This is a genomic window from uncultured Algibacter sp. (assembly GCF_963976535.1).
Classification (GTDB): Bacteria; Bacteroidota; Bacteroidia; order Flavobacteriales; family Flavobacteriaceae; genus Algibacter_B.
The window spans coordinates 1-43,362 of the sequence record NZ_CAXBLF010000028.1 but is presented as its reverse complement, the minus strand read 5'-3'; the positions used below and the strand labels follow the sequence as shown (position 1 = coordinate 43,362).

Sequence of the window (43,362 nt, the reverse complement as noted above, 5' to 3'; positions counted from 1 at the left end):
AAAGTTCAAGGAAAATGGAATGGTAATTACGGAGCTAAGTATGACTAAAATTAGTCTATAGTTTTCTGTCGCAGTTACAGGAAAGACGGTGAAATATTTGTCAATTCGTGATACATTTTAACTATTCACTCTTAACTTTCAACTAAATGCTTAGCATTCTAAACCTTATCCGCTGGAAAAATTTAATGATGATTGCATTAATGCAATTACTCATTAAATACGCGCTTTTGGAACCCTTTGGAGTACAAACTACTTTGAATAGTTTTGGTATTACACTTTTAATTATTGCTACCATTTGTATAGCAGCTGCAGGAAATATTATTAACGATATATATGATGTTGAAACCGATTTAGTAAACAAACCAGATACCGTTGTTATCAACAAATCTATTTCAGAAAAAACAGCATACAACCTATTTATAATACTTAATTTGGTTGGGGTTGGTGTTGGTTTTTATTTATCTCATTTGGTTGGTAAAGCGCCTTTTTTCTCATTATTCGTTATAATTTCTATATTACTTTATGTGTATGCATCTTATATAAAGCGCACACTTTTAATTGGTAATATTGTTATTTCTATGCTGGTTGGTTTAAGCGTAATTATTGTTGGAATATTTGAATTAATTCCTGTAATGACACCTTCAAACCAACAAACTCAAGTCCTTTTTTTTAAAGTAATTTTAGATTATGCTTTATTTGCATTCGCCATAAATTTATTAAGAGAAATAGCCAAAGACATTGAAGATATTGATGGCGACTACAAAGCTGGAATGAACACTTTACCTATTGTAATTGGACGAGAACGTGCTAAATATGTATTGACTGTTTTAAGTTTCTTTCCATTAGCAGGGATCATCGTTTATGTGATTTCAGATTTATACAAACACCCTATAGCTGTTGGCTATTTTTTACTATTTATTATTGGTCCGCTTATTTATGTAAGCATTAAAACCTTTAGCGCTTCAACAAAAAACGAGATGCATAACATTTGTAATATGTATAAATTAGTCATGCTTTTTGGGATGCTTTCCTTACTTTTATACAAGTACGTTATTCTTAGTTAATGCTAAACGAAAAACTTAAAAAACACCGAATCATTTTAGCTTCAGGATCTCCTAGAAGGCAAGCGTTTTTTAAAAATTTAGGACTTGATTTTGAAATTCAACTAAAGCCTGTTAAAGAAGAATACCCACCACGATTAACTCATTTTGAAATCAGTAATTATCTCGCTCAATTAAAAGCTTTACCATTTAAAAAAGAATTGCTACCAAATGATATTTTAATTACTAGCGACACTATTGTTTGGAACGACAACACTGCTTTGGGGAAACCTCGCAATGAAAATGAAGCATTCAGTATTTTAAAATCATTGAGTAATAAAACGCACGAGGTAATTACTTCAGTTTGCTTTACCACGACTAACTTTGAAAAAACACTTTATAATATTACAAAAGTAACCTTCAAAGATTTGTCTGATGAAGAAATTAACTTCTACATAAAAACCCATAAACCTTTTGATAAAGCTGGAGCTTACGGAATTCAAGAATGGATTGGACAAATTGGTGTTACAAAAATTGAAGGTTCCTATTTTAACGTTATGGGTTTACCTGTTCATCTTGTTTACAAAACGTTAAATGCCATTGCAGAAACATCTTAGAATTGTAAATTTATACAATGGAAATACTCAAGAAATTAAAAACAGTCATAAAAGCTGAAATTCGATTTTGGCTATTAGTTGGTTTGGTATTATTAATTGCATCATGCCAAAACAAGTCGGCATCCAATGGTTTGGTTGTGCATTCTAATTCAGAAATCGTAGAACAAGAAGTAATAGTAAAACATGAAACATCTTCTGAATTTAAAAAATATTGGTATGCAGGAGAAGCTGAAATTTCGTCTTACAAATTAGAGCAAGCCCGTTATGGCGAAATGCGAGAAGGAACAGCTGTTCTAATATATGTTACTGAAGATTTTCTTCCGAATATTCAAGTAAAAGCAGATCATCAAAATGCTAAAAACATTCCTATTTTAAAACTTAATGCTACTAAAAAATTCAATACTGGTGTTTATCCATATTCTATAATGCAGAGTACGTTCTACCCTGTTTCAAATAATAACCACGCAATAAAAGTATCAAGTTCTATTCAAGAATGGTGCGGCCATGTATATGCGCAACTCAATAACAAAGCACAATTTGAAATCATGTCGTACTCTTATTTTGAAGGGGAAGCAGATCAAAATTTCAAACTTGATAAAGCCATTTTGGAAAATGAATTATGGACAAAACTTCGCATCAACCCAAATTCATTGCCAACAGGGAATTTAAAAATAATTCCGTCTTTTGAATTTACCAGACTTAAACATAAAACTATAAAAGTTTACGAAGCCTCAGCCACTTTAACAGAAAACATATATTCCATCAATTATCCAGAATTAAACAGAACATTAACTATATCATTCAACCCAGAATTTCCTTTTGATATTTTAAGTTGGGAAGAAACTTTTAAAAGTGGTTTTGGATCAAATGCTAAAGTTTTAACCACCAAAGCCACAAGATTGAAAACTATTAAATCTCCTTATTGGCAAAAGAACAGTAATAAAGATGAAATACTTAGACAAACACTTAAATTAGATTAAATTTGCCCTTTGTTTGCATGCATATTTGAATAAAATCATCCATAACATTATGTTTTTGAATGTCATTAAAAATTATCAAAGTGAGTTAATTATATCTGGCATTGTGCTTATTTCGTTACTATTAATTAGGTTTATTATTCATTTTACAATTACCAAGGTAGCACGAAATAATGGCATCAATGAAGCTAGAATTAGACTTATTAGAAGATACATAACAGTAACTTTATTTCTAATAGCCGTACTTATTGAGTCTTTTGTTTTCGGAACAGAATTCAAAGAAATGGCAGTTGTTTTTTCATCTATTTTCGCTGTAATAGGTATTGGATTATTTGCCGTTTGGTCTATTTTAAGTAATATAACCTCCGGAATCATTATGTTTTTCAATTTTCCTTATAAAGTTGGCGATAAAATTGCCATACACGATAAAGATTTTCCAATCACTGCAATTATTGAAGATATCCGTGCATTCCAATTGCATTTACGTATTGAAAATGGCGATTTAGTAACCTACCCCAACAACCTCATGCTACAAAAAGCTGTAACACTTGTTGAAAAAGATGCCATTGATGACATTGTTGAAGATGACGGTGCTGATACTGTATAAATATTCCATATATTTAAAGTGTAATTTTTAGTAATGCCAAGAAAAAGAGTATACCGGTCAAAAAAGAAACTAGGACAAATTCCTGGTAGTGTTATTTATACGGGAGAGCGTTCCAAAGAAAAGCTTTTTATAGACGTTTTTGATTATACCAAAGAGTTTTGCACTGAAAAAGAGTTACAAACTGTTCAAGAAAGTTTTAAATATAAAGATACCGATTCTGTAACCTGGATAAATCTAAATGGTTTAAACCACGTAACTCAAATTGAAGCACTAGGCGAACATTACGATTTACACCCTTTGGTTTTAGAAGATATTGTAAACATTGCTCAACGTCCTAAAATTGATGAGCACGACGATTATCTTTTCGTCGTTCTAAAAATGTTGTATTATGATGCCAATGAGAAGATAGTTTCAGAACAAGTTAGTTTTGTTTTGGGTAAAAATTATGTGCTATCCTTTCAAGAATCAGAAGGCGATGTCTTTGATTCTGTTAGAAACCGTATACGTCAAGCAAAAGGACGTGTTCGCACCCTACAAACCGATTATTTACTTTATGTACTAATCGATGCTATAGTAGACCATTATTTTAGTGTCATAGAAATTTTAGGCGATAAAATTGAGGATTTCGAAACTGCCATATTTTCAGGTGATGTTGATGACGATATTAGTCAAAAAATTCAAAATTTAAAACGTGAAATCCTAAGAGTACGTCGCGCTATATTCCCGCTTCGCGAAGTTATAAGTCGTATTGAAAAAAACGAAAACAAACTTATTCTAAAAAAAACAATTACGTATTACAGAGATATTTACGACCATTTAATTCAAGTCTCTGAAAACATAGATATTTACCGCGAAATGATTTGGAGTTTAATGGATATGTACATGACAACCATTAGCAATAAAATGAATGAAGTCATGAAAGTGCTAACCATAATGGCTTCTATTTTTATTCCACTAACATTCATTGCAGGTATTTACGGTATGAATTTCGAGTACATCCCAGAGCTTCAATATAAATACTCTTACTTCATCCTTTGGGGGATTATGATTGTTTTGTTTATTGGTATGTTGTATTACTTCAGAAAGAAAAAGTGGCTGTAGATTTTAATATTGTCACTTCGAGTGTCCCGAATTTATTTCGGGATGTATCGAGAAGTTGGGCGTTACCACAAGGGTCGGGCTTTACGTTACAATCTTTTTAAAAAAGTCATTGCGAGGACGAAGGACGTGGCAATCTGTTAAACCCTATCTCCAAACCTAATTAATAGTTCATCAAGTTTTAAAAAGGATTTCCTCTGCAATCCCTAACGCAAATGGTAACTCTATTTCAACTATAGAAATGCAAATAGCAAGTCTAACTACAAATTTGACTTTATAAAAAAAATTAACTCACTTATCTCATTTTACGTCGAATATAAAACATTCAAACGTACCATATTCGCTTAGTTAGCAAAAATTAATAATATGAATCTAATCCAACCATATTATGAATTCATCTAAAGAAAATCAAATTAATCCCCCGCTACATATTATACCCAAGCGTTAAATAAAAACTAAAACCAGCATAATCGCTGGTTTCTTTTTTATATTTGATTTTAGCTAAACCAAAACCATGCAGAAACGCTTATTTTACTTATTTATAGGGCTTTTAACAATATCTATTTCACAAGCTCAAAAACCCAAAACACCTTCATCATCAGAGATCTACGAATCTATTCAAAAACTTAATTTTCTAGGTTCTGTTCTATATGTAGCAGCACATCCTGATGATGAAAATACCCGCTTAATAGCATACATGTCTAACCACGTTAAAGCAAGAACTGCATATTTATCGTTAACAAGAGGCGATGGCGGACAAAACCTAATCGGACCAGAAATTAGAGAACTTTTAGGGGTGATTAGAACACAAGAACTACTTGCTGCAAGACGTATCGATGGCGGCGAACAATTATTCACGAGAGCCAACGATTTTGGCTACTCAAAACACCCAGACGAAACTTTAAAAATATGGAATAAAGACCTAGTTTTAAGCGATGTTGTTCTAGCTATTAGAAAATTTAAACCAGATGTAATTATTAACAGGTTTGATCATAGAACACCAGGAAGCACGCACGGTCACCACACAAGTTCTGCCATGTTAAGTATGGAAGCTTTTGAACTCGCTAACGATAACTCCGCGTATCCAGCGCAACTAAAACAGACTGACCTGTGGCAACCGCAACGTTTATTTTATAACACAAGTTGGTGGCGATATGGTAGTAGAGAAAAATTTGATGACATTGACAAAAGCAATATGCTAAGTTTTGATATTGGCACATATTATCCGCTAAAAGGGATGAGCAATAACGAATTAGCGTCTTTAGCTAGTAGTCAACATTTATGTCAAGGGTATGGGAGATTATCTCAAAGAGGTTCACAACTGGAATATATTGAGTTTTTAAAAGGCGAACCACTTACTGATAATGCAACTATTTTTGCAGGTATAGATACTTCTTGGAATAGAGTAAAAGGAGGACAAGCTATCGGAGTCATATTAAATGACATTGAAAAGAACTTCAATTTTAGTAATCCTTCATCTCATGTCGCTCAATTAATTAAAGCCTATCAATTACTTCAAAATATTGAAGATAAACACTGGAAAAATCAAAAATCAAAAGCACTAAAGAACATCATCCAAATGTCTGCTGGTTTATATTTAGAGGCTTCTGCTGAATCTAATTGGGCAACTCAAGAAGAAAGTATAAACTTAGATATTGAGGTGCTCAATAGAAGCACACTTCCCATGACGCTGTTAAGCTTAAACAACGCGAATAATTTGAGGATTTCAAAAAATATTGATTTAAAAAACAATACAAGATTCACATTCAAAGAGGTATTAAAAGTTAGCGCCAATGAGCAACCAACTATGCCCTATTGGCTGAATGAAAAAGGAACATTAGGCATGTATAAGGTAGCAGACTCAAACCTTATTGGATTACCAGAAACACCAAGAACGCATAACATTGATTTCAATATTTTAATCAATAATGTACCATTTACTTTTACCAAGGCTATTGTTCAAAGGTTTTCAAAACCAGACAAAGGCGAATTATACCGTCCGTTTGAAATCATACCTGAAGCTTCAGCAAAAATTACTGAAAAGGTTATCATTTTAGATAGTGATCAACAACGTGATATTACTGTGGTTGTAAAAGCTGGTAGAGATAATTTGGAGGGCGATGTTGAAGTATGCCACCCTAATGATTGGAGTGTTTTTCCTAAAAAACAAAAAGTTTCTATTGCACATAAAGGAGAAGAACAAACGCTTATTTTTACTGTTATTCCTCCTAAAGAGCAAAGTGATGGGTTTATTGGCCCTATCGTTCACATCGGTGATAAAGATTACACAAAGGAATTGATTGAAATAGACTATGAGCATATTCCTTTTCAAACCGTATCGCTACCAAGCGAGAGTAAAATTGTTCGTCTAAATATTAAAAAACGAGGTGAAAACATTGCCTATATTAAAGGTGCTGGTGATGTTGTTCCAGAGAGTTTAGAACAGATTGGTTATCATGTTCGAGTATTGACACCAGAAGATATTAACGCTGAAACTCTAAGCAAATTTGATGCTGTAGTTGTAGGTATCAGAGCTTACAACATTATTGAAGATTTAAATTTCAAACAACAGCATTTGTTTGATTTTGTTGCAGAAGGTGGCAATATGATTGTGCAATATAATACCAGCCGTCGTGTTAAAGTTGATGATATTGCACCTTATGATTTAAAACTTTCTCAGGATAGAGTCACTGACGAAAATGCTGAAGTTCGTTTTTTAAATCCGAATCATGAAGTCCTTAACTTCCCTAATAAAATTACTCAAAAAGATTTTGAAGGATGGACTCAAGAACGTGGTTTGTATTTTCCAGATAGTTGGGGGCCTGAGTTCACTCCAATTCTATCTATGAATGATAAAGGTGAAACTGCTAAAGATGGCAGCTTACTAGTGGCAAAACATGGAAAAGGGTATTACATTTATACAGGTTTAAGTTTTTTTAGGGAATTTCCTGCTGGCGTTTCTGGTGCCTATCGCCTGTTCGCCAACATGCTATCTTTAGGGAAAAGCGAATTGAAACAAGATTCAAAGCTAAACGATTAATTATGAACAAGGACAAACCACCAAAACAACCTTGGCTTAGGCTATACTCTATTGTTTTAATAGCTAATTTGATCTATATTATTCTCTTTTACCTAATTACAAAATCCTTTTAAAATGACACAAAATTTAGACTGGATTGATTGGGTTGTTTTAATTTCTACATTACTAGCAATTGTTGGTTATGGTACATGGAAAACAAAAAACAGTAGCAATAGTGTTCAAGATTATGTTCGAGGAGGAAACACCTCAAAATGGTGGACTATTGGCTTATCAGTAATGGCTACACAAGCCAGTGCCATAACATTTTTATCAACTACAGGGCAAGCATTTTCAGACGGTATGGGCTTTGTCCAATTTTATTTTGGTTTACCTATAGCAATGGTTATTATATGCTTAGTTTTTATTCCTTTATATCATCGCTTAAAAGTCTATACGGCTTATGAGTTTTTAGAGAACCGATTTGACTTGAAAACCCGAAGTTTAGCTGCTATTTTATTTTTAATTCAACGTGGACTATCAGCTGGAATAACCATTTTTGCACCAGCCATCATCTTATCTGTAGTTTTAGGTTGGCCTATTATATACCTAAATATAACCATAGGTATATTAGTAATAATTTACACCGTATCTGGCGGAACTAAAGCGGTGACTGTAACCCAAAAGCAACAAATGTTGGTCATTTTTGCAGGGATGTTCACTGCATTATTTATCATTTTAGATTTAATCCCTGAGGACGTTTCATTTATAGAAGCTGTTGATATTGCTGGTGCAAGTGGCAGAATGGAAGTTCTTGATTTTTCTTTTGATTTAGAAAATAGATACACCGTTTGGTCAGGTTTAATTGGCGGAACTTTTCTAGCTTTAGCATATTTCGGAACCGATCAAAGTCAAGTTCAACGTTACTTATCAGGTAAATCCATGAAGGAAATGCAAATGGGTTTAATCTTCAATGGTATCCTAAAAGTGCCTATGCAATTCTTCATTTTGTTAGTTGGAATAATGGTTTTTGTGTTTTATCAATTTAATCAAGCGCCATTAAACTTTATAGATGCATCAACTGAATCCGTTTTAAAGTCTGAATATTCCCAACAATATGAAACACTTCAACAAAAACAAAATGTACTATTCCATAGAAAAAAAGAACTGAGTATTCAGTATTCTAAAAACAATGATGAGACTATAAAAACGAGTTTATTCCAATTGGATAGTATTGAGAAAACATACCGATTAGAATCAAAATATTTAATTAAAAAAGCTATTGATACCTCTTATGCATATAGCTATGATAAGCTCAGTACCGAATTATCAACTTTAAGTAAAACCGATGCTAATTATCAAATAAAGAAAACCGAATTAAATGATTTATATAAGGAATCTGCAAAGGATACAGCGACTAACGATAGAGATTATATGTTTATTTCGTTTATCCTTAAATATCTCCCTAAAGGCTTAATTGGGCTGCTTCTAGCGGTAATCCTTTCTGCAGCTATGTCGTCTACGGCATCGGAAATTAATGCTTTAGCAACCATAACATCTATTGATTTATATGGCAGAAATGTTAAAGATGAAAAAGATGAAAATCATATGGTTAAAATGACTAAAATTTTCACTTTAATCTGGGGTATAATTGCTATCATCATTGCTTGTTTTGCTAATCTTGCTGAAAATTTAATTCAACTTGTAAATATCATTGGCTCCATATTTTACGGAAACGTACTTGGTATTTTCTTATTAGCATTTTTCTTTAAATATGTTAAAGCGAATGCGGTTTTTGCGGCAGCGTTAATAACACAGTGCATTGTAATTATAGGTTGGTGGCTTGATTGGATGCCGTACTTATGGCTAAACCTTTTTGGTTGCGTTCTCGTTATTATTATTGCCTTTTTAATTCAACTTTTTAGTACAAATAAAAAAATAGTTCATGCATAAAACCATCAATTGGGGAATTATTGGTTTGGGTAATATCGCTCATAAATTTGCAACAGATTTACTAACTGTAGAAGGTGCAAAATTATATGCCGTAGCATCAAGAAATCAAGAAAAAGCGGATGTATTTGCCGCAAAATATAATGCGATAAAAGCTTATGATAGTTATGAAGCTTTAGCAAAAAATAAAAATATTGATGCCGTGTACATTGCTACACCGCATGCGCTTCATAAAGAAAACACTTTATTATGCCTAGATAATGGTATTGCGGTACTTTGTGAAAAACCATTCGCTATGGATAGCAATGAAGTACATGAAATGATTGCGAAAGCTAAAGAAAAAAACGTGCTACTCATGGAAGCGCTTTGGACCTACTTTCTACCTCATTACCAATACGTTTTAAAAGCCTTGGAAGATAAAATCTATGGCGATGTTTTAAAATTAGAAGCCGATTTTGGGTTTTACCGTGCTTTTGATAATTCATCAAGGTTGTTCAATAAATCTTTAGGTGGTGGGAGTTTATTGGATATTGGCATCTACCCTATTTTTGCTGCATTATCTACTTTAGGGATTCCTAAAAATATAGAAGCCAATGCAACTTATTATGAGAATGGTGCAGATTCATCTTGCGATATGGTTTTTGAATATGATAATAATGCAAAGGCTGTTTTAAAAAGCACTTTATTTGAAGATACGCCAACAGAAGCCATTTTTCATTGCGAAAGGGGCATCATAAAAATAAATTCTCAATTTCACGCACCTTCAACGGTTAACTTAATTCCTAATAAAGGCAATGCCGAAACTATAGATTTCAACTACAAAACGATTGGTTACAGTTACGAAGCCATTCATTTTAATGAATTACTTCGTCAAGGAAAAACCGAAAGTCATGTCATGTCTTTTGAGTTTAGTAAAGCTCTTATCAAAACTCTAGACGACGTTAAAAATCTCATCAATCTACATTATTAAATAATAAAAAGACTAGTTTTTATTACTTTATGTCGTTTTTATTTGTCTATATGTAAAGTTTGCTTTACTTTTGTTTTATTAATTATGTAAATAAATTTTAAAATCAAACAGATGAAAACAAATTATTTATTACCGCACACGTACAAAATCTGGGGTTGGATACTACTCATTCTTGGGATTTTTTCTGGAATATTTCTAATTATTATAGAATATGAAACGAATATACTTACCGTTCCTGTTATAGCTATTTATTCAGATCCATTTATTGGGGAAGCAGGTTTTTTTGAAATTATTGAGAATAGTATTTTAGATGAATTAGCTTCAATAGCCATTATAGTTGGAGGACTTATTGTTGGTTTTTCAAAAGAAAAAATTGAAGACGAGTTTATCTATAAGCTTAGAAAAGATTCTTTGGTTTGGGCAATCATTTTCAATTACTTTGTTCTAATATTAACGATTGTATTTATATACGATCTAACATTTTTCCATGTGTTAGTTTACAATATGTTTACACCGTTATTATTCTTTATAATTCGCTTTAATTTTTTAAAATTAAAATCTAGAAGTCATGAAGAATAGTATAAAAGTACAGCGCGCTATTCATGACATGACCCAAGCGGATTTAGCCGAAAAAATAGGTGTGAGCAGGCAAACCATAAACGCTATGGAAAAAAACAAATATGTACCATCAACGGTGCTTTCACTTAAAATCGCCAAACTCTTTAAAAAACCTGTTGAAGATATTTTTTTTCTGGAGGACAATGACTAATAGCATAGAACTTCCGTTCGCAAACAAGTGCGTTAACGATTGAAGCCCTTCGACTGAACTCAGGATAAACTTCATCCTTTTTTGCCATTAAAAGCAAAAAAGATATAGCGGAAAGCGTGACCTCCCGTCCCGATAGTTATCGGGAGTGGTAACGACCAAAAACAAAAAAACGTAACCCATCTTTCAGGCTACGTTTTTTACTTTTATTCTTATTTGATTGACTACAATATATCTCCATTGGAATTCACTTTAATCTTCTTCTTTAGTTTACCCTTTCCAATTTTAACCAGATACATTTTTTTTACTTTTTTATTAGTATTGTAGTACACATAATAATCTACATTTAACAATACCCATTCAGAATACGTTTTAAAAACAGTATCCCTTACAGCGTCTGGAAGCTTAACACTGGCATACTTTTCAATGGTATTTATAATTTTCCCTGTACGGTCATAACTCACGGCAATAGACACTTTATTCGTTTTAAAGATTGTTTTAAAAGGTTTGGATTCGCCTTTATATTTAGAATCAGATATAATATTAAATTGTGATACTTGTTTTTCTAGAGTGCTTACGTGTATAGCCATTGAGTTATCTAATACGTTGTCGAGATACTCTTTATTCAATGTTATTGGTGATGATTTTGCAGTACTAACAGACATATTATCTGCATTAAGTGCCATGCGTTCGGTGTTTAAGTTCTGTGAAAACCCAAAGTTGATGCTAACAGAAACTGCGAATAAAAATAGTAATGTTTTCATAATTCTATATGTTTAAAGATTAATAAATAATGTTTAAACAAATATGAAACAATAGAGCACACAGCACTTAACAGCTATGTTGCAAGTAATTTAAAGTTTTATTTAAAGGCTAAAGAACATAATTTGAAGTGTTTAAATTATGTTGAAAAAAGTAGTTTTATTTAGTATTGGCTAATCTTTAAATGTTGCAGGTTGACTATAATCACCCAAATCGAGTTTTTTAAGTAGTGCTAAAAATTCAGTTTTCGTACGCATACCTTTAAAAAAGTGGTCGTACTTTATTTTAAATAATTCAGAGTTATTTCTGCTATATGCTATTTCCAACCATTCCATGGCTTTATCATGCTCGCCAAGAAAAGCAAATTTCTCGGCTATCCAATATGCACTATGGTAAACATTAGCTTCTCCAGCATGATTAATATCCATATCGTTAAGCCATTTAAAAACGCCTTTAATACCCGAGGTTCCATAAACTTCTAGCATGGGTTTAAGATTTGCCTTACCAGCGAAATTTAAACTCCACCCCCTTTTTAGTTCTTCAATAGCCAAATCGTCCCTTCCCTGTTCTACGTAAGCTAAAAAAATCACCCAAGATGCCCATAAATCCTTTTTATCAATTTCTTTAGCCTTATTCGCTTCTTTTAATGCCAACTCATAGTCTCCCATCATTATATAACCTTCGGCAATGGTAATATAAGGATAAATAAATACAGGATCTATCTGTATAGCTTTATTTGCATACGACATACCTTTATTAAAATCGCCCTTTACATACATTAAATAGCGTCCATAAAACAAATTGGCAAAAGCATTTTTTGGATCTTTTTCTAGAGCCATTTTAAATTCCCTTTCAGCTTCAGCCCAGTTTCTTTCATATTCACCTTTAATGACGCCTAAAACCCGATGTGTTTCTGATAAATCACTACCTAATGCTATGGCTTTTAGAACATATTCTTTAGCTTTTAAATAATCTTCCTCCGAAGTCCTAGGCCAATTTCTAAACATAAAAGCCTCTGCAAGTCCAGAATATGCTAACGCAAATTCTGGGTCATGCACAATACTTTCCTTAAAGTATTTTTCTGCAATATCAAGATTTTCCGTGTCAAAATTGTACAAAAAATGCTTCCCTTTAAGGTATAGATTATAGGCATCTAGATTTTTAGTGGGTATTTTTCCAATTTGTTCAAGTTCATCAGGAGATAGCACAAGGTTTAATTCCTTAGCAATATCAATTGAAATCTCTTTTTCTAAATTGAAAATATCTTGAAATTCACGATTAAAATCCTTTGACCATAAATGGGTGTCACTTTTAGCATTGATAAGATGAACAATGATTTTGATTCTATCTTCATGTTTTTGAACACTTCCGTTAACCAAATAATCTACGCCCAAGGCATCGCCAATTTCCAATCCAGATAAGTTTGTACCGTCATACCTATCGGAAGACTGCCTTTATTTCACTGAAATACTTTTGATTTTAGATAACTGATTGATGATATCGTCTCGCATACCATCAGCGAAATATTGGTTGGTATTATCATCACTCAAATTCTTAAAAGGTAATACAGCAATGGACTTACTAAGCGTTTCTACGGCTTCTGAACTTGTTAAATCTCCTTCTTTAGAATTATTATATATGAAATAAAAAACCGCTATAATAAACAAACCTCCAAAAACAGCGATTATGGTATTTTTACGACTAAACGGATTACGGTTTTCAGCGTTTGAATCTTTTCTTATATGCAGAGGTTCTTTTAATTCAGATGATTTCTCTATACTATCACTGGAAATCTCTGAATTTCTATATTTTACTTCCCCTGGTGGGTAGCCATAATATTCGCTAAATCGTGTGTTGAAGTATGTAGGGCTACTAAACCCAACGCGGTAGGCGATCTCGGAAGCAGTGGCAACATTGTTTTGCAACATTTCCATGGCTTTTTCTAACCTATGTTCCCTAATAAATTGACTTGTTGATTTACCTGAAAGTGTATTCAGTTTTCGATGTAGTTGAGACCTGCTCACCCCTAGCGTTTCAGACAATTCGTTGACGCCAAATTGTTCGTTTTCAAGATTGGCTTCAATTAAATCAGTCACTTTTCTTATAAACTCATCATGCAAAGACGGTTGGTTAGACATTTAATATGATAATTTAATATTATAAAAGTTGCAATCATTCAATAGCACTAATATACAGAATTTAAACACAAAATATTTAGAACATATTGAAAATTATTCTGATAAGATAGTAGTCAATTTCATCAATTGTTTTCAAATGCGTACTAAACAAAAAAAACGTAACCAATCCCGCTAGCTATCGGGAGGTTACGTTTTTAATATCTAATAATCTAATGTTCTAAGAATTCTAAATTACATGGCTCCCCATTCTTTAAGAGACGCTTTATTCATATTAATATATGCAGAATTTCCAGCTTTTTCGGCACCAGCTAAAGATTTTTTAGCTATTTCAATAGCTGCTTTTTTATCTCCAGCTTTTGCATAAACTAAAGACTGCTGTCTTAATTGCCAAAATCCAGGTTTTTCTATCTTAGACATAGCAGCATCCATCCATTCCTTAGCCTTATTAATATCTTTTCCAGCTTCCAAATAGTAAACAGCGGCAGCATAATAATCTCTAGCTCCAGGACCACCCATTACTTTATCTATACCAGCAGAAACTAATTTATCCGTTGGCACTTCAAAAGGAACGGCTATGACTGTTTTGTCCCAAATTAAATCAAGCGTTGCACTATGCTCTTTAATATTATTAATATCTAAAGTTAAGGTCTCAACACTAAATGGGAGTTCCATAGGTTTAACTGTAGTTTTTGCAGCTACTTTACTAGCATCCCATTCTTGAGGTACACCGCTTCCTTTATAATCTGTGTAAAAATAAACCTCCCAAGTTTCAACCCCTGGTTTAGTAAATATAGCGTAAGTACCAGCCTCTAAAGTTTGTCCATTTACTGTAGCATCCGTACTAAAAGTAATTGACGTTCTAGCATTTGCGCCTGTTCGCCATATCTTATCAAAAGCCTCTAAACCACCAAATATTTTTCTTCCTTTAACTCCAGGTCTCGAATACTTAATCGTAATATCTGTTAACCCAACCTGCTGTTCTAATTTAGATGACGGACTTGGTTGGGGTGTTTCAATTTGAGCATTCACTGTGTAAACTGCTGTAAATGCTAACAAAATCAATAATAGTTTTTTCATTGTAATGTAGTTTTAAAAATACGTTTATGTTGGTATAAATTTACGCATCACAATTCCTTTTAATGTTAACAAAACCTTAAAATAAGATATTGTTAGTCGCTTAATATAAAATTTGGGCGTTACCACTCGGGATAGCTCCCGATAGCTATCGGGAGGTCGCGCTTTCGGTAGTCGCTTTTTTGTGTTGCATACCTGCCTGTCGGCAGACTGGGGTGGAACACAAAAAGAGCTTCAATCCCGATAGCTATCGGGACCAAATCTCTAACGCAAAACACAAACTTCAATGAAACAATACATCTATCTCCGAAACAATAAACACATTTACCATGATATTTTGTGGTTGTATCCAGTTGCAAATTTGTGAAGGATAAGTAGTGATGTTAAAACTATAAGCTAAGCCTATAGTGTTATTTAATTTTTTGTTTAACTTTTTTATATAATAATTAAACATTCTATATCTTTACCGTAAATTTATTCATTATGGCAACGAAAAAGTCAGTATCTAAAAACAACATTATCACTTTTTACATGGATTATGTGCTTGAGCATGACCATAATCCTAAAACAGTTTTTGCATTCTCCAAAATGAATAGTTTTGAAGAAGCATTATTCTACAAGTACTTTTCTTCTTTTGAAGCTATTGAAAAAAGCATTTTCGAAGCCTTTTTCGAGAATTCGCTTAATGCTTTAAATAAAACTGAAGATTATAAAATGTTCGATGCAAGAAACAAACTATTAAGTTTCTACTATACTTATTTTGAAAACCTTACGGCTAACAGAAGTTATGTAAAACATGTTTTAGATAAGTATAAAGGAGATATTAAAGGTTTAAAAGTTTTGTCTGGTTTAAAACATCATTTTACAGAATATATGAACTCGCTTGAAATTCAAATGTTAGATATCAAACAAGAACAACTTGAGAAGATTCAAGAAAGAGCCCTTAAAGAATCTGCATGGTTACAATTATTATTAACCATGAAATTTTGGTTGGATGATACCTCTGCGTCTTTTGAAAAGACTGATATTTTTATAGAAAAATCAGTCAATACAACCTTTGATGTATTAAACATTGCGCCTCTAAAAAGTGTTTTAGATTTAGGCAAGTTTTTATTCAAGGAAAAATTTAAAATGAACTAACAGAAGATGAAAACAATTGATAAAATACCGACATCTAAAATTCAACGCGCTACCAAATTGGTTTCTACAGGAGCCAAAGTTGGTGTGAACTATTTAAAATATTACGGTGATAAATTTGTAAATACTGAAGAAGAGGCTAAAGAGCGCCTAAATAAAAATAATGCAACAGATATTTACGACGGGCTAAAACAATTAAAAGGTAGTGCCTTAAAAGTGGCGCAAATGCTAAGCATGGAAAAAAGCATTTTACCACAGGCCTATGTTGAGAAATTCTCGCTAGCGCAATTTTCTGTACCACCCTTATCGCCACCTTTAGTTATAAAAACATTTAAAAAATATTTTGGAGATCATCCAAATGACATATTTGATACTTTTAACGCAACTTCTGTAAACGCTGCTAGCATCGGTCAGGTGCACATGGCAGAAAAGAATGGGAAAAAACTTGCTGTGAAAATCCAATATCCAGGAGTTGCGGAAAGTATCGCTTCAGATTTAGCTATGGTAAAACCTATAGCTATGAGTATGTTCAATATCAAAGGAAAAGATTCTGATAAATATTTCAAAGAAGTAGAAAACAAATTAGTTGAAGAAACTAATTATGTTTTAGAAATTGAACAGAGTAAAGAAATTGCTAAAGAATGCGCTCACATTCCTAACTTAATCTTTCCAAAATATTACGAAGAATACTCCTCTGAACGCATCATCACAATGGATTATATGGAAGGCGAACACCTTTCTGAATTCACCGCATATAATACAGACCAAGAAACATCAAACAAATTAGGGCAAGCCCTCTGGGATTTCTACATGTTCCAAATTCATAATTTAAGAAAAGTACATGCAGATCCGCACCCAGGCAACTTTTTAGTAAATGAGAAGGGAGAATTAATTGCGTTAGATTTTGGGTGTATGAAAACCATTCCTATGGAATTTTATACACCTTATTTCGAATTAGCAAAACCAGAAAACATTGACAATCAAGACTATTTTGCTAAGAAACTTTATGAGCTTGAAATTCTAAGAGACGACGATTCTAAAGAAGAATTAGCCTTCTTCACTGCTATGTTTCATGAAATGCTAAGCTTATTTACGCAACCTTTTCACCAAGAGGCTTTCGATTTTTCGGATGGTGAATTCTTCGGAAAAATTGCAGAATTAGGAGAACGTTATTCAAAAAGTGCAGATTTAAAAAAGATGAATGGTAACCGTGGTTCTAAGCACTTTATTTACATCAATAGAACCTTTTTTGGACTCTATAATTTAATGTTTGATCTAAAAGCTCAAGATATTAAAATCAATAATTACTTAAAATTATAATGACATACTTTAGCGAATCAGATATTCAGAATTTAGAACACCTCTACAAAATCAACTTAATTAATAGTTGTTCAGGGTATAAATCGGCTAATTTAATTGGTTCAAAATCTGAAGATGGTATAGAAAACGTTGCCGTATTTAGTTCGGTTACACATATTGGTTCAAGTCCCGCCATGTTGGGATTCTTTCTTAGACCAACTACAGTTATTAGAAACACTTATGAGAATATAAAAACCACAGGCTACTACACCATAAATCATATTCATAAAAGTATCACAAAAGATGCACATCATACATCAGCAAAGTATAACGATTCTATTTCAGAATTTGATGCAACAGATTTAGAATCAGAATTCAAACCTGATTTTTATGCTCCATTTGTTAAAGGAGCTCCTATTCAATTAGCGATGCAATTCGTTGAAGAATATGAAATCAAAGCAAATAACACTATTTTAGTCATTGGTAAAATAGTTGGTTTGTATATAAACGATAATCTAATTGAAAAAGATGGCTTTATCAACTTAGCGAAAGCTGAAGTTGCAGCTATAAATGGATTAGATGGTTATGCTATTCCAGACAGAAACTTGCGATTTGGCTACCAAAAACCTAAGGAGTTAGAAGTTAGAAGTTAGAAGTTAGAAGTTAGAAGTTAGAAGTTAGAAGTTAGAAAGATTGAAAAATAATCTTTGGAATATAAATAAATTACAGAAAATCGTGTCTCGATTCAATACACAGAATTGAACATTGTAATGCAGAATATAAAAATCAAATCGTTAAGAATTTTTGAAGCCTTGGAAAAAATTTAGACTTTATTTTTGGTTTTCTTCTATTTTTTCAGAAGAAAAATTCCTCATTTCAATATGATTTTTTGGTTCGTTTTGTATCAAGACAAAATGAACATAAAAAACAGAAAAATCTTTTTGGCTTGTGATAAAAATCGAATTTAAAAAAGACTATAGAAACAAATGAATATTCTCGTTACAGGAGCCACAGGCTATATCGGTAAACGCCTTATTCCCTTTTTATTAAATGAAGGGCATACTGTTATTTGTGTTGTTCGAGATAGGCTTAGAGCAGATAAAAGATATATTGAAGATGAGAATATTTTCGTAATTGAGGGTGATTTTTTAAAACCTGAAACACTAAAAAATATACCAAAAAACATTGATGTTGCATATTATTTAATTCACTCCATGTCTAACTCTACAACAGATTTTGAATCGCTTGAAGAACGATGTGCTATAAACTTCAAAAATTGTTTAGAAAACACCAAAGTTAAACAGGTTATATACTTAAGTGGTATTACCAATGAAGACGAGCTCTCCAAACATTTACAATCCAGAAAAAATGTAGAAGAAGTTTTAGCTTCAAAACATTATGCGCTTACTATTTTTAAAGCAGGAATAATAGTGGGCTCAGGTAGTTCTTCTTTCGAAATTATTAGAGATTTAGTTGAAAAGTTACCGTTTATGATTGCTCCAAAGTGGTTGAATACAAAAACGCAACCATTAGCCGTAAGAGATGTTTTAGCTTTTTTATCTAGAGCCGCGAATAATGAAACTGTTTTTAATAAAAGTTATGATGTTTTCGGACCCGAAATTCTAACCTATAAAGAAATGCTTTTACAATTTGCTGCGGTAAGAGGACTGAAACGTTATATTTTAACTGTCCCCGTAATGACACCAAAACTATCGTCATACTGGTTGTATTTTGTAACCTCCACATCTTATAAATTAGCAACATCTTTGGTAGATAGTATGGGTATTCAAATTGTAGGCAAACCGAGTCATATTAATGAAATTCTAAATGTAAACCCACTTACTTACAAACAAGCCGTAGCATTAGCCTTTGAAAAAATAGAACAAAATAGTATTGTGTCTAGTTGGAAAGACTCTATGGTAAGCAGTGGCACACTTCGAAACCAATTGCACAAATATGTAAATGTTCCAAAATTTGGTTGTTTTAAAGATTATAAAGAGCGCCCAGTAAAAGACATTGAAAGGACCATTAATAAAATTTGGGCCATTGGTGGTAATACAGGTTGGTATTATGGCACATTTTTATGGCGCATTCGCGGATATATCGACAAGCTTTTTGGAGGTATTGGTTTGCGACGAGGGCGAACAAGTCCAACTGAATTAGATGCTGGTGACGCCTTAGATTTTTGGCGTGTCATTTTTGCAGATAAAGCACAAAAAAAACTTTTATTATATGCAGAAATGCGTTTACCTGGTGAAGCTTGGTTAGAGTTTAAAATTGAAGACAATATGCTTAAACAAACAGCAACCTTTAGACCTCGTGGCCTTTGGGGAAGACTCTATTGGTATAGCGTATTACCTTTTCATGGGTTCATTTTTAGAGGTATGATTAATAAACTTGTGGAAGCCTCATAAATCATTCTTATAGTCCTATAAATTATTTTGTTTAACTTATTAAGTAATAAATTAAACATTTTGTATATTTGGTATATAAAGTAAACAAAATGATACTGAATACGACACATTTTAACAAAGAGCACAAACAATTACTAATAGATGTTGTAGGTAAAACTTTTACATTTTTAGAGGCTTTAAAGATGAAAGGAATTGGCTCTAAACGCATGATTATAAATGATGTAAGCCCTAATTTAAAGTCTTACATGAACACCGTTTCAGATGTCAATTACGTAAATATAGAGCTTCGTAAAAGTGGCATACTCCTTTTTATAAATAAGGGGTTACAAAATTTCACTTGGGCCATTCCTTACTATCAATTGGTCATGTATAAAACTAATGGCGCTAGTATTCATGCTCAAGGAAAGTTTGTACAATTTAAAAACAGTATAACATTTAAGGAAAACAAAGCTTTTTTTGAAAAAATGTTAGATGAGAAAATAAAATACGACGAACAATATAATTTTCATACCATTTGATTTTATCAATTGAAGAAATAGATAGAGTCATTGAAATGGCTTGGGAAGACCGAACAACCTTCGAAGCTATAGATTTTCAATTTGGTTTAAAAGAACAAGAAGTTATTGAATTAATGAGAACCGAAATGAAACCAAGTAGTTTCAAACTATGGAGAAAACGTGTTCAAGGTAGAAAAACAAAACATGAAAAATTAAGAGTTTTTGAAAAAGGACGTTTTAAATGCAGCAGACAAAAACAAATTACACATAATAAAATTTCAAAAGGTTAACGTGCTTTGATTGAGCTTTAAAACTCAAGACAGCACATAAAAAAGACGACATGCAAATAGAAAAATTAAGAACGAACAACAATGATCATAAATTAAATGGATTTTCCATCGAAGATGTTGGTGACGATCATCTACATACAGGTCTAGAAACACCAATGAAATCAGACGCTTTCAAATTAAGTGATTCAGAAAAAAAAGAGCGTATTGCCATTTTGTTTGAAGAAATTATGGATGTTATGGGTTTAGATTTAACAGACGACTCGCTACAAGGTACCCCTAAACGTGTTGCCAAAATGTATATTGACGAGATATTTTCTGGATTAAACCCAGAGAATAAACCAAAAGTAGCGTTGTTTGATAACAAGTACCAATACAATCAAATGTTGGTAGAAAAGAATATTACATTTTATTCTAACTGCGAGCATCATTTTGTTCCAATTATAGGAAAAGCACATGTTGCATACATTTCATCAGGAAAAGTAATTGGGCTTTCAAAACTCAATAGAATTGTGCAGTATTATGCCAAACGTCCACAAGTACAAGAACGTTTAACAAATCAAATCGCAAACGAATTAAAATTGATTTTAGACACTGAAGATGTTGCCGTTATTATTGATGCGAAACACCTATGTGTTTCATCTAGAGGCATAAAAGACGATACCTCATCTACAGTTACCGCTTTCTATGGGGGAAGGTTTAATACTTCAGAAAAAATAACAGAATTACAAAATTATATAAATAGCTAGTATTATGGAATTAATTAACAGAGCATTAGAATTTGAGCAAAGAAAAATGAGATCATTATCAACTAGTGATCGCGTAAAACTTTCTAGAGAAGCAAAAGCGTTAATCTTAGATTTAAATCAAGTTTATAAAGTAAAAAAAGATGATAAAATCATGGATATTATGAAGCGCTTAACAGTCATAAAAAGAAAGATAGAAAAGCGACTAAAAGGTAGACTCTAATTGTACAAATATTAAAAACAGTGTTAAGTATCTGTAAATATTAAATATTCCCTAATAATTCTATATAAAAATAGTTAATCTAGCATAATTTATTATATTGCCAAATTGGTACACTATTTGCACCAGTTAAGTTAGATTAAAGATTATAAAAATTATGGAGATTATTGATAAAGCTTTAGCATTCGAGCAGCGTAGACACACTTTTAAAACAACAAGTGAACGCATCGAATCGTCTAGAGAAGTAAAAAGTTTAATATTAGGTTTAAATGACATTTATAAAGAGAAAAAGGATCCTGAAATAATGGATCTTATGAAACGATTGACTGTTATTAAACAAAAAATAGAAAAAAGGCTAAAGGGCAGGCCATAAAAAACAAAATGCCCTGAAACCTATGAAGACAATAATAGTAGTTGGTGGAAGTAAGGGTATTGGAAAAGCATTAGTTGAAAAACTATTAGCTAATGGCAATGTTATAAACATTAGCAGAAGTATTCCACAAATATCGCATAACAACTTCACTCACCATAATTGCGATGTTACACAAGATGAATTACCAGAAATTGAAATAGCCGATGGTTTAGTTTACTGTCCGGGAAGTATCAATTTAAAACCTATTTCCAGATTAAGTATTGATGATTTTAAAAATGATTTTGAAATCAACGTGCTTGGTGCTGTAAAGGTGATTCAAAAATACCTTCCTATTTTAAAAAAAGGTAATAAACCTTCCATAGTGCTATTTAGTACTGTAGCTGCAAAATTAGGCATGCCTTTTCACGCTAGTATTGCGGTTGCAAAATCTGGGGTTGAAGGTTTGGTAAAATCTTTGGGTGCAGAATTAGCTCCTACCCTGCGTATAAATGCTATTGCACCAACAGTGACAGATACCGATTTAGCCTCTAAATTACTTAGGAACGAGAAGATGATTGAAAATATCATCGAACGTCATCCATTGAAAAAAATTCTATCGCCAGAAGAAGTGGCAGATATGGCAGAGTTTTTACTATCAGCGAAATCTTCATCAATTTCTGGGCAGGTATTTGAAATGGATTGTGGCATTGTCAGTTTTAAAATATAAATTATGAATCCACTAAAAGCGTTTATGGCTACTTTAAGTTCAAAAAGTAGTCCTGCTAAAAAAATGAATGTAGATTCCATTTATGACATAAAAATTAATGCCATAAATGGAAAGCCTATAGAACTATCTCAATTTAAAGGAAAGTACATATTATTTGTAAATGTGGCTTCCAAATGTGGTTTTACACCTCAGTATAAAGGCTTGCAAGAACTATATAATACATATCAAGATAACCTTCAAATTATTGGGTTGCCTTGTAATCAATTTGGAAGCCAAGAACCGGGTAATTCAGAAAGCATAGCATCATTCTGTGAAATGAATTATGGTGTTACCTTTCTTATTTCAGAGAAAATCGATGTAAAAGGTAAAAACCAACATCCCTTGTATAGTTGGTTAACTCAAGAAATTAACAACGGAAAAAAAGATTCATCAGTAAAGTGGAATTTTCAAAAATATTTAGTTGACTCAAATGGCCACTTTGTAGATTATTACTTATCTACAACCAATCCATTAAGTTCAAAAATTACAAAACATTTAAAATAAAAAGCTATGTTCGGATTATTTAAAAAGAAATCTAAAAAAGAAAAACTAGAAGCAAAGTTTAAAAAACTAATGCAAGAATGGCATGAGTTATCAACTATTAACAGATCTGCTAGCGATCAAAAATACGTTGAAGCTCAATTAGTTGCAGAACAAATAAATGCCTTAAAAAATGAAGTTGCTTAAGTATATTGTTATATTCTTGGTTATAAATTTTGGTGCATTAGCAATTGGAAGCTGGCTTATGGATAATGGTCCACAAACTGAATGGTACATCAATCTAAACCAAGCGCCTTGGACACCTCCTGGTTGGGTTTTTGGTGTTGCTTGGACAACCATAATGTTGTGTTTTTCACTATATATGGCGTTTTTATATAAACTAAAGCCTACCACTAAGGTTGTCATATTATTTACTATTCAATTCGTACTTAATGTGATATGGAACTATGTTTTTTTTAATCAACACTTTGTTGGTTTTGGTTTTACAATAATATTATTGCTCACTTTTATTGTGGCTGTTTTCACTTTTTCGTTTAAAAAGGACATGGGCTTAAAAACACTTTTGATACTGCCCTATTTAATTTGGCTTTGCATTGCAACGTCCTTAAATGGTTACATACTCATTCATAATTAAATTATCCAGATTCCCTTCTTCAAAGGAATAAAAAAAACGCTATTAATGAAAATATATACACTTCATAAAAAACAGAATTTACCAATTACCTTAGATCAAGCTTGGGGTTTTCTATCAAATCCAAAAAACTTAAAAATTATAACTCCTGAATATATGGGATTTAATATTCTATCTGGAGCAGATAGACCCATGTTTGCTGGTCAAATAATTCAATATTTAGTAACGCCCGTTTTAGGTATAAAAACCAAATGGGTTACAGAAATAACCCATAGTGTAGACAAACATTATTTTGTTGACGAACAACGGTATGGTCCTTATGCGTTATGGCACCATAAGCATTTTATAAAAGAAATTGATGGCGGTGTTGAAATGGAAGATATTATTGATTACAAAGTACCTTTTGGTTGGCTTGGGCAATTAGTGCATCCTATTTTAGTAAAACCTAAATTGGAAGAAATTTTTAACTACAGAACGAAGAAATTAGAAACACTTTTTGGAGTTTATAAAGTAAAATGAGATTTCCGCCTTCGCGGAAATGAAAAAATCAAAACATTTAATGAAACAACCGTTAACTATTTATTGGTTTCGACGCGATTTAAGATTAATTGATAACGTTGGTTTATATGAGGCCTTAAAAGGTGATAATCCTGTATTACCCATTTTTATTTTTGATTCTGAAATTTTAGACAAACTTCCTGAAGATGATGCGCGTGTTACTTTTATTCACCAAACACTCCAAAACATGCAATCTACGTTACAAAAGAAACATCATAGTAGTATGGCCCTATTTCATGGAAAACCATTAGACATTTTTAAAAATTTAGTGGACACCTATGATATTGGTTCGGTATATACAAATCATGATTATGAACCTTATGCTAAAACGCGTGATGAAAAAGTTGCCTCTTTTTTGAATGACAATCATATTGAATTAAAAACTTTTAAAGATCAAGTTGTTTTTGAAAAAGATGACATAGTTAAAGGTGACGGTACGCCTTATATGGTTTATACGCCTTATATGAAACTTTGGAAGGCTACCTTTAGAACCCTTGATTTTAAATCTTTTCCATCAGAATTAATATTAAAAAATTTAATTTCGAATACTGATTTACCTCATTTAAGCTTATCAGATATCGGTTTTATAAAATCTCACCAAGAGATAAAACCCTATTTAGTTACGCCTAGTTTAATTCAGAATTATGAAGCTACTAGAAACTTCCCTTCGCAAGATAGCACCTCAAAATTAGGTCCGCATTTACGTTTTGGAACCGTAAGTATTAGAAAAATAGTTAAAAAAGCTATTGCTGAAAAGAATGACATATTTTGGCAAGAACTGATTTGGCGTGAATTTTTTACGCAAATTCTTTGGCACTTTCCACATACTCAAAACGACAGTTTTAAAACTAAATACGATAGAATTGAGTGGCGCAATAATGAAAATGAATATAAAGCCTGGTGCGAAGGCAAAACGGGTTACCCATTGGTTGATGCTGGTATGCGGCAACTAAACGAAACTGGGTTTATGCACAACCGTGTGCGCATGCTTGTGGGGAGTTTTTTATGCAAACATTTGTTGATTGACTGGAGATGGGGTGAAGCCTATTTCGCAGAAAAATTACATGATTACGACATGGCGAGCAATGTAGGTAATTGGCAATGGGTTGCTGGATGTGGTGTTGATGCAGCACCTTATTTTAGAATTTTTAATCCTACAACACAAATTCAAAAATTTGATAAGGACTTAAACTACATTAAACAATGGGTTCCAGATTTTCAAGAATTGACTTATCCACTGCCTATTGTAGACCATAAGTTTGCTAGAGAACGGTGTTTAGAAACTTATAAGGCTGCTTTGAATTAGTCCACATGTCTTCTTGTTTTTATCAGATAAAACGATAATTACGTTTAACAACTACGAAGGTATTTAATTTATGTTATTGGTCAAATATTTCTGGTGATGATTAAAATCTAATCGCTGAATATTTCTATTTAAATTGTGGATGTAAAAACTATTGAGACCCCTTTATTTCTTATCTTTATATCATTCATGCTAAGTAATTTGACATCATTGTTTATGCGCTTATTAAGAATAATATGACTTAAGAATTAAAAACAAAAATAAATGGGTTTACTAACTGTCGGTGTTTTCGGAACTTCAAGAAAAAAACAAGAAAAAAGAGTACCAATTCATCCAGATCAATTGGATTGGATAGATCTAGAAATCAGAAGTCATTTGTTTTTTGAAGCGGGTTATGGCTTACCTTTTGGAATGAATGACTCAGAATTAACTGCATTGAGCGCTGGTGTGCTTAGTCGAGCCGAGCTATTTCAGCGCTGTGATATTGCTTTATTAGCAAAACCTGTACAAGAAGATTTTGATGACATGAAAGCGGGAACTATACATTGGGGCTGGCCACACTGCGTGCAGCAAAGGGGTATTACTCAAACGGCTATTGATAAAAAGCTGACGCTAATTGCATGGGAAGCCATGCATCGTTGGTCACGTCACGGCGATTGGCAATTACATATCTTTCATAACAATAATGAAATCGCAGGATATGCCGGTGTACATCATGCTATGAATCTGATAGGAATCGATGGAAATTATGGGCCAACTCGTAAAGCAGTAGTCATTAGTTTCGGTTCGGTAAGTAGAGGTGCCATACGGGCATTACAAGCTAGGGGTGTAAATGACATTACAGTTTTTACCCAACGAAATTATTTCCTAATAGCCGATCAAATGGCAGGAGTCAATTATTATCAATTCGATGAAGACGAAAAAGGTAATTTGATGTCTCTGCATCCCGACCATCAATCCAGTCCATTTATTGAAGAATTGATTGATGTAGATATTATTGTGAATGGTATGCTCCAAGATACTGATCACCCTTTGATGTTGGTACCGGAAGATCAAAATGATCGACTGAAACCAGGTTGCCTAATTGTGGATATCAGTTGTGACGAAGGTATGGGCTTTTCCTTTGCCAAACCTACCAGTTTTGAAGCACCCATATTTAAAGTAGAAAAGGTGTTTTATTATGCCGTAGATCATTCGCCTTCATATCTATGGAACGCCGCTAGCTGGGAAATATCTAACAACCTGACTCCTTATTTGCCCATCATCATGGGTGGCCCTGAAAGATGGGAAGAAAGTGAAACCATCCGGCGAGCTATTGAAATTAAAGATGGAATTATTCAAAACCCAAAAATCACCTCTTTTCAAAAAAGGTCAAGTGAATATCCACATCGTGAACTTTCGGCTGCGACCTAATGATATCATCTTTCCATGCGACTATTTGGGAAAACATTTTTTAGAGGCATTTAAATTTTATTAAACATGGGTTCCAGATTTTCAAGAATTGACTTACCCACAATCTATTGTGGAACATAAATTTGCTAGAGAACGGTGTTTAGAAACTTACAACGCAACTTAAAATTAGTCTATATATCTACTTGAGTTTGTCAGAAAAAAACGATAACTTCGTTTGACGCTTGATAAAAAACACTGAAACGCTTTTTTATCGGTGGAACAGTTGTGGAGCATTTGACCAAACTCTGCTTAAATTAGAAACGAAAAGTAAAAAATATGAATACTAAAATTATTAAACTCTTTTTGCGATTTGCAATTTCACTGGGATTTTTATCAGCAGTAGCCGACAGATTTGGAATTTGGAGCAAAGACGTTTCTGTTTGGGGGAATTGGGATAATTTCTTGAGTTATACCCAAATGATAAATCCTTGGATTCCCAATTCACTAATCCCAACAATCGGAATTTTAGCAACTGTAGCCGAAATTGCTGTTGCGATTTTCTTAATAATAGGATTTAAAACGGAACTGTTCGCAAAATTAAGCGGATTTCTACTGTTAGTATTTGCTTTGTCAATGACTTTTTCAACCGGAATAAAAGGAGCGTTTGATTATTCTGTTTTTAGTGCTTCTGCCGGAGCTTTTGCATTGAGTCTTATGAAAGAGAAATATTTGGAATTGGATAATCTGATTTCTAAACCGAAAGACTGAGCGAAAAATAAAAACGACACCACAATGGCTATAAGTAATTGCTTGTTCTCCCAACTACTCATAGCTGAGACCGTCAAACGAACTTCAAAAAAACAACCTGTTTTAATTAAATACATCGGCAATTTAGAGGTCTACTATGTACTTAGCAGACAGTTGCGTTAGCGATTGAACGGCCTGTTTGAAATCCTTTTTAAAAAATTAAATGTACTTGGTTTGATAAGAACTAAAGTTAAACAGATTGCCACAGTTGTAACCTCCATAGTAATGGCGTTTTAAAAAGATTGAGTAGTGAAAGCGCGACCCTTGTGGTAACGCCCAAATAATTTTTTTTAAGATTTGTATTCTAATAAAACGAAACTCTAGTATATGATAAAAATCACGATTTCTGAAATCTAAATTTCATACTTTTAAAAATCGTTAATATTCCTATAATTAAAATTAATGTTTTATGACTGATTTACAAATTGCAAAAACTGTAACACTTGAGCCAATAACTGAAATTGCTAAAAAATTTGGTGTTGATAGTAATAACATTGAGATGTATGGAAAGTATAAAGCGAAATTACCGCTAAACTATATTGATAAAGATAATGCTAACAAGAGCAACCTTATACTGGTTTCTGCTATTTCGCCCACACCAGCAGGTGAAGGAAAAACAACCATGTCTATTGGCTTGTCTGAAGGTTTAAATCGTTTAAATAAAAAGACTACCGTGGTTTTGAGAGAACCATCATTAGGTCCTGTTTTTGGAATTAAAGGTGGCGCTACTGGAGGAGGTTATTCTCAAGTATTACCAATGGAAGATATAAATCTACATTTTACGGGTGATTTTTCGGCTATAGAAAAGGCTCATAATTTATTGGCTGCCATAATTGATAATAATATTCAAAGTAAAACAAACTCTTTACATATTGACCCTAGAACGATTAGCTGGAAACGTGTGGTAGATTTAAATGACAGAGCATTAAGACACGTAATTGTGGGTTTAGGCGGAACAACATCTGGTGTTCCTAGAGAAACCGGATTTGATATTACTGCAGCTTCTGAAATCATGGCGATTCTTTGTTTAGCCGAAAATTTAATGGATTTAAAAGAACGCTTAGGTAATATTTTTGTTGGTTATACTTTTGACAAAGTACCTGTTTACGCTCGTGATTTAAAAGCTCAAGGCGCCATGACTACGCTTATGAAAGATGCCATAAAACCCAATTTGGTGCAAACTATAGAAGGAAATCCAGCCATAATCCATGGCGGGCCTTTTGCTAATATTGCTCAAGGAACAAACTCGGTAATTGCCACATTAATGGGTATGACCCATTCTGAATATACTGTTACGGAGGCTGGTTTTGGTTTTGATTTAGGTGCTGAAAAGTTCTTTGATATTAAATGCCAAAGCGCAGGCTTAAAACCAAAAGCAGTAGTACTTACCACGACTATTCGCGCCTTGAAATATCATGGCGGTGCTGATTTAAAATCGCTTACTGAACCAAATTTAGAAGCTTTAGAGAAAGGGCTACCTAATTTAGAAAAGCATCTGGAAAATATTGGCAAATTTAATGTTGCCCCCATAATAGCTATAAATAAATTCGCTTCTGATAGTGATGCAGAAATTGACTTGATTCTTAAATTTGCGAAATCTAAAGGCATTAGGGTTGCCTTAGCTAATGTTTGGGGAGAAGGTGGTGAAGGTGCTTTAGAATTAGCAAAACAGGTTATAGAAGTGGTGGAAGAAAACAAATCGGACTTTAAACCATTATACAAATGGGAATCTAGTGTGAAAGATAAAATTGCTACAATTGCCACTGAAATATATGGTGCGGAACACGTAGATTATACCGCAATAGCGAAAGCCCAATTGAATAAAATTACCAAGCTAGGTTTAGATCATCTTCCAGTTTGTATCGCAAAAACACAAAAGTCGTTATCTGATAATCCTAAACTTCTTGGTCGTCCTAAAGATTTTATCATAACCGTTAGAGAAATTGAAATTGCATCGGGAGCAGGCTTTTTAATTCCTATTACTGGAGATATTATGCGTATGCCTGGGTTACCCGCACATCCGTCATCAGAGCATATTGACATTGATGAAAATGGAGAGATTACAGGATTATTTTAATTATATTTATATTGAGGTAATAATACCAATTTAAACACAAAATGTTCCATGTCGCCGCGTTCTTTTAAAATCTAAATGCCTTGTTCATAAATTCCGTAACCTTGCTATGCAATTTAATCACAGCGTTTTTAGATTTCCAAATAACATTGGCTTTGACACGACATTTTCTATTTAAATTGGTATAAAATAAAAACTTGATGGCACAAAACTTTATCGAAGAAGAAACATTCGAAAATAAGACGTTCTCTAAATACCAATTTGAAAAAGGTGATTATGAGTTATGTACTTTTACAAATTGTGATTTCTCAAATTCTGATTTGTCGAATACACGTTTTGTTGATTGTGAGTTTTTCGATTGTAATTTGAGTTCAGCGAATATTTATGAAACTGGCTTTCAAAATGTATTATTTAAAGATTGTAAAATGCTTGGACTAGATTTTGAAAAAAGCAATGATTTTGCATTTGAAATAAAAATTGATAATTGCCAATTAAATCACGCTTCTTTTTATCGAAAGAACATAGCTAAAACAGTATTTAAACAATCTAAAATGCAGAGCGTAGATTTTACTGAATGTGATTTAAGTTTATCTATTTTTAATGATTGTGATTTGCTTAATGCTACTTTTCTAAATACTAATTTAGAGAAAGTTGATTTTAGGAATTCTAAAAATTTCACCATAGACCCAGAAAACAACAGGATTAAAGGCGCTAGGTTTTCTTTACAATCTGTTGATGGTCTTTTGAGTAAATATCAAATAAAGATTGAATGATGAATTTAAGAAACTAGTTATTTTTATTCTTATGTCAGGTTGAGCGTAGTCGAAATCTATATCATTTTCAGTTTGAGACCTTTCGACTGCGTTCAAGGTAACAAATAGTTATATTATTGGCTTTTAATTATAGAACAGTATATTTTGATGTTAAACTTGTATAAATAGTAAATTACATCTTGCCTATATAAAAAATAATTTAAACAGATGAAAAAGATTTATTCAGTAGAAGAATACATTGAAGAACACCAAAATTTTGGAGAAGCTTTGACACTTCTTAGAGCTATTATAAATTCTACAGATGTGGGAGAAACTGTAAAATGGAGTGCGCCTGTTTATACTGTTAATGGAAAGAATGTTTTAGGACTGGGTGCTTTTAAAAAGCATTTTGGAATTTGGTTTTTTAATGGTGTTTTTCTGAAAGATGAACATAAGCTATTAGTTAACGCTCAAGAAAACAAAACTAAAGCCTTAAGACAAATGCGTTTCAAAACTATTGAAGATATAGACAAAAACCTAGTTTTGTTATATGTAAAGGAAGCCATTGAAAATCAAAAATTGGGTAAAGAAATTAAACCTGAGCGCACTAAAAAGAAAACTATTATTCCCGAAGCACTTAAAGCTATTTTAACATCAAATAATAAATTAAAACTAGCGTTTGATAACTTATCACCTTATAAACAACGTGAGTATTGTGAGTATATAGACATAGCTAAACGGGAGACTACAAAACAAACTCGACTTGAGAAAATCATACCTATGATTATACAAGGCGTTGGCTTACATGATAAATACAAAAATTGTTAAAAACGCCATGGGTTTTTCATAAATTTCAATTTTTAAAGCAATTAAAAAAGCCTCCTAATGGAAGCTTTTTTTTATTATATTCTATTTAAAGATTTATTTCTTAACTACAGCAGGAGCATTAAGCTTAGAGCTCATTTCCATTGAAATGGCTGATCTATCAAACTTCAGTTTTCCAGCCATAGTCTCTATAACACAACTGTTGTCTTTATCATTTAATTCTGAAATTTTACCGTGTAAACCACTTTTGGTAATTACTTTATCACCACGTTTTATTTCGGCTGCAAATTTCTTTTCTTTTTTTGCACGTTTCATTTGTGGTGCAATCATAAAGAAATACACAACAACAAACATTAATACAAATGGCAATAAACTACCAATTCCTCCGTCTCCCATTATTTTTATTTATTGTACTGCTGGTTTAATAGCTAGTTTTTTATTAGGATCTGGCTTTACAAATGCTGTTATTTTAACAACTTCAGAACCATTTTCAGTATTTGCAGTAACTGTTATAGTTTTACTGATTTTATTAGCGCCACTACCGTTAAATTTAACTGTAAACTTTCCAGAATCTCCTGGTGCTAATGGTAATCTACTCCAGTCTTGAGGTACTGTACAGCCACAAGAACTTTTAATATCTGTTATTACTAAAGGAGCATCACCAGTATTTTTATAATTAAATATGGTTTCTACTGCTGTTTTAGCTTCAATTTCTCCAAAATCGTGTACTTTTTTGTCAAACTCAAGTACTGGGAATTTAGATGCTACCGCATCCCTTTCTGCCGCAGCAGCAATATTACTTTCGTCAATTTTTTTGGCAGCGTTTTCTTTACAAGATACAAATGCAATTAAGCAGATGGCGCTAAGTCCTAATACTATTTTCTTCATAATAGATGTTTTAAATATTTTTTGATGAGCAAAAATAGTAATTATTTAAACGATTAAAAAAATTTTACTTCTTTCTTAACACTAATACCAAATAAATTTTAAAATAATCGATTAAATTTGGTATAATCTGTAATTATCCTTACTGTTTACATTAAACCTCGCCCCACTTTGTTCAACTCACCAGAAGCTTCATATTCTTTAACGAGCTTATCTAAGATACCGTTAATAAAAATACTACTTTTTGGAGTTGAATATTCTTTTGAAATTTCTAAATACTCGTTGATAGTTACTTTTACTGGTATTGAGGGGAAGTTTGACAACTCACAAATAGCCATTTGCAACAACACATAATCAACTTTAGCGATACGCTCTGCATCCCAGTTTTTTGTTTTCTGATCAATCTCAGTTTTAATAACTGTTTGATTTAAAAGTGTTTTCTTAAATAAATCTATAGCAAACTGCTTATCATCAATATCCTTATATAATTTTAGCGTAAAATAATCTTCAGATGCATTTGCCTTTACTTTTCTAAGCAACTTTAAAATTGTAGTGTTAACCGTTGGAAGATCATCTAACCAAGTTATGTTTTTATCTTCCATATAATCATAAAGCTTATCGTTTGGAGCAATAATCTCTTTAAAAACATCAACAATAAAGTCTTTATCTTCTTTAAAACCAGACACCCTAGTATTCATATAATCTTTATACAAATCACTAGCTATAATAGCTTTAAAAATAATATCAACATATTCATTATCCAAATCCCAATTAGTAATCTTATGGGCTTCAAGTTTTGTTTTTAATTGATTGTTATCCTTTAATAACTTTAATAACTGATTATTTACAAACTTTCTGTTGGGATCTTTATCATCTTTAGTAGCAAGATGCTTTTTTTGTTTCTTTTGTAAATTGCTTTCTGCTCTTTTTTGAACTTCAATTAATAAAGACATTAACAACAAATACAAATTGTACATATTATCAATACTGAAGAGTAAAAATTTTTGATCTTTACTAAAATCATCACTTTCACTACCACTAAAGGCATACATGGTTTGCATGACTTTTACACGTATATGTCTTCTATTTAGCATCATTACAAAGAACTTTAATTAAAAAATAAACTATTGTTCATTATTTTTAGTGCCGCAAAAATAACACTATATTTTAGTACATAACAATAAAAATTAAAGTTATTTGGGCGTTACCCAGAAAGGGTCGGGCTATCCGTTCCAAGTCCTCGCGCCTCCTACGTCGGGCTGTGGGCTTTCCTCTACTATCCCTAACGCGAGCATATCCGCAATTTATAATTAAGTCGGCTGACAGTTAGCTTACTTAAAAACTAAGCTCAATATAATCAACTAAACAAATAATTTATTTCCCACTTATTAAATAGGAATTAAAAAGCTTTATAAAAAGTCCACCCCTTAATCCCCTCCAAGGGGGAGAAACTCATAAGCTTCAGTTTCCCTCCTAATAAGGAGGGATTAAGGGAGGTGTTTTTTTAAAAGATATTTAACACTTTGCAAACCTCATAAATCATCACATTCCCTATTAATAAGTTATATTTGCTATCCTACTTACTTAAAAATTAAATGAAAGAATTAAGGCATTTAAATAAATACTTTTTTAAATACAGAACACATCTTATAATTGGTTCTATTATTACTATAGTGGCTCGTTTATTTTTGCTTTACACACCGCGTTATGTAAAAAAAATATTTGTCGCTATTGAACAGTATTATGATAAATCTATCACCGAAGATGTTTTTAGAGCAGATTTATTAGAAGCTATCCTATATATTATTGGCGCTGCTCTTATTGCTGCTGTACTTACGTTTTTTATGAGGCAAACTATCATAAATGTATCACGGTATATTGAGTATGATTTGAAAAATGAAATTTATGCGCAGTATCAAAAATTATCGCTAAATTTTTACAAGAAAAACAGAACGGGCGATTTAATGAACCGAATTACCGAGGATGTTTCAAGGGTTCGTATGTATGGTGGTCCTGCGCTAATGTACAGTATTAATACTTTTGCATTAATTGTGATTGTTATTATTTATATGATTAATGCTTCACCAAAATTAACTTTATATACCATAGTACCACTTCCTATCTTGTCTGTCATTATTTATAAATTAAGTAAAGAAATACATAAACGAAGTACTATTGTGCAAGAATATCTATCCAAGCTTTCAACATTTACTCAAGAGTCCTTTAGTGGAATTTCTGTAATAAAAGCATATGGTATTGAGCCTCAAACTTCAGTAAATTTTAAATCGCTTGCAGCTGAAAGCAAAGAAAAACAAATAAACTTAGCCAAAGTACAAGCTTGGTTTTTCCCGATGATGATATTACTTATTGGAACAAGTAATTTACTAGTTATTTATTTTGGTGGCATGCAATACATTAATGGAGAAATTGAAAGTATTGGTACTATTGCTGAGTTTATTATTTATGTAAATATGCTCACATGGCCAGTAGCAACTATAGGTTGGGTAACTTCTATTGTGCAACAAGCTGAAGCTTCGCAAAAGCGAATCAATGAATTTTTAAAAATTGAACCTGAGATTAAAAATAACGTAAATACTCATACAGAAATCACAGGAGATATTGTTTTTAAAGACGTTACCTTCACCTATGATGATACAAACATTCAAGCGCTTAAAAATATAAGTTTCCAAATTAAAGAAGGTGAAACTTTAGCTATATTAGGAAAAACAGGGGCTGGAAAATCTACTATTTTAGATTTAATTGGAAGGCTTTACGATATTGACAAAGGCTCTATTACGATTAATAACACAGAAATTAACAACTTAAACTTAAACGACTTACGTGATAGTATTGGGTACGTTCCGCAAGACGCTTTTTTGTTTTCTGACACTATAAAAACCAATATTAAATTTGGGAAACAAGATGCTACCGATGATGATGTCATTGATGCAGCTAAAAATGCTCAAGTACACAAAAACATAATCAAGTTTAACAAAGGTTATGAAACGGTTTTAGGAGAACGTGGCATTACATTATCGGGCGGACAAAAACAACGTGTGTCCATAGCACGGGCAATTATTAAATCGCCGAAAATTTTATTGCTTGATGATTGCTTATCAGCGGTTGATACTGAAACCGAAGAGAAAATTTTGAAGAATCTTAACAAAATTTCAAACGGAAAAACATCAATTATTGTTAGCCATAGAGTGTCTTCAGCTAAAAATGCTGATAAAATTATTGTTTTAGATGATGGAGAAATTGTACAACAAGGTACTCATGATACGTTGATTGATGTAGATGGCTATTATAAACACTTATACTTAAAACAACTTAGTGAAACAACATCTAAGTAATTTATAAATCTTTAATAGATAAGTACCTAGAGATTTTTCATTTAATTAAATGCAAAGAAATTCAATATTTTAAAAAGAAAATTCATAATTTATTGGTTAGTATCGTTTTTTTTTAGATTTTTGATACTATAATAAGACAACTAAATTTCAATTCAATTATGTATAATGATAAGATGGAGAAAGAGGAAATTTTTTCAAAAGTATTAAGAGCAGGTAGAAGAACCTATTTTTTTGATGTAAGAGCGACAAAAGCTGAAGATTATTACTTGACGATTACTGAGAGTAAAAAATTCACTAATGATGACGGATCGTTTCATTATAAAAAACACAAAATATACATCTACAAAGAAGACTTCGCTGAATTTAAAGAGATTTTGGCTGAAATGACTGATTACATCATAACTGAAAAAGGAGATGAAGTAATAAGTGAGCGTCATCAAAAAGATTTCAAAAAAGAATATGAAGATGATGGATCTAAAGTTACTGAAGCGGACTTAAAAACCCCAACTCCTGAAAGCTTTACTGATATAAGTTTTGATGATATCTAATTAATTTTCAAAACAATATAAAAATAAACCACAGCTAAGCGTTGTGGTTTTTTTTATAGTTTAACTGCAAGTAACACCACGCATAAACTAGCTATAAGATAGCCTACAGCCACTACCCAGCCAAGCGTAATAACTAATACGATAAACAAACTCATCAACCATAATGGGCCAAGTGTAATAGCTATAGCAAACCTAAAGGTAGATCGAAATTCTATTTCTTTAATTTTTGGTTTTGCTACAAATTTCCAAACTAAAATAGGAACAATAAAAGCACAAACTAACAATGCTTTAAAAATAATATTAATAAAAGTGTTACTTTTTACTTCTTGGAATTTACAGTCTTGAAATTTTGAATTTATACATGTATTAACCGCTTTAGGATTTAAAAAATCGACATCTAACCTTTCTAGTTCATCTAAAGTTTCTTGATAATTTTCTTTTGGAATATTTGTAGTCAATAGAGATATTTCAGATTGAATTACAGCTTTAAGACTAACTGCATCCTCATTTTTATTTCCAGAAATATAGTCCTTTGCTACTAAAGGAGTTCCAAAATAAATTGATGCGCCGTCTGGGAAATTTTCAGCATTTGTATAATTCACGCCAACTGGAAGTAGCTGTAAATCCATTTCTGGATAGTTTTCTAAAGCATCTAGTATTATTCTTGTAAACCCTTTACTTAAAGGCCTTACCATGCGCATAAGATTATGATTACCCTCTGGAAATATAACGATGCATTCACTATCATTTAAAAGTTTTGAGCAGTTCTCAAAAATAGCATTGTTATTCGCTAAATTCCCCCAACCATCTCGTATTCTGTAAACAGGAAGCATCTGTAAGCTTTTCAATATTCTAGCAACAACCGGTTTATTAAAAACAGACGCTCTGGTTAAAAAATAAGATAATCTACCACACTTAGTAGCAATCAATAGCGCATCTAAAAGTGCGTTTTGATGATTACTTAATAATAAAACAGGTTTATTTTTTGGAACATTTTTGGCATCATAAATTTTTATTCTTCTAAAATAGAAAAACATCCCAACGCTTATATACGTTCTTACAAAATACAGCCAAATTAGTTTCAAATTTTTATCGTTTTTTTTCTTGACCAAAAATAAGCTCATAGCAACCCAGATATGATATGCCAAATCCCCAAAAAGGTAGCTAAAATTGCCATTCCTCCCAACCCGTTAAAAAAGGAGAAAATCAACAATAACCGCAAACCTGAATTTTGGATTCCTGTTTCAATTGCTAAAGTTTTTTGGTTTTTAAATGACAGCCTAAGCATCTTAGCTACAAAAAAACCTAATAATAAAGCTATAATATTATGAGTAATCCCTATTAATAAAACATGATGAATGTAAACGTTAAAAACATCAAAAGAAATTCCAAGTGCAACTCCAAACATAACAACGGCAAGTGCTATATTTAAAACCCATAATTCATTGCTGTCAAAATTTATTTGAATCTCATCTAATTCTTGCATAAATCAATTTACAGGTGTCCCATTTTTAACTTTAGTTTCGGGGTTTAAAAGTATAACATCGCTTCCCTTTACAGCGCCTAAAATCAAACATTCACTCATAAATTTCGCGATTTGCTTATTAGGAAAATTAACTACTGCAACGATCTGTCTTTGCAATAAATCTTCTTTTTTATACAGTGTTGTGATTTGAGCAGACGACTTTTTAATACCTAATTCTCCGAAATCAATAGTTAGTTGGTAAGCAGGCTGTCGCGCTTCAGGAAAATCATGAACCTCAATGATAGTTCCTATACGTAAATCAACTTTAGCAAAATCTTCAAAAGTAATTGTCTTATCCATTTTTTAAAAATACAAATTTTAACGAACTTTGAATAAAACTTTTCAGTATGGCTATGACACCTTCAAACATGCTTTTATTAGGCACAAAAGCACCAGATTTTTCTCTTCCTGACACAATTTCAAGTACTGTTTTAAGTCTTAATAAACTTAAAGGGGAATTGGGTACAGTTATCATGTTTATTTGTAACCACTGCCCTTTTGTAATTCATGTTAATTCTGAGTTAGTTAATATGGCTAACGCTTACGCGGAAAAAGGGATTGGTTTTATTGCTATTTCTAGTAATGATGCTGCTAATTACCCGCAAGACTCACCTGAAAACATGAAAATTCACGCGCATGCTGAAAGTTACCCTTTTCCTTACTTATATGATGAAACCCAAGAAGTAGCTAAAGCTTATGATGCAGCCTGTACTCCAGATTTTTATGTTTTTGATGAAAAATTAGAACTTGTTTACAGAGGGCAATTGGATGATTCCAGACCAGGTAATAGCAAACGGCTTACAGGTAAAGATTTAAGACAGGCATTAGATTATTTAATTATAGGCAAAAAAAATACCGAAACCCAAAAGCCCAGTATTGGTTGTAATATTAAATGGAAAATCCCATCCTAAATCCTTCCCTAAGGGAAAGACTTGTAGTTTATTAAAATTTTAACTGCCAAATACCAATATTTTGCCATTCACCAAATTTGAACCCTACTTCTTTTAAGTTAGCAACTTGCTCGAATCCAAATTTCTCATGCAATTTAATACTCGCCTCATTTGGGATTGTTAAAACGCCAAGTACCGTATGCAAATTGGTTTCTTTGAGCAATCTTATTAATTCAGCATATAATTTTGACCCTATTTGTTTTCCATGTGAGGTATGCTTCACATATACAGTTGACTCTGCAACGTAATTATAAGCTGCCCTTGGTCTAAATCTACTTCCATAGGCGTAGCCCAATATTTCATTGTCTTCCTCATAGACAATAAAAGGGTAATCTGCAGTAATAAGATTTAATTTATCTGAAAATGTTTTAAGTGACAAGGGTTCAATATCAAAATTGACCGTCGTGTTTATAACATAATAATTATACATCTCAAGTAATTCTTGAGTATCATTTATATGTACTGGTCTTATCATTTAAAGCCAACCTTTACGTTTCATCAAACTTTCAATATGTGCGTAGTGATGATTACTATGCCACGCATAATTACCAACATTATAACTTAGAAAAATGGTGCTATTGGTTTCTGGGTGAATAAAACATTTGTTTAAATTATCTTCTGACAACGTTTTTAATAGATACACCAACTTAAAATGAATAGCTCTTAAATGGTTTAAAGACATGTCTATTGGGGCTGATTTAGAGTCCATAAGTTCTGCCCAACGATCTTCGTAATAGGCTTTAATAATAGGTTTTTCTTCAGTCAACGCCCATTTAAAGCGCGTATAACTATGATGATGACTATCTGATACATGATGAACAACTTGCCTAATAGTCCAGCCTTCAGGTCTGTATTGTGTGTCTAGTTGTTGGTTAGACAAACCCTTAACTAGGTTTTCTAAGCGGTTAGGAAAATGCTCCAAAATAGAAATCCAACTTTCAATATGCTGTTTTGAAATATTATTCGGACAATCAAATTGACCGATAGGGTATTTAAGTTTTTCTAGTTCTTGCTCTGTCATAAGTAAATATAAAAAAAGCACCTTAATTAAGGTGCTAAATTCATGTAAATCCGTAAGAACTAGTAAAATTATTTCTTAAGTTTACTATCATATTTATTTACAAATTCTTTAGCTTGATTGTTTTCATTATCATAATTAAAAGCCATTTTATAATTATTATATGCCTGTAAACTATCACCAGATAACAAATATGCTTCAGCTAAACTATCATAAACGTTAGAGCTTTTAGGAAATAATGCCACATTGATTTTAAATACGCCGACAGCATCAGCATATTTTTTTTCTCGAATTAAATTATAACCTAAATTATTAAAATAACTTTCTTCTAAAATAGTACTTGTAGAATCTTGTTTTTGTATGTTTAAATACCCCAATAGGGCTTTATCATAATCTTTAAGTTTTATATAAGTACTAGGGATTTTAAAAGAATCTTCAACTTTAATATAATCGTAAGAAATGATGTCTTTATTTTCTTTTGAGAGTTTAGACAAATAATACGCCTTTGTTTCTGGATGCTGTACAAAATGCATTTTTTCATCTATTTCTACCATATAAAATATCTTATTATCTATAATCACTGGCTTAATCTTTTCTGCGCCTTTCCATTTTAAAAATAATTTTTCATTATCATAAAACACCTCAATAATTTCGTCTTGATTTAATAAATAGCGTCCAGAGGTTCTTTCCATATATTCGGGAGTATACTCAATGTTTTTTGAGCAACTAGCGAAAATAATAATACAAAATAAAGAAAATAACACGGTCTTTGTCTTCATTTGGATTGGGTTAATTAGTTAAATGACAAGCAAAAAGAAGGGGCTGTGTGAAAAGTTTTTCGAGTTGTCAGTTTGAGCATTAACGAGGTCAAAATGAATTTTGAACGAAGGTAGCTTACGAAGTAAGTCGAAAACGTTATAATATTGATTTCCAATGCATTTCGACTGCGCTCAATGTGACAATTTACTCCAAAATCGACTTTTCAGACAGCCTCTATTTCTAATATTTGTTACTTTATTCTCGTAAATAACTCTATTTTACATCCATTAACTCAACATCAAAAACAAGCGTAGCATCAGGTGGTATAACACCTCCAGCACCAGCACTACCATATCCTAAATGACTTGGTATCACTAGTCTCGCTTTATCTCCAACTTTTAATAATTGAATACCTTCATCCCATCCAGCAATAACTTGACCAACACCTAAAGGAAAATCAATAGGTTCGTTACGTTTATAAGAAGAATCAAAAACAGTTCCGTCTGATAATTGACCTTTATAATGTACAGAAACCGTTTGTCCTTTTTCTGCTTTTACACCATTACCTTTCTGGATGATTTGATAACGCAATCCGCTTTCAGTTTTATCAAAACCTGTAGCTAATTTATCTAATTCTGCGTTTGCTGCAGCTTTAACTTCTGCATCTCTTTTTTCTCTTGAACCTTCAAAAGTTCTGAATGCTTCAATGGCGTTGTAAGCTTCAGCATCAGCCCCAACACGCACGATTTCTATCGTTTCAATAGCATCACCTTGTGCAATGGCATCAACAACTTCTTGACCGTGTTCTACTTTACCAAAAACGGTATGTTTATTATCTAACCAATCGGTTGCTATGTGTGTTATATAAAACTGACTTCCGTTAGTTCCTGGTCCTGCATTTGCCATCGCTAAAACTCCTGGTCCATCGTGTTTTAAATCTGGATGAAACTCATCATCAAATTTGTATCCTGGATTTCCAGATCCTGAACCTTGTGGGCAACCACCTTGAACCATAAAATCTGGAATAACTCTATGGAATTTTAAACCATCATAATATGGTGTTCCTTGAGGTTTTACATTATTTTCTAGGTTTCCTTCTGCTAAAGCTACAAAGTTACCTACTGTTCCTGGTGTTTTTTTAAATTCTAAAGCAACGAGAATTTCTCCTTTACTTGTATTGAATTTTGCGTATAATCCGTCTTGCATTGTTCTAATTTTATTTGAAGATGCAAATATATGAAACATACATAACTAAAACTTAATACTAAAGCAAAATCATAAAATGTATGTCGCATGTGTCCTCATACAATAATAAACACAATCAAATGAAATGATTTACGATTATAGTTTTGTGCTTTATAATTATAATTCTAGTTTTACAAAAATCATTTCGATATGAAATTTAAGTTAAATAAGATTTTAGGAGCTTTTGGGAATACTCGTTCCTCGGAGCCAACTGATGATGATAATTATATTAAAGATATTATTAAATCTGTTGATGAAGAGGCATTTGCTGTTTCTGAACAGAATGTTCTATTTGCAAAAGTTTCAGAATTAGGAGGTTATTATTACGTCATAACTATAGTTGTAGGCACTTTTAAAATCAAAACAAATAAAGGTGCTAATCTTAGTATAGAAGGCGAGAATTTTAATTTAATATTGAATTCTGATATGGATGAATTTGAATCAGACCATTCCAACGTATCAAATCGATTTATTACAAGAATAGATTTTCAAATTGAAAAGGAAGACATTTCTAAATTTGACAAAAAGACTATTATATCTTTAAAGTTATCTGCCAAAAAACAGGAGGTTATCTTTAACACACTATAAGTTAATTAGTTGTTTCACTATAATTTTTTTTATTATGTCTATTGTTTTAACCGGCCACAAATTGGGAATAACAATTTAGCACATCGCTTAACTTTATCAGAAAAATTAGCTAACTTCGTTTAACAACCGATAAAGTTCATTGAAACGGAATTTTATCTTTGCATTTTACAACATTTGACTAAAAATTAAACTTTAGAACTAAAATTAAACTGAATGAAAAAAATCTTATTGACCTTAACTCTTTGCGGACTGACTTTTATCGCTAAATCTCAAAATGCAAGTGTAGAAAAATCTATGTACGGAATACAAACGGGCTTTTTAGGAATTTGGGTGCATAATGAATCAAAATTATCAAATCAATTCGTTTTGAGAAGTGAGATTGGACTTGATACAGGTATTTACGGAAGTGATGTTAATGGAATTGATGGTTTTTTACTTACTCCGACAATAACATTAGAACCTCGTTGGTATTATAATCTAAATAAAAGAGAGGGTAAATCAAGGAGAATAGATGGTAATAGTGGAAATTTTATATCAATAAAGACAACATATCATCCTGATTGGTTTGTGATTTCTAATGAAAACAACATTAATTTTATTAGTGATATTTCAATTGTGCCAACTTGGGGTATTAGAAGAAATATTGGTAATCATTTCACGTATGAAACAGGAATTGGAATTGGTTACTTACATTACTTTAAAAAAGACAATGTGATTTTAATAAGTGAACCTGATGTCGCAGTGAATTTACATTTACGAATTGGCTATCAATTTTAACATACAAACTGAATAAAAACGTTGTACAATCCGTATAAAAAAATTGCTGTTTAGGGATAATCTAAAGGTCATTGCTTGTTTGCTTACATCTGATTTTCCTTCGGAAAATCCTCGCACACAAACACGCAACAAACCATA

General features: G+C 32.2%; 49 protein-coding genes. 35 read left to right on the top strand and 14 right to left on the bottom strand.

All coding sequences use genetic code 11. The features are described 5' to 3' along the window. Nucleotides 1-146: 146 nt before the first annotated feature. The 10 genes from AAC024_RS09430 (at nucleotide 147) to AAC024_RS09385 (ending at nucleotide 11,044) form a co-directional block, all read left to right on the top strand. Entirely contained in the window at nucleotides 147-1,064 is a 918-nt protein-coding gene (locus tag AAC024_RS09430) for a geranylgeranylglycerol-phosphate geranylgeranyltransferase (protein WP_339895122.1), read from the top strand. Then, the gene (locus tag AAC024_RS09425; protein WP_339895120.1) at nucleotides 1,064-1,657 is read left to right on the top strand and encodes a Maf-like protein; all 594 of its coding nucleotides are present in this window, start codon (nucleotides 1,064-1,066) and stop codon (nucleotides 1,655-1,657) included. Before AAC024_RS09430 ends, AAC024_RS09425 begins: the two co-directional genes overlap by 1 nt. A 17-nt stretch (nucleotides 1,658-1,674) precedes the next feature. Next, the gene (locus tag AAC024_RS09420; RefSeq protein WP_339895118.1) at nucleotides 1,675-2,637 is read left to right on the top strand and encodes a septum formation inhibitor Maf; all 963 of its coding nucleotides are present in this window, start codon (nucleotides 1,675-1,677) and stop codon (nucleotides 2,635-2,637) included. Between the two features lie 55 nt (nucleotides 2,638-2,692). Continuing rightward, nucleotides 2,693-3,241, top strand: coding sequence for a mechanosensitive ion channel domain-containing protein (locus AAC024_RS09415; RefSeq protein ID WP_339895117.1), 549 nt, complete (start codon nucleotides 2,693-2,695; stop codon nucleotides 3,239-3,241). Between the two features lie 33 nt (nucleotides 3,242-3,274). Next, entirely contained in the window at nucleotides 3,275-4,342 is a 1,068-nt protein-coding gene (gene corA / locus AAC024_RS09410) for a magnesium/cobalt transporter CorA (RefSeq protein ID WP_339895115.1), read from the top strand. A gap of 511 nt (nucleotides 4,343-4,853) precedes the next feature. Beyond that, nucleotides 4,854-7,379, top strand: coding sequence for a PIG-L family deacetylase (locus AAC024_RS09405; RefSeq protein WP_339895113.1), 2,526 nt, complete (start codon nucleotides 4,854-4,856; stop codon nucleotides 7,377-7,379). A 114-nt stretch (nucleotides 7,380-7,493) separates the two neighbouring features. After that, nucleotides 7,494-9,308 carry a sodium:solute symporter gene (locus AAC024_RS09400; RefSeq protein WP_339895111.1) on the top strand — a complete coding sequence of 605 codons (1,815 nt, stop codon included), beginning with the start codon at nucleotides 7,494-7,496 and terminating at the stop codon, nucleotides 9,306-9,308. After that, complete coding sequence (locus AAC024_RS09395; protein ID WP_339895110.1) at nucleotides 9,301-10,275, top strand: Gfo/Idh/MocA family oxidoreductase; 975 nt, start codon at nucleotides 9,301-9,303, stop codon at nucleotides 10,273-10,275. The genes AAC024_RS09400 and AAC024_RS09395 overlap by 8 nt, the downstream gene beginning before the upstream one ends. A gap of 111 nt (nucleotides 10,276-10,386) precedes the next feature. Then, on the top strand, nucleotides 10,387-10,854 hold the full coding sequence (locus tag AAC024_RS09390; RefSeq protein ID WP_339895108.1) for a hypothetical protein: 468 nt from the start codon (nucleotides 10,387-10,389) through the stop codon (nucleotides 10,852-10,854). After that, nucleotides 10,844-11,044, top strand: a complete 201-nt coding sequence (locus tag AAC024_RS09385; protein WP_339895106.1) for a helix-turn-helix transcriptional regulator — start codon at nucleotides 10,844-10,846, stop codon at nucleotides 11,042-11,044. Before AAC024_RS09390 ends, AAC024_RS09385 begins: the two co-directional genes overlap by 11 nt. A gap of 221 nt (nucleotides 11,045-11,265) precedes the next feature. On the opposite strand, the gene AAC024_RS09380 is transcribed toward AAC024_RS09385, so the two are convergent. From AAC024_RS09380 to AAC024_RS09365, 4 genes are all read right to left on the bottom strand, one after another. After that, nucleotides 11,266-11,805 carry a hypothetical protein gene (locus tag AAC024_RS09380; protein WP_339895104.1) on the bottom strand — a complete coding sequence of 180 codons (540 nt, stop codon included), beginning with the start codon at nucleotides 11,803-11,805 and terminating at the stop codon, nucleotides 11,266-11,268. Between the two features lie 171 nt (nucleotides 11,806-11,976). Further along, nucleotides 11,977-13,215, bottom strand: coding sequence for a hypothetical protein (locus tag AAC024_RS09375; protein WP_339895103.1), 1,239 nt, complete (start codon nucleotides 13,213-13,215; stop codon nucleotides 11,977-11,979). A 42-nt stretch (nucleotides 13,216-13,257) separates the two neighbouring features. Further along, nucleotides 13,258-13,941, bottom strand: coding sequence for a helix-turn-helix domain-containing protein (locus tag AAC024_RS09370; protein WP_339895101.1), 684 nt, complete (start codon nucleotides 13,939-13,941; stop codon nucleotides 13,258-13,260). A gap of 231 nt (nucleotides 13,942-14,172) precedes the next feature. After that, nucleotides 14,173-15,018, bottom strand: coding sequence for a DUF2911 domain-containing protein (locus AAC024_RS09365; RefSeq protein ID WP_339895099.1), 846 nt, complete (start codon nucleotides 15,016-15,018; stop codon nucleotides 14,173-14,175). Nucleotides 15,019-15,498: 480 nt separating this feature from the next. On the opposite strand from AAC024_RS09365, the gene AAC024_RS09360 reads away from it, so the two are divergent. From AAC024_RS09360 to AAC024_RS09265, 20 genes are all read left to right on the top strand, one after another. After that, on the top strand, nucleotides 15,499-16,155 hold the full coding sequence (locus AAC024_RS09360; protein WP_339895098.1) for a TetR family transcriptional regulator C-terminal domain-containing protein: 657 nt from the start codon (nucleotides 15,499-15,501) through the stop codon (nucleotides 16,153-16,155). A 6-nt stretch (nucleotides 16,156-16,161) separates the two neighbouring features. Beyond that, nucleotides 16,162-17,472: an AarF/ABC1/UbiB kinase family protein gene (locus AAC024_RS09355; RefSeq protein WP_339895097.1), complete on the top strand. Its 1,311-nt coding sequence runs from the start codon at nucleotides 16,162-16,164 to the stop codon at nucleotides 17,470-17,472. After that, complete coding sequence (locus AAC024_RS09350) at nucleotides 17,472-18,104, top strand: flavin reductase (protein WP_339895096.1); 633 nt, start codon at nucleotides 17,472-17,474, stop codon at nucleotides 18,102-18,104. The genes AAC024_RS09355 and AAC024_RS09350 overlap by 1 nt, the downstream gene beginning before the upstream one ends. A 333-nt stretch (nucleotides 18,105-18,437) precedes the next feature. Then, nucleotides 18,438-19,865, top strand: a complete 1,428-nt coding sequence (locus AAC024_RS09345) for an SDR family oxidoreductase (RefSeq protein ID WP_339895094.1) — start codon at nucleotides 18,438-18,440, stop codon at nucleotides 19,863-19,865. Nucleotides 19,866-19,954: 89 nt separating this feature from the next. Next, nucleotides 19,955-20,383 (top strand): hypothetical protein, encoded by a 429-nt coding sequence (locus tag AAC024_RS09340; RefSeq protein ID WP_339895092.1) that lies wholly within the window; start codon nucleotides 19,955-19,957, stop codon nucleotides 20,381-20,383. Beyond that, entirely contained in the window at nucleotides 20,380-20,652 is a 273-nt protein-coding gene (locus tag AAC024_RS09335) for a TIGR03643 family protein (protein WP_339895090.1), read from the top strand. Before AAC024_RS09340 ends, AAC024_RS09335 begins: the two co-directional genes overlap by 4 nt. Before the next feature lie 50 nt (nucleotides 20,653-20,702). Then, nucleotides 20,703-21,398, top strand: a complete 696-nt coding sequence (folE, locus tag AAC024_RS09330) for a GTP cyclohydrolase I FolE (protein WP_339895089.1) — start codon at nucleotides 20,703-20,705, stop codon at nucleotides 21,396-21,398. Nucleotides 21,399-21,402: 4 nt separating this feature from the next. Further along, entirely contained in the window at nucleotides 21,403-21,618 is a 216-nt protein-coding gene (locus AAC024_RS09325) for a hypothetical protein (protein ID WP_339895087.1), read from the top strand. A gap of 154 nt (nucleotides 21,619-21,772) precedes the next feature. Next, complete coding sequence (locus AAC024_RS09320) at nucleotides 21,773-21,988, top strand: hypothetical protein (RefSeq protein WP_300248380.1); 216 nt, start codon at nucleotides 21,773-21,775, stop codon at nucleotides 21,986-21,988. Nucleotides 21,989-22,010: 22 nt separating this feature from the next. After that, complete coding sequence (locus tag AAC024_RS09315; protein WP_339895083.1) at nucleotides 22,011-22,694, top strand: SDR family oxidoreductase; 684 nt, start codon at nucleotides 22,011-22,013, stop codon at nucleotides 22,692-22,694. Nucleotides 22,695-22,697: 3 nt separating this feature from the next. Continuing rightward, on the top strand, nucleotides 22,698-23,237 hold the full coding sequence (locus AAC024_RS09310; RefSeq protein WP_339895081.1) for a glutathione peroxidase: 540 nt from the start codon (nucleotides 22,698-22,700) through the stop codon (nucleotides 23,235-23,237). A gap of 6 nt (nucleotides 23,238-23,243) precedes the next feature. Next, nucleotides 23,244-23,420 (top strand): Lacal_2735 family protein, encoded by a 177-nt coding sequence (locus AAC024_RS09305; RefSeq protein WP_339895079.1) that lies wholly within the window; start codon nucleotides 23,244-23,246, stop codon nucleotides 23,418-23,420. After that, nucleotides 23,407-23,868, top strand: coding sequence for a TspO/MBR family protein (locus tag AAC024_RS09300; RefSeq protein WP_339895078.1), 462 nt, complete (start codon nucleotides 23,407-23,409; stop codon nucleotides 23,866-23,868). Before AAC024_RS09305 ends, AAC024_RS09300 begins: the two co-directional genes overlap by 14 nt. A gap of 45 nt (nucleotides 23,869-23,913) precedes the next feature. Then, entirely contained in the window at nucleotides 23,914-24,384 is a 471-nt protein-coding gene (locus tag AAC024_RS09295; RefSeq protein WP_339895076.1) for an SRPBCC family protein, read from the top strand. Nucleotides 24,385-24,424: 40 nt separating this feature from the next. Beyond that, nucleotides 24,425-25,729 carry a deoxyribodipyrimidine photo-lyase gene (locus AAC024_RS09290; RefSeq protein ID WP_339895074.1) on the top strand — a complete coding sequence of 435 codons (1,305 nt, stop codon included), beginning with the start codon at nucleotides 24,425-24,427 and terminating at the stop codon, nucleotides 25,727-25,729. Between the two features lie 261 nt (nucleotides 25,730-25,990). Continuing rightward, nucleotides 25,991-27,139 carry a N(5)-(carboxyethyl)ornithine synthase gene (locus AAC024_RS09285; protein WP_339895072.1) on the top strand — a complete coding sequence of 383 codons (1,149 nt, stop codon included), beginning with the start codon at nucleotides 25,991-25,993 and terminating at the stop codon, nucleotides 27,137-27,139. Between the two features lie 315 nt (nucleotides 27,140-27,454). Beyond that, nucleotides 27,455-27,886 (top strand): DoxX family protein, encoded by a 432-nt coding sequence (locus AAC024_RS09280; RefSeq protein ID WP_339895070.1) that lies wholly within the window; start codon nucleotides 27,455-27,457, stop codon nucleotides 27,884-27,886. Between the two features lie 448 nt (nucleotides 27,887-28,334). After that, nucleotides 28,335-30,002: a formate--tetrahydrofolate ligase gene (locus AAC024_RS09275; protein WP_339895069.1), complete on the top strand. Its 1,668-nt coding sequence runs from the start codon at nucleotides 28,335-28,337 to the stop codon at nucleotides 30,000-30,002. Between the two features lie 197 nt (nucleotides 30,003-30,199). Beyond that, on the top strand, nucleotides 30,200-30,772 hold the full coding sequence (locus AAC024_RS09270) for a pentapeptide repeat-containing protein (RefSeq protein WP_339895067.1): 573 nt from the start codon (nucleotides 30,200-30,202) through the stop codon (nucleotides 30,770-30,772). A 207-nt stretch (nucleotides 30,773-30,979) separates the two neighbouring features. Next, nucleotides 30,980-31,579, top strand: a complete 600-nt coding sequence (locus AAC024_RS09265; RefSeq protein ID WP_339895065.1) for a DUF1801 domain-containing protein — start codon at nucleotides 30,980-30,982, stop codon at nucleotides 31,577-31,579. Between the two features lie 93 nt (nucleotides 31,580-31,672). On the opposite strand, the gene yajC is transcribed toward AAC024_RS09265, so the two are convergent. From yajC to nusB, 3 genes are all read right to left on the bottom strand, one after another. Next, on the bottom strand, nucleotides 31,673-31,972 hold the full coding sequence (yajC, locus tag AAC024_RS09260; RefSeq protein ID WP_339895063.1) for a preprotein translocase subunit YajC: 300 nt from the start codon (nucleotides 31,970-31,972) through the stop codon (nucleotides 31,673-31,675). A gap of 9 nt (nucleotides 31,973-31,981) precedes the next feature. Then, nucleotides 31,982-32,464 carry a DUF1573 domain-containing protein gene (locus AAC024_RS09255; RefSeq protein ID WP_339895061.1) on the bottom strand — a complete coding sequence of 161 codons (483 nt, stop codon included), beginning with the start codon at nucleotides 32,462-32,464 and terminating at the stop codon, nucleotides 31,982-31,984. A gap of 146 nt (nucleotides 32,465-32,610) precedes the next feature. Next, entirely contained in the window at nucleotides 32,611-33,558 is a 948-nt protein-coding gene (gene nusB, locus AAC024_RS09250; protein WP_339895060.1) for a transcription antitermination factor NusB, read from the bottom strand. 498 nt (nucleotides 33,559-34,056) lie between these two features. Between nusB and AAC024_RS09245 the strand changes: the two genes are divergently transcribed. Together AAC024_RS09245 and AAC024_RS09240 are read left to right on the top strand one after the other, a co-directional pair. Then, entirely contained in the window at nucleotides 34,057-35,814 is a 1,758-nt protein-coding gene (locus AAC024_RS09245; protein ID WP_339895058.1) for an ABC transporter ATP-binding protein, read from the top strand. Between the two features lie 158 nt (nucleotides 35,815-35,972). After that, the gene (locus AAC024_RS09240) at nucleotides 35,973-36,362 is read left to right on the top strand and encodes a PUR family DNA/RNA-binding protein (protein WP_339895057.1); all 390 of its coding nucleotides are present in this window, start codon (nucleotides 35,973-35,975) and stop codon (nucleotides 36,360-36,362) included. Between the two features lie 53 nt (nucleotides 36,363-36,415). Here AAC024_RS09240 and AAC024_RS09235 read toward each other — a convergent pair whose 3' ends face one another. From AAC024_RS09235 to AAC024_RS09225, 3 genes are read right to left on the bottom strand one after another with little or no spacing between them, the layout of a single operon-like run. Continuing rightward, nucleotides 36,416-37,447, bottom strand: coding sequence for a lysophospholipid acyltransferase family protein (locus AAC024_RS09235; RefSeq protein ID WP_339895056.1), 1,032 nt, complete (start codon nucleotides 37,445-37,447; stop codon nucleotides 36,416-36,418). 35 nt (nucleotides 37,448-37,482) lie between these two features. Next, nucleotides 37,483-37,848, bottom strand: a complete 366-nt coding sequence (locus tag AAC024_RS09230) for a hypothetical protein (protein ID WP_339895055.1) — start codon at nucleotides 37,846-37,848, stop codon at nucleotides 37,483-37,485. A 3-nt stretch (nucleotides 37,849-37,851) separates the two neighbouring features. Continuing rightward, nucleotides 37,852-38,187 carry a tRNA-binding protein gene (locus AAC024_RS09225; protein ID WP_339895054.1) on the bottom strand — a complete coding sequence of 112 codons (336 nt, stop codon included), beginning with the start codon at nucleotides 38,185-38,187 and terminating at the stop codon, nucleotides 37,852-37,854. Between the two features lie 47 nt (nucleotides 38,188-38,234). On the opposite strand from AAC024_RS09225, the gene AAC024_RS09220 reads away from it, so the two are divergent. Further along, a complete protein-coding gene (locus AAC024_RS09220; RefSeq protein ID WP_339895052.1) occupies nucleotides 38,235-38,798 on the top strand; it encodes a thioredoxin family protein in 564 nt (187 codons plus the stop codon). 31 nt (nucleotides 38,799-38,829) lie between these two features. Here AAC024_RS09220 and AAC024_RS09215 read toward each other — a convergent pair whose 3' ends face one another. From AAC024_RS09215 to AAC024_RS09200, 4 genes are all read right to left on the bottom strand, one after another. After that, a complete protein-coding gene (locus AAC024_RS09215) occupies nucleotides 38,830-39,312 on the bottom strand; it encodes an N-acetyltransferase family protein (RefSeq protein ID WP_339895050.1) in 483 nt (160 codons plus the stop codon). Continuing rightward, on the bottom strand, nucleotides 39,313-39,858 hold the full coding sequence (locus tag AAC024_RS09210) for a YfiT family bacillithiol transferase (protein WP_339895048.1): 546 nt from the start codon (nucleotides 39,856-39,858) through the stop codon (nucleotides 39,313-39,315). A 68-nt stretch (nucleotides 39,859-39,926) separates the two neighbouring features. Continuing rightward, nucleotides 39,927-40,634 carry a tetratricopeptide repeat protein gene (locus AAC024_RS09205; RefSeq protein WP_339895046.1) on the bottom strand — a complete coding sequence of 236 codons (708 nt, stop codon included), beginning with the start codon at nucleotides 40,632-40,634 and terminating at the stop codon, nucleotides 39,927-39,929. 253 nt (nucleotides 40,635-40,887) lie between these two features. Further along, on the bottom strand, nucleotides 40,888-41,820 hold the full coding sequence (locus AAC024_RS09200) for a peptidylprolyl isomerase (protein ID WP_339895044.1): 933 nt from the start codon (nucleotides 41,818-41,820) through the stop codon (nucleotides 40,888-40,890). A 189-nt stretch (nucleotides 41,821-42,009) separates the two neighbouring features. Between AAC024_RS09200 and AAC024_RS09195 the strand changes: the two genes are divergently transcribed. Together AAC024_RS09195 and AAC024_RS09190 are read left to right on the top strand one after the other, a co-directional pair. Continuing rightward, a complete protein-coding gene (locus AAC024_RS09195; protein ID WP_339895043.1) occupies nucleotides 42,010-42,447 on the top strand; it encodes a hypothetical protein in 438 nt (145 codons plus the stop codon). 213 nt (nucleotides 42,448-42,660) lie between these two features. Beyond that, nucleotides 42,661-43,224 (top strand): hypothetical protein, encoded by a 564-nt coding sequence (locus AAC024_RS09190; protein ID WP_339895042.1) that lies wholly within the window; start codon nucleotides 42,661-42,663, stop codon nucleotides 43,222-43,224. Nucleotides 43,225-43,362 lie beyond the last annotated feature (138 nt).

Coding starts and splice junctions, on each gene's coding strand:
- AAC024_RS09350 (WP_339895096.1), top strand. CDS start 17,472: ATGACATACTTTAGCGAATCAGATATTCAGAATTTAGAACACCTCTAC.
- AAC024_RS09190 (WP_339895042.1), top strand. CDS start 42,661: ATGAAAAAAATCTTATTGACCTTAACTCTTTGCGGACTGACTTTTATC.
- yajC (WP_339895063.1), bottom strand. CDS start 31,972: ATGGGAGACGGAGGAATTGGTAGTTTATTGCCATTTGTATTAATGTTT.
- AAC024_RS09205 (WP_339895046.1), bottom strand. CDS start 40,634: ATGAAGACAAAGACCGTGTTATTTTCTTTATTTTGTATTATTATTTTC.
- corA (WP_339895115.1), top strand. CDS start 3,275: ATGCCAAGAAAAAGAGTATACCGGTCAAAAAAGAAACTAGGACAAATT.
- AAC024_RS09310 (WP_339895081.1), top strand. CDS start 22,698: ATGAATCCACTAAAAGCGTTTATGGCTACTTTAAGTTCAAAAAGTAGT.
- AAC024_RS09355 (WP_339895097.1), top strand. CDS start 16,162: ATGAAAACAATTGATAAAATACCGACATCTAAAATTCAACGCGCTACC.
- AAC024_RS09340 (WP_339895092.1), top strand. CDS start 19,955: ATGATACTGAATACGACACATTTTAACAAAGAGCACAAACAATTACTA.
- AAC024_RS09385 (WP_339895106.1), top strand. CDS start 10,844: ATGAAGAATAGTATAAAAGTACAGCGCGCTATTCATGACATGACCCAA.
- AAC024_RS09255 (WP_339895061.1), bottom strand. CDS start 32,464: ATGAAGAAAATAGTATTAGGACTTAGCGCCATCTGCTTAATTGCATTT.
- AAC024_RS09325 (WP_339895087.1), top strand. CDS start 21,403: ATGGAATTAATTAACAGAGCATTAGAATTTGAGCAAAGAAAAATGAGA.
- AAC024_RS09230 (WP_339895055.1), bottom strand. CDS start 37,848: ATGCAAGAATTAGATGAGATTCAAATAAATTTTGACAGCAATGAATTA.
- AAC024_RS09305 (WP_339895079.1), top strand. CDS start 23,244: ATGTTCGGATTATTTAAAAAGAAATCTAAAAAAGAAAAACTAGAAGCA.
- AAC024_RS09290 (WP_339895074.1), top strand. CDS start 24,425: ATGAAACAACCGTTAACTATTTATTGGTTTCGACGCGATTTAAGATTA.
- AAC024_RS09225 (WP_339895054.1), bottom strand. CDS start 38,187: ATGGATAAGACAATTACTTTTGAAGATTTTGCTAAAGTTGATTTACGT.
- AAC024_RS09370 (WP_339895101.1), bottom strand. CDS start 13,941: ATGTCTAACCAACCGTCTTTGCATGATGAGTTTATAAGAAAAGTGACT.
- AAC024_RS09395 (WP_339895110.1), top strand. CDS start 9,301: ATGCATAAAACCATCAATTGGGGAATTATTGGTTTGGGTAATATCGCT.
- AAC024_RS09240 (WP_339895057.1), top strand. CDS start 35,973: ATGTATAATGATAAGATGGAGAAAGAGGAAATTTTTTCAAAAGTATTA.
- AAC024_RS09430 (WP_339895122.1), top strand. CDS start 147: ATGCTTAGCATTCTAAACCTTATCCGCTGGAAAAATTTAATGATGATT.
- nusB (WP_339895060.1), bottom strand. CDS start 33,558: ATGATGCTAAATAGAAGACATATACGTGTAAAAGTCATGCAAACCATG.
- AAC024_RS09200 (WP_339895044.1), bottom strand. CDS start 41,820: ATGCAAGACGGATTATACGCAAAATTCAATACAAGTAAAGGAGAAATT.
- AAC024_RS09300 (WP_339895078.1), top strand. CDS start 23,407: ATGAAGTTGCTTAAGTATATTGTTATATTCTTGGTTATAAATTTTGGT.
- AAC024_RS09390 (WP_339895108.1), top strand. CDS start 10,387: ATGAAAACAAATTATTTATTACCGCACACGTACAAAATCTGGGGTTGG.
- AAC024_RS09345 (WP_339895094.1), top strand. CDS start 18,438: ATGAATATTCTCGTTACAGGAGCCACAGGCTATATCGGTAAACGCCTT.
- AAC024_RS09285 (WP_339895072.1), top strand. CDS start 25,991: ATGGGTTTACTAACTGTCGGTGTTTTCGGAACTTCAAGAAAAAAACAA.
- AAC024_RS09245 (WP_339895058.1), top strand. CDS start 34,057: ATGAAAGAATTAAGGCATTTAAATAAATACTTTTTTAAATACAGAACA.
- AAC024_RS09210 (WP_339895048.1), bottom strand. CDS start 39,858: ATGACAGAGCAAGAACTAGAAAAACTTAAATACCCTATCGGTCAATTT.
- AAC024_RS09215 (WP_339895050.1), bottom strand. CDS start 39,312: ATGATAAGACCAGTACATATAAATGATACTCAAGAATTACTTGAGATG.
- folE (WP_339895089.1), top strand. CDS start 20,703: ATGCAAATAGAAAAATTAAGAACGAACAACAATGATCATAAATTAAAT.
- AAC024_RS09425 (WP_339895120.1), top strand. CDS start 1,064: ATGCTAAACGAAAAACTTAAAAAACACCGAATCATTTTAGCTTCAGGA.
- AAC024_RS09220 (WP_339895052.1), top strand. CDS start 38,235: ATGGCTATGACACCTTCAAACATGCTTTTATTAGGCACAAAAGCACCA.
- AAC024_RS09195 (WP_339895043.1), top strand. CDS start 42,010: ATGAAATTTAAGTTAAATAAGATTTTAGGAGCTTTTGGGAATACTCGT.
- AAC024_RS09420 (WP_339895118.1), top strand. CDS start 1,675: ATGGAAATACTCAAGAAATTAAAAACAGTCATAAAAGCTGAAATTCGA.
- AAC024_RS09315 (WP_339895083.1), top strand. CDS start 22,011: ATGAAGACAATAATAGTAGTTGGTGGAAGTAAGGGTATTGGAAAAGCA.
- AAC024_RS09270 (WP_339895067.1), top strand. CDS start 30,200: ATGGCACAAAACTTTATCGAAGAAGAAACATTCGAAAATAAGACGTTC.
- AAC024_RS09265 (WP_339895065.1), top strand. CDS start 30,980: ATGAAAAAGATTTATTCAGTAGAAGAATACATTGAAGAACACCAAAAT.
- AAC024_RS09400 (WP_339895111.1), top strand. CDS start 7,494: ATGACACAAAATTTAGACTGGATTGATTGGGTTGTTTTAATTTCTACA.
- AAC024_RS09365 (WP_339895099.1), bottom strand. CDS start 15,018: ATGAAAAAACTATTATTGATTTTGTTAGCATTTACAGCAGTTTACACA.
- AAC024_RS09280 (WP_339895070.1), top strand. CDS start 27,455: ATGAATACTAAAATTATTAAACTCTTTTTGCGATTTGCAATTTCACTG.
- AAC024_RS09275 (WP_339895069.1), top strand. CDS start 28,335: ATGACTGATTTACAAATTGCAAAAACTGTAACACTTGAGCCAATAACT.
- AAC024_RS09405 (WP_339895113.1), top strand. CDS start 4,854: ATGCAGAAACGCTTATTTTACTTATTTATAGGGCTTTTAACAATATCT.
- AAC024_RS09320 (WP_300248380.1), top strand. CDS start 21,773: ATGGAGATTATTGATAAAGCTTTAGCATTCGAGCAGCGTAGACACACT.
- AAC024_RS09380 (WP_339895104.1), bottom strand. CDS start 11,805: ATGAAAACATTACTATTTTTATTCGCAGTTTCTGTTAGCATCAACTTT.
- AAC024_RS09360 (WP_339895098.1), top strand. CDS start 15,499: ATGGCAACGAAAAAGTCAGTATCTAAAAACAACATTATCACTTTTTAC.
- AAC024_RS09295 (WP_339895076.1), top strand. CDS start 23,914: ATGAAAATATATACACTTCATAAAAAACAGAATTTACCAATTACCTTA.